54 protein-coding genes and 1 tRNA gene are annotated in these 52,554 nt (G+C 45.9%); 33 read left to right on the forward strand and 22 right to left on the reverse strand.

Annotated elements, in window-relative coordinates; genetic code table 11:
- The first annotated feature begins 524 nt into the window (after window positions 1-524).
- On the forward strand, window positions 525-1,802 hold the full coding sequence (locus KBS54_00445; protein MBQ0054604.1) for a tyrosine--tRNA ligase: 1,278 nt from the start codon (window positions 525-527) through the stop codon (window positions 1,800-1,802).
- Window positions 1,803-1,879: 77 nt separating this feature from the next.
- Here KBS54_00445 and KBS54_00450 read toward each other — a convergent pair whose 3' ends face one another.
- Both KBS54_00450 and KBS54_00455 read right to left on the reverse strand, forming a co-directional pair.
- Window positions 1,880-2,920: a hypothetical protein gene (locus KBS54_00450; GenBank protein MBQ0054605.1), complete on the reverse strand. Its 1,041-nt coding sequence runs from the start codon at window positions 2,918-2,920 to the stop codon at window positions 1,880-1,882.
- Window positions 2,917-3,567, reverse strand: coding sequence for a response regulator transcription factor (locus tag KBS54_00455; GenBank protein MBQ0054606.1), 651 nt, complete (start codon window positions 3,565-3,567; stop codon window positions 2,917-2,919). Before KBS54_00455 ends, KBS54_00450 begins: the two co-directional genes overlap by 4 nt.
- Before the next feature lie 203 nt (window positions 3,568-3,770).
- Between KBS54_00455 and KBS54_00460 the strand changes: the two genes are divergently transcribed.
- Complete coding sequence (locus KBS54_00460; protein ID MBQ0054607.1) at window positions 3,771-4,838, forward strand: branched-chain amino acid aminotransferase; 1,068 nt, start codon at window positions 3,771-3,773, stop codon at window positions 4,836-4,838.
- Window positions 4,839-5,229: 391 nt separating this feature from the next.
- On the opposite strand, the gene KBS54_00465 is transcribed toward KBS54_00460, so the two are convergent.
- The 3 genes from KBS54_00465 to KBS54_00475 all read right to left on the reverse strand — a co-directional run bounded on the left by KBS54_00465 (window position 5,230) and on the right by KBS54_00475 (window position 7,062).
- Complete coding sequence (locus KBS54_00465; protein MBQ0054608.1) at window positions 5,230-5,703, reverse strand: nucleoside triphosphate pyrophosphohydrolase family protein; 474 nt, start codon at window positions 5,701-5,703, stop codon at window positions 5,230-5,232.
- 226 nt (window positions 5,704-5,929) lie between these two features.
- Entirely contained in the window at window positions 5,930-6,586 is a 657-nt protein-coding gene (locus KBS54_00470) for a YigZ family protein (protein ID MBQ0054609.1), read from the reverse strand.
- A complete protein-coding gene (locus tag KBS54_00475) occupies window positions 6,574-7,062 on the reverse strand; it encodes an HIT domain-containing protein (protein MBQ0054610.1) in 489 nt (162 codons plus the stop codon). The genes KBS54_00470 and KBS54_00475 overlap by 13 nt, the downstream gene beginning before the upstream one ends.
- A gap of 107 nt (window positions 7,063-7,169) precedes the next feature.
- Between KBS54_00475 and KBS54_00480 the strand changes: the two genes are divergently transcribed.
- The 3 genes from KBS54_00480 (at window position 7,170) to KBS54_00490 (ending at window position 9,266) form a co-directional block, all read left to right on the forward strand.
- On the forward strand, window positions 7,170-7,865 hold the full coding sequence (locus tag KBS54_00480) for a lipid-binding SYLF domain-containing protein (GenBank protein ID MBQ0054611.1): 696 nt from the start codon (window positions 7,170-7,172) through the stop codon (window positions 7,863-7,865).
- A gap of 191 nt (window positions 7,866-8,056) precedes the next feature.
- Window positions 8,057-8,737 (forward strand): hypothetical protein, encoded by a 681-nt coding sequence (locus tag KBS54_00485; GenBank protein MBQ0054612.1) that lies wholly within the window; start codon window positions 8,057-8,059, stop codon window positions 8,735-8,737.
- Window positions 8,738-8,756: 19 nt separating this feature from the next.
- Window positions 8,757-9,266: a hypothetical protein gene (locus KBS54_00490; protein ID MBQ0054613.1), complete on the forward strand. Its 510-nt coding sequence runs from the start codon at window positions 8,757-8,759 to the stop codon at window positions 9,264-9,266.
- A 35-nt stretch (window positions 9,267-9,301) separates the two neighbouring features.
- Here the strand turns inward: KBS54_00490 and KBS54_00495 are convergent, their stop codons facing one another.
- Entirely contained in the window at window positions 9,302-9,595 is a 294-nt protein-coding gene (locus KBS54_00495; GenBank protein MBQ0054614.1) for a hypothetical protein, read from the reverse strand.
- 3 nt (window positions 9,596-9,598) lie between these two features.
- Complete coding sequence (locus KBS54_00500) at window positions 9,599-10,438, reverse strand: GNAT family N-acetyltransferase (GenBank protein MBQ0054615.1); 840 nt, start codon at window positions 10,436-10,438, stop codon at window positions 9,599-9,601.
- An 84-nt stretch (window positions 10,439-10,522) separates the two neighbouring features.
- Between KBS54_00500 and KBS54_00505 the strand changes: the two genes are divergently transcribed.
- A complete protein-coding gene (locus KBS54_00505; GenBank protein ID MBQ0054616.1) occupies window positions 10,523-10,921 on the forward strand; it encodes a translation initiation factor in 399 nt (132 codons plus the stop codon).
- Complete coding sequence (locus KBS54_00510) at window positions 10,914-11,207, forward strand: DUF4491 family protein (protein MBQ0054617.1); 294 nt, start codon at window positions 10,914-10,916, stop codon at window positions 11,205-11,207. Before KBS54_00505 ends, KBS54_00510 begins: the two co-directional genes overlap by 8 nt.
- A 206-nt stretch (window positions 11,208-11,413) precedes the next feature.
- On the opposite strand, the gene KBS54_00515 is transcribed toward KBS54_00510, so the two are convergent.
- Window positions 11,414-13,771 (reverse strand): patatin-like phospholipase family protein, encoded by a 2,358-nt coding sequence (locus tag KBS54_00515; GenBank protein MBQ0054618.1) that lies wholly within the window; start codon window positions 13,769-13,771, stop codon window positions 11,414-11,416.
- Between the two features lie 87 nt (window positions 13,772-13,858).
- On the opposite strand from KBS54_00515, the gene cls reads away from it, so the two are divergent.
- The 5 genes from cls (at window position 13,859) to KBS54_00540 (ending at window position 20,872) form a co-directional block, all read left to right on the forward strand.
- Entirely contained in the window at window positions 13,859-15,427 is a 1,569-nt protein-coding gene (gene cls / locus KBS54_00520; protein MBQ0054619.1) for a cardiolipin synthase, read from the forward strand.
- 20 nt (window positions 15,428-15,447) lie between these two features.
- Complete coding sequence (locus KBS54_00525) at window positions 15,448-16,575, forward strand: metallophosphoesterase (protein ID MBQ0054620.1); 1,128 nt, start codon at window positions 15,448-15,450, stop codon at window positions 16,573-16,575.
- Window positions 16,576-16,738: 163 nt separating this feature from the next.
- The gene (locus tag KBS54_00530) at window positions 16,739-17,218 is read left to right on the forward strand and encodes an NAD(P)H-dependent oxidoreductase subunit E (protein ID MBQ0054621.1); all 480 of its coding nucleotides are present in this window, start codon (window positions 16,739-16,741) and stop codon (window positions 17,216-17,218) included.
- 13 nt (window positions 17,219-17,231) lie between these two features.
- Window positions 17,232-19,109 (forward strand): NADH-quinone oxidoreductase subunit NuoF, encoded by a 1,878-nt coding sequence (gene nuoF / locus KBS54_00535; protein MBQ0054622.1) that lies wholly within the window; start codon window positions 17,232-17,234, stop codon window positions 19,107-19,109.
- 26 nt (window positions 19,110-19,135) lie between these two features.
- Entirely contained in the window at window positions 19,136-20,872 is a 1,737-nt protein-coding gene (locus KBS54_00540) for a [FeFe] hydrogenase, group A (protein ID MBQ0054623.1), read from the forward strand.
- Between the two features lie 249 nt (window positions 20,873-21,121).
- Here the strand turns inward: KBS54_00540 and KBS54_00545 are convergent, their stop codons facing one another.
- Genes KBS54_00545 through KBS54_00555 form a run of 3 tightly spaced genes read right to left on the reverse strand, consistent with a single transcriptional unit; the run spans window position 21,122 to window position 23,571 of the window.
- Window positions 21,122-21,760, reverse strand: coding sequence for a histidine phosphatase family protein (locus tag KBS54_00545; protein ID MBQ0054624.1), 639 nt, complete (start codon window positions 21,758-21,760; stop codon window positions 21,122-21,124).
- Between the two features lie 12 nt (window positions 21,761-21,772).
- Complete coding sequence (locus KBS54_00550) at window positions 21,773-22,885, reverse strand: Ldh family oxidoreductase (GenBank protein ID MBQ0054625.1); 1,113 nt, start codon at window positions 22,883-22,885, stop codon at window positions 21,773-21,775.
- A gap of 29 nt (window positions 22,886-22,914) precedes the next feature.
- Window positions 22,915-23,571, reverse strand: a complete 657-nt coding sequence (locus tag KBS54_00555) for an HAD family hydrolase (protein MBQ0054626.1) — start codon at window positions 23,569-23,571, stop codon at window positions 22,915-22,917.
- Between the two features lie 210 nt (window positions 23,572-23,781).
- Between KBS54_00555 and KBS54_00560 the strand changes: the two genes are divergently transcribed.
- A complete protein-coding gene (locus KBS54_00560) occupies window positions 23,782-23,976 on the forward strand; it encodes a helix-turn-helix domain-containing protein (GenBank protein MBQ0054627.1) in 195 nt (64 codons plus the stop codon).
- A gap of 11 nt (window positions 23,977-23,987) precedes the next feature.
- Window positions 23,988-25,406, forward strand: coding sequence for a site-specific integrase (locus KBS54_00565; protein ID MBQ0054628.1), 1,419 nt, complete (start codon window positions 23,988-23,990; stop codon window positions 25,404-25,406).
- Window positions 25,407-25,436: 30 nt separating this feature from the next.
- Here KBS54_00565 and KBS54_00570 read toward each other — a convergent pair whose 3' ends face one another.
- The 3 genes from KBS54_00570 to KBS54_00580 form a co-directional block, all read right to left on the reverse strand.
- Entirely contained in the window at window positions 25,437-25,859 is a 423-nt protein-coding gene (locus KBS54_00570; protein ID MBQ0054629.1) for a hypothetical protein, read from the reverse strand.
- Between the two features lie 290 nt (window positions 25,860-26,149).
- A complete protein-coding gene (locus KBS54_00575) occupies window positions 26,150-27,022 on the reverse strand; it encodes a hypothetical protein (GenBank protein MBQ0054630.1) in 873 nt (290 codons plus the stop codon).
- Window positions 27,023-27,024: 2 nt separating this feature from the next.
- A complete protein-coding gene (locus KBS54_00580; GenBank protein ID MBQ0054631.1) occupies window positions 27,025-27,582 on the reverse strand; it encodes a tyrosine-type recombinase/integrase in 558 nt (185 codons plus the stop codon).
- A 551-nt stretch (window positions 27,583-28,133) separates the two neighbouring features.
- On the opposite strand from KBS54_00580, the gene KBS54_00585 reads away from it, so the two are divergent.
- Together KBS54_00585 and KBS54_00590 are read left to right on the forward strand one after the other, a co-directional pair.
- Complete coding sequence (locus tag KBS54_00585) at window positions 28,134-28,343, forward strand: helix-turn-helix domain-containing protein (protein MBQ0054632.1); 210 nt, start codon at window positions 28,134-28,136, stop codon at window positions 28,341-28,343.
- Window positions 28,343-28,531, forward strand: coding sequence for a hypothetical protein (locus tag KBS54_00590; GenBank protein MBQ0054633.1), 189 nt, complete (start codon window positions 28,343-28,345; stop codon window positions 28,529-28,531). Before KBS54_00585 ends, KBS54_00590 begins: the two co-directional genes overlap by 1 nt.
- Before the next feature lie 408 nt (window positions 28,532-28,939).
- Here KBS54_00590 and KBS54_00595 read toward each other — a convergent pair whose 3' ends face one another.
- The 5 genes from KBS54_00595 to KBS54_00615 all read right to left on the reverse strand — a co-directional run bounded on the left by KBS54_00595 (window position 28,940) and on the right by KBS54_00615 (window position 31,978).
- A complete protein-coding gene (locus KBS54_00595) occupies window positions 28,940-29,449 on the reverse strand; it encodes a hypothetical protein (protein MBQ0054634.1) in 510 nt (169 codons plus the stop codon).
- A gap of 568 nt (window positions 29,450-30,017) precedes the next feature.
- Window positions 30,018-30,094 (reverse strand) — tRNA-Arg (locus tag KBS54_00600).
- A 113-nt stretch (window positions 30,095-30,207) separates the two neighbouring features.
- Window positions 30,208-30,699: a gamma-glutamylcyclotransferase gene (locus KBS54_00605; protein MBQ0054635.1), complete on the reverse strand. Its 492-nt coding sequence runs from the start codon at window positions 30,697-30,699 to the stop codon at window positions 30,208-30,210.
- Window positions 30,700-30,800: 101 nt separating this feature from the next.
- A complete protein-coding gene (locus KBS54_00610) occupies window positions 30,801-31,112 on the reverse strand; it encodes a TIGR04076 family protein (GenBank protein ID MBQ0054636.1) in 312 nt (103 codons plus the stop codon).
- Window positions 31,109-31,978: an EamA family transporter gene (locus tag KBS54_00615; GenBank protein MBQ0054637.1), complete on the reverse strand. Its 870-nt coding sequence runs from the start codon at window positions 31,976-31,978 to the stop codon at window positions 31,109-31,111. The genes KBS54_00610 and KBS54_00615 overlap by 4 nt, the downstream gene beginning before the upstream one ends.
- A 253-nt stretch (window positions 31,979-32,231) precedes the next feature.
- Here KBS54_00615 and KBS54_00620 point away from each other — a divergent pair, with 253 nt between their 5' ends.
- The 3 genes from KBS54_00620 to KBS54_00630 all read left to right on the forward strand — a co-directional run bounded on the left by KBS54_00620 (window position 32,232) and on the right by KBS54_00630 (window position 35,012).
- Window positions 32,232-33,503, forward strand: a complete 1,272-nt coding sequence (locus tag KBS54_00620) for an argininosuccinate synthase (GenBank protein ID MBQ0054638.1) — start codon at window positions 32,232-32,234, stop codon at window positions 33,501-33,503.
- 70 nt (window positions 33,504-33,573) lie between these two features.
- A complete protein-coding gene (locus KBS54_00625; protein MBQ0054639.1) occupies window positions 33,574-33,858 on the forward strand; it encodes a UxaA family hydrolase in 285 nt (94 codons plus the stop codon).
- Window positions 33,855-35,012, forward strand: coding sequence for a UxaA family hydrolase (locus KBS54_00630; GenBank protein ID MBQ0054640.1), 1,158 nt, complete (start codon window positions 33,855-33,857; stop codon window positions 35,010-35,012). The genes KBS54_00625 and KBS54_00630 overlap by 4 nt, the downstream gene beginning before the upstream one ends.
- 233 nt (window positions 35,013-35,245) lie before the next feature.
- Here the strand turns inward: KBS54_00630 and KBS54_00635 are convergent, their stop codons facing one another.
- Complete coding sequence (locus KBS54_00635; GenBank protein MBQ0054641.1) at window positions 35,246-36,670, reverse strand: nicotinate phosphoribosyltransferase; 1,425 nt, start codon at window positions 36,668-36,670, stop codon at window positions 35,246-35,248.
- 241 nt (window positions 36,671-36,911) lie between these two features.
- Here KBS54_00635 and KBS54_00640 point away from each other — a divergent pair, with 241 nt between their 5' ends.
- Window positions 36,912-37,490, forward strand: coding sequence for a hypothetical protein (locus KBS54_00640; GenBank protein MBQ0054642.1), 579 nt, complete (start codon window positions 36,912-36,914; stop codon window positions 37,488-37,490).
- Window positions 37,491-37,642: 152 nt separating this feature from the next.
- Here the strand turns inward: KBS54_00640 and KBS54_00645 are convergent, their stop codons facing one another.
- Entirely contained in the window at window positions 37,643-38,080 is a 438-nt protein-coding gene (locus KBS54_00645) for a hypothetical protein (protein MBQ0054643.1), read from the reverse strand.
- Between the two features lie 92 nt (window positions 38,081-38,172).
- Here KBS54_00645 and KBS54_00650 point away from each other — a divergent pair, with 92 nt between their 5' ends.
- The 3 genes from KBS54_00650 to KBS54_00660 are packed head-to-tail and all read left to right on the forward strand — an operon-like array spanning window position 38,173 to window position 40,279.
- Entirely contained in the window at window positions 38,173-39,036 is an 864-nt protein-coding gene (locus tag KBS54_00650) for a lysophospholipid acyltransferase family protein (protein MBQ0054644.1), read from the forward strand.
- Window positions 39,033-39,806: a prepilin peptidase gene (locus tag KBS54_00655; GenBank protein MBQ0054645.1), complete on the forward strand. Its 774-nt coding sequence runs from the start codon at window positions 39,033-39,035 to the stop codon at window positions 39,804-39,806. Before KBS54_00650 ends, KBS54_00655 begins: the two co-directional genes overlap by 4 nt.
- A 56-nt stretch (window positions 39,807-39,862) precedes the next feature.
- Window positions 39,863-40,279, forward strand: coding sequence for a hypothetical protein (locus tag KBS54_00660; GenBank protein MBQ0054646.1), 417 nt, complete (start codon window positions 39,863-39,865; stop codon window positions 40,277-40,279).
- A gap of 112 nt (window positions 40,280-40,391) precedes the next feature.
- Here KBS54_00660 and KBS54_00665 read toward each other — a convergent pair whose 3' ends face one another.
- A complete protein-coding gene (locus KBS54_00665) occupies window positions 40,392-40,595 on the reverse strand; it encodes a hypothetical protein (GenBank protein ID MBQ0054647.1) in 204 nt (67 codons plus the stop codon).
- 270 nt (window positions 40,596-40,865) lie between these two features.
- On the opposite strand from KBS54_00665, the gene KBS54_00670 reads away from it, so the two are divergent.
- The 10 genes from KBS54_00670 to KBS54_00715 all read left to right on the forward strand — a co-directional run bounded on the left by KBS54_00670 (window position 40,866) and on the right by KBS54_00715 (window position 52,396).
- Window positions 40,866-41,480: a sugar transferase gene (locus tag KBS54_00670; GenBank protein MBQ0054648.1), complete on the forward strand. Its 615-nt coding sequence runs from the start codon at window positions 40,866-40,868 to the stop codon at window positions 41,478-41,480.
- 60 nt (window positions 41,481-41,540) lie between these two features.
- Window positions 41,541-43,127 carry a UDP-glucose 4-epimerase GalE gene (galE, locus tag KBS54_00675; GenBank protein MBQ0054649.1) on the forward strand — a complete coding sequence of 529 codons (1,587 nt, stop codon included), beginning with the start codon at window positions 41,541-41,543 and terminating at the stop codon, window positions 43,125-43,127.
- 62 nt (window positions 43,128-43,189) lie between these two features.
- Window positions 43,190-44,206 carry a glycosyltransferase gene (locus KBS54_00680; protein MBQ0054650.1) on the forward strand — a complete coding sequence of 339 codons (1,017 nt, stop codon included), beginning with the start codon at window positions 43,190-43,192 and terminating at the stop codon, window positions 44,204-44,206.
- Entirely contained in the window at window positions 44,196-45,188 is a 993-nt protein-coding gene (locus KBS54_00685) for a glycosyltransferase family 2 protein (protein ID MBQ0054651.1), read from the forward strand. The genes KBS54_00680 and KBS54_00685 overlap by 11 nt, the downstream gene beginning before the upstream one ends.
- Window position 45,189: 1 nt before the next feature.
- Entirely contained in the window at window positions 45,190-46,260 is a 1,071-nt protein-coding gene (locus KBS54_00690; GenBank protein ID MBQ0054652.1) for an EpsG family protein, read from the forward strand.
- 15 nt (window positions 46,261-46,275) lie between these two features.
- The gene (locus tag KBS54_00695; GenBank protein MBQ0054653.1) at window positions 46,276-47,265 is read left to right on the forward strand and encodes a glycosyltransferase family 2 protein; all 990 of its coding nucleotides are present in this window, start codon (window positions 46,276-46,278) and stop codon (window positions 47,263-47,265) included.
- 86 nt (window positions 47,266-47,351) lie between these two features.
- On the forward strand, window positions 47,352-48,539 hold the full coding sequence (locus KBS54_00700; protein ID MBQ0054654.1) for a polysaccharide pyruvyl transferase family protein: 1,188 nt from the start codon (window positions 47,352-47,354) through the stop codon (window positions 48,537-48,539).
- 9 nt (window positions 48,540-48,548) lie between these two features.
- On the forward strand, window positions 48,549-50,117 hold the full coding sequence (locus tag KBS54_00705; protein MBQ0054655.1) for an oligosaccharide flippase family protein: 1,569 nt from the start codon (window positions 48,549-48,551) through the stop codon (window positions 50,115-50,117).
- The gene (locus KBS54_00710; protein ID MBQ0054656.1) at window positions 50,114-51,292 is read left to right on the forward strand and encodes a Coenzyme F420 hydrogenase/dehydrogenase, beta subunit C-terminal domain; all 1,179 of its coding nucleotides are present in this window, start codon (window positions 50,114-50,116) and stop codon (window positions 51,290-51,292) included. Before KBS54_00705 ends, KBS54_00710 begins: the two co-directional genes overlap by 4 nt.
- A gap of 426 nt (window positions 51,293-51,718) precedes the next feature.
- Window positions 51,719-52,396, forward strand: a complete 678-nt coding sequence (locus KBS54_00715) for a DUF3800 domain-containing protein (GenBank protein ID MBQ0054657.1) — start codon at window positions 51,719-51,721, stop codon at window positions 52,394-52,396.
- The last annotated feature ends 158 nt before the right edge of the window (window positions 52,397-52,554 follow it).

Below are 52,554 nucleotides of genomic sequence, written 5' to 3' on the forward strand. Positions count from 1 at the left end.
TCGGGAAGGAGGCAGGGAAAGCAAGAGCCCTGCGGCTTTGGACAGAAAACGAACGGACGGCGCAAGCAACATCTGCGCCCAGCCCAGTAGGAAGTAATCCGGAGTGAAGCGAACGCCGAACGAAGAACGAAGAACGAAGAACGCAGAACTATCAGGTTCAGATTATCACTTGTTTTTCGTTCCCGTTCTTAGTTCATCGTTTGTTTAAGTACAGCTTTAAGCGTTAAGCTGGAAGCGGTAAGCCAAAAGCGGTGAAAAGATTTTATTTTTAATAAGATTTTCTCACATTATTCTGCTTAAGGCTTATTGCTAACGGCTTAAAGCTTATGTTTTGTGTGCCTGCGTCACTATACACAGCGGCGCTTCAGCGCCAAAGCCTATAGCCAATAGCGTATGGCGAAACATTTGGGCAAATTAAAAACGGCGCGGGATTTTTATTTCCCGCGTTGTTTTTAGCATTTTAGTTTTATTTCTGTTATAATCATGCCGGTTTGTATAAGTTTTATCTGAAACGGGGTATGAAGATGTATCAGAACGCGCTGAAAATTCTCCGCGAACGCGGTTTTGTGGAGTGGTCAAGCCACGAGGAGGAGCTGGAACAGCATTTTATGAACAATATGGTTACCGGCTATATCGGTTTTGACCCTACCGCAGACAGTCTGCACGTGGGCAATCTTGTCGCTATTATGGGGCTCGCGTGGCTGCAGAAGCTCGGACACCGTCCGATTGCCATTGCGGGCGGAGGCACAGGCCGCATAGGCGACCCTTCGGGCAAGACGGCGGAGCGCCAGCTGCTTGACAATGAGAGAATTGAGCATAACGTTGCCTGTATCGCAAAGCAGCTTGAGCATTTCCTTGATTTCAGCTGCGGCGAAAACAGCGCAATTCTTGTGAATAACAACGAATGGCTCGGTAAGCTTAATCTTATAGAATTTTTGCGCGATACGGGCAAGTTTTTCCCCGTGAGTTTTCTTGTCAACCGCGATTACGTGCGCAGCCGCGTTATGGACCCTGACAAGTCGATTACCTATACGGAGCTTTCGTATATCCTGCTTCAGGCGTTTGATTTTGACAAGCTGAATGAGGATTACGGCGCAACGCTGCAGATGGGCGGCAATGACCAGCAGGTGAATATTATTGCCGGTATGGATTTGGCGCGCAAACGCCGCGGAGCGCAGCTTTACGGCATGACTTTCCCGCTGCTGCTCAATTCGCAGGGCAAGAAGTTCGGAAAGTCGGAGAGCGGCGCCGTTTATCTTGACGAGAAACGGACGAGTATTTACAAGTTCTATCAGTTCTGGATTAACTGCGATGACTCGGATCTTGAAAAGCTGTACAAGCTTTTCACTTTCCGCCCGACGGAGGAGATAAAGGAAATTCTTGCAAAGCACAACGAAGCGCCGCATCTCCGCACAGGTCAGAAAATTCTTGCGGACGAGCTTACGGCGAGGGTTCACGGCGAAGCGGCGGCAAAGCGCGCAAAGGACGCGTCCGCCGTCCTGTTCGGCGAGATGAATATCCGCGACGCGAATGCGGAGCTGCTTGACACGCTTTCAGCGGAAATTCCGTTCACGGAGCTTGACGCGCTGCCTGAGGGCGGCATGGCGGAGCTGCTTGTGGCAAGCGGCGGCTGTCCGTCAAAGGGCGAGGCAAAGCGCAAGCTGAAGGAAGGCGGCATTTACCTGAACGGCGAGAAGTATGACGGCAGGGAGCTTGGCGCAGGTGATATGCTTGACGGAGGCTATATCCAGCTTCGCGTCGGCAAGAAGGATTTCAGGCTTGTTAAGATAAATATGAAGTAAAAAACAACTTTCAAAAACCGTTTCAAAATAAAAAACTCCGGAACCTGCCGGAGTTTTTTGTTTGGACTGTCTGCCGGTTAAATTTCGGCAGCCGCTGTTTTCAGTTCGCAGACAACGTTTGTTCCCTGCTCCGGCTGCGATTTGATTTCACAGCTTCCGCCTATCAGTTTCATTCTTTCGTACATGTTGGAAAGTCCGCGGTGCCCCGTTGTGCGTACTTTTTTCAAGTCTTCGGGGACAATGAAGCCTTTTCCGTTGTCTTCTATTTCCATGCGGACAAAGTCTTCCCCGTTTATCAGCCGTATATGGACGGATTTGGCGCCGGCGTGCTGCGCCGTGTTTGAGAGAGCCTGCTGCGCTACGCGAAAAAATGCAAGCGTCTGTTCCTCGTTCAGGTCAACTTCTTCAATTTCTGATGTGAATATGCTTATGCCGTAGAGTTTCGCGCGTCTGTCGGCAAGCTCGATGAGCGATTGTCTTAATCCGAGTTCAAGCCACGGCGGAGTGAGGTTGTTGCACACTTCGCGCAGTTCCCTGACTGAGAACATTGAGACGCGTTCCGCTTCGTCAAGGCGTTTTGCGGCTTCTTCCTGATTCTGCGAGAGCGAAATGAGACGCAGCCGCTGTACAAGAGCGGTGATTTCCTGCAAGGGTCCGTCGTGTATTTCCCTTGCGAGGTTTGAGCGCACTTCTTCCTGCGCCTTGACTATGTCGCTCAGGTAACGGCGGTTGAGCTGCGCGTTTTCCGCGGCGTCGTGCGCGAGCATTGTTATTGTTCTGCGCAGACGGAGTATTTCTTCCGCCGTTTCGCTGTCTGTTTCTTCCGGAAATTCTTCGCCCCAGCTGAAGGAGGAGATGTCGTCTTCAAGTTTTTTAAGCGGTTTCAGTATCAGCTTCCACAGCGAGTAGAGTCCGTAGAGGCTGAAAAACGCGAGAAAACCTATCATAAACATGTATGCCATGTTTTTCGCGTAGGGTATGGAATAGTTCAGCGCCATAGAACGTTTGTACTGGCTGAAAGCGTACCATACAAGCAGAAGGGAGCCGATTATCGGCAGCATTGTTGCGGCTGTAAGCCGCAGCAGTATGCTGTTTTTTATTTTTTCAAGTTTTTTCATTCCGCGTTTTCTGTGATGAGTTCGTCAAGCGTTATCAAGCCGTATTTTATTGCCAGAAGCATGGCTTCCGTTTTGTTTTTTGCGCCGAGTTTGTCGTACACTGACGCAAGGTGCGTATGCACCGTGCGTTCGCTGATGTAGAGCCTGTCGGCTATTTCTTTGCCTGACAGTCCCTGCGCGGCAAGTGTCATAACTTCTCTTTCGCGGGCTGATACTGTTTCGGGCGGGAAGTCTTTGTTGACCATTGACGACACTTCGCTGTCAAGATAAACTCCGCCTTTCGCGACCGTGCGTATGGCGTGCGCAAGGCTGTCGGGGGCAATTGTTTTCAGCACGTAGCCGCTTGCTCCGGCACGGAGTGAAGCAATCACGTACTGCTGGGCGTCGTAGGAGGTAAGCATGAGCGTTCTTACGCTGAGTTTCGCTTCCTGTATTTTTCTTGCGAGACTGACGCCGTCAAGCTTCGGCATGCGGATGTCAAGCAGGGCAACCTGCGGGCAAAGAGCCTGTATGCCTTCCCATGCCGCTTCGCCGTCCGCGTATTCGCCGACGACAGAAAAATCTTTGTTTGCGGTGAGAAATGCTTTCATTCCTTCTCTTGTAAGCGGATGGTCGTCCGCAAGGACTATGGTGATTTTGTCTGTCATTTTACGTCACTCCCGTCATGTTTGCTGTCTGCTATTATACAGTGGCGCAGCCGGCTTGAAAATAAGTATTTTTACGCAATTTTTACACAATTTTTGCGCAGGCAGCCGCCCGCAAATTGAAAAACGGAAGCAATCGTACTATAATTGCTCGCAGCAGGCAGTATTTATTTTTTCCATACATTGCGCAGCGGAGGGGATTTTTTATGGCAATCAGATTTGAAAAGGTTCAAAACCCGGGCAAGTGCCCTGAAAACATCGGAGAAATTCCGTTTGGCTCAGTATTTTCCGACCACATGTTTATATGCGATTATTCACCGGAAAAAGGCTGGAATGACGCGCGTATAGTGCCTTTCGGCCCTTTTACGATTTCACCCGCTTCACAGGTGCTGAATTACGCGCCGGAAATTTTTGAAGGCATGAAGGCATACCGCACGGAAAGCGGCAAAATCCAGCTTTTCCGTCCGGAAGAGAATATCAAGCGCATGCAGCGTTCTGCCGAGCGTCTCTGCCTGCCGCAGATGGACGCGGAGCTTTTTATGGAAGCTCTCCGCGAGATCGTAAAAATTGACCAGGCATGGGTTCCTGACGGTTTCGGCACGTCTCTTTACATCCGTCCGATCGAATTTGCAAATGACGTTCACCTCGGCGTTAAAACACCGAAGAACTGCATTTTTACAATTATCACAAGCCCCGTCGGCAGCTATTTCAAGGAAGGCGTCAACCCCGTACGCATGATGATTGAGCCTGACGATGTCCGCGCCGTACGCGGAGGCACTGGTTATACGAAATGCGGCGGCAACTACGCCTGCTCGCTTCGCGCAGGTGAACTGGCGGCGCAGAAGGGTTTTGCCCAGGTGCTCTGGCTTGACGCAATCGAGAAGAAATATATTGAAGAGGGCGGCGGCATGAACGTTATGTTCAAAATTGACGGCAAGGTCATTACGCCGATGCTTACCGGTTCAATTCTTCCAGGCATTACCAGAATGTCAATTCTTGAAATTATGAGAAGCGAGGGAATTCCGTGCGAAGAACGCCTTATCAGCGTTGACGAAATCCGCGAAGCAGCACGCGCCGGCAGGCTTGAGGAATGTTTCTGCTGCGGAACCGCCGCCGTAGTCGGACCTATTGGGGAACTTGACCTCGGCGATGAAAAGTTCCTTATCAACGATTTCAAAACAGGCCCCGTGGCGCAGCACCTCTACGACACGCTCACAGGAATTCAGTGGGGCAAAATCGAAGACAAATTCGGCTGGACAGTTCCTGTCTGTTAAGAGCCGCAATTTACCGCAAATTAAAAGGACTCTGTTTGGCAGAGTCCTTTTTTTTCGCGCAAAGTGAGAACAACTCACCTCATCGTCTTCCTGCATGGAGCGCAGCGGAAGTGCAGCCTGTGCCCCGGAGGGGTAGAACCAGTGACTTTCGCGAGCGAAGCGAGCTATTAAAAACAAAAACCAAAGACACTGGAAAAAGACGCTGGATTCTGCGCTACGGCTGTCGCCGTCCGCAGAAAGACGAAGAGAAGCAATAAGCAGTAAGCAATAAGCCATAAGCTAAAAGCAAAAGCCTTAAAAAAAGGTTCTGAAGCTTAACGCTTACAGCTTATTGCTAACCAGGTGCGAAGCGAGCCTTTGACGGGTTTAATTCTTCATTATCCATTCTGTATTATTCATTGTCTTTATGCGCTTTCCGCAGTTTTTCCGCGAATTCGGCGCCTTTTTTGCAGTCCACGAGGTCGTCAAGCTTCGGCTTAAAGTAATTCGGACCTTTTGCAACCTTGCCGCTGGCATAATAAACAGGCTTGCCGTCTTCGCCGAGTTTGCTCATGTTGCTTTCGTAGATACGGTGCATTGCTTCGTTTATGTCCATTCCGAGCAGATTTGCCATTCCTATTTCAACAACGCACAGGTCACCGAGCGCGTCAATTATTTCAACGTTCTGCGCGTTAAATTCTTCCGTATTTTCAATGCCGTTCTCGTACATTTTTGCAACGGTTTCCGCCGCCTCTTTCAGTTCGCTGAATTCCTCTTCAACAAGCATAAGCCTGTGACGGATAAGCTCCGCCATATCCGCTTTCGGATTTTCAAATTTTTCCTGAAATTCCCTTACAAATGCTACCCAGTCATGATTTTCCGACATGTTGCCGCCCCCCTAATATAAAAATCAATTACTATAAGAACCAATTACGATAAGAAACAATGACTATAAAATACAATTACCAAAAGAGCCAATTACCCGAAGAACCGCTATACGCTATAAGCTTTTAGAACCTTTAAGGCTTTTGACTTACTGCTTATTGCTTCAAGCTTCCAGCTCGTTCTTCATTTTGCACTTTGCATTTTTCATTTAGCTTATAGCTTATAGCCTACAGCTTTCTTTCTCTCACCGTTTTTTCTTTTCCCCATTCAAGCGCAAGGAGGAAGTTTCTTGCTTTCATTTCTTCAAGCTGCGGCGTGATTTCGTCTGTTCTGACAAGCGGTATTTCAAGCCGCACTTCGACTGTTTCGCCGTAGTTCAGCGTTCGGTCTTCTTCGCCGAAGCCGTATTTGTCAAGGGTCGTCAGCAGCGTTTTTGAATAGTCGTAGCCGCAGACAAGCCTGAGCGGCAGGCAGAATTCCATTTCTTTAGCTTCGCAGGCTTCTGCGGCGAGCCTTGCCGCTTCCCCGTAGGCGTCGATAAGCCCTCTTACACCGAGCTTTATGCCTCCGAAGTAGCGGGTTACAACCAGCAGGGTGTTGTCCAGCCCGCAGCGTTTCAAAGCGCCGAGAATAGGGCGGCCTGCAGTTCCCGCGGGCTCTCCCGCATCTGAGCAGTGTTCAAGCACGCTGCCTGTTCCTATTCTGTATGCCCAGCAGTAGTGCGTCGCTTTCGGGAATTTTGCGCTGATTTCTTTCAGTTTTTCCTGCGCTGCGACGGCATCCAGAACCTTGCGCACGGAGCCGATGAAGCGCGAGCGCTTTACAGTTGTTTCAACGTCGGTCTCGACCGACGGAGCCCTGAAAAAAGCGTTTACTGAATCCATCCCTCTTTAAGCCGCTTCCATGCGGATTCAAGCGCCTCTGAAATTACGCGGGTGTCACCGACGACAGGCATAAAGTTTGTGTCGCCGTTCCAACGCGGCACCACATGCAGGTGCAGGTGCTGGTCAATGCCTGCTCCGGCGACTTTTCCTATGTTCATTCCGAGGTTGAAGCCGTCGGGGCGCATAACCTCTGTAAGAGTTTCAACAGCCTTTTGGGCAAGCTGCATAAGCTCTGTCAGCTCGTCTGCCGTCAGCTCCGCAAAATTGTGCAGATGGCGGCAGGGTATAACCATAAGATGCCCCGCGCTGTATGGATAACGGTTCATTATAACGAAGCAGAGCTTCCCGCGGTGGATTATGAGGTTTTCTTCGTCCTTGTCTTCTTTCGGATAGTCGCAGAAGATACAGCCGCCTTCTTTTTTATCCCCGGAGAGTATGTATTCGCTGCGCCACGGCGCGAAAATTTTGTCTACCATAGTTGTACCGGCTTTCTGTTAAACATTACCCCTCTATTATAATTCTTTTTCACCGCAAACCGCAAATGTATGGTATAAATATAGTGCAACGGAAGGAGGTTGTCAGAATGAAAAAGAGTTTGAAGACAATCGCCCTGCTTGCGGTTCTTGCGGTGCTTTTCTGCGCGGCAGGAACGGCGTGGGCGGAAGCCGCACATGAAAGACGCATCAGACTTGCGGCGCAGGTGCTTGACGAAATGGCGGCGCAGAATGACGCCGGCAGTCTCGGCGACGTTATCGCTTCCGGCAGGGGCGTAGCAATTTTCCCGCGTGTCGGCAAAGCAGGTTTTATCGTCGGAGGCATGGGCGGACAGGGAATAGTGCTTCTTAAAGGCAAAAACGGTAAATGGACAGGTCCTGCATTTATGGGAATTGCAGGCGCAAGCTTCGGACTTCAGATAGGCGCAAGCGAAACGGCGCTTGTCCTTGTCATCACAAATGAAGCCGGTGTCCGCGCGTTTACTGGCGGAAACAGCCTCACTCTCGGCGGAGACGTTTCGATCGCCGCAGGTCCTGTAGGCAGGGATGCGAAAGCGGCAACAGACGGCAGAGCGGCGGCGGCAATCTACAGCTACTCAATGTCAAAAGGACTTTTTGCGGGGCTCGCGCTTGACGGAAGCCAGCTTAACCAGAACAGGGACGCAAGCAAGGCATACTGGGGCAAACCACTTTCAGCCCAGGCAGCGCTCGGAAAACCTGCAACCGACAAGCGTATCAAACCGGTAGTCAACGCGCTCAACAGGCTTGTCAAAAAAGCGCAGTAATTTTATGCAAGCGTATCTGCCCGGCCTGCGCCGGGCATTTTTTTATGTCTTGCGGCTGCGGGGAAAATTTTTAAATAAATTTCAAATCCCCACAAAATCCCCACATTTTCTTCAAAATTCCCACACAAACGGGGAATATACTTTAGTTACACCAACAGGGAAACCCGATTAAGAAAACGGAGGCGGTAAGGATGACACGGTGGATAAAAAGACCAATAAAACAGACGGCACTCGCAATGGCAGCCGTATTTTTTCTGACGCTGGCGCTGAGTCTTGCCCTTGCGGGAACGGCTTTTGCGCGCGGCGGACACGGCGGAGGCGGACACTCGGGAGGACGCGGCGGCTTTGGCGGAGGTCATTCATTCAGCAGGGGCGGAGGCTTCAGCGGACATTCTGGAGGACATTCTGTCAGCAGAGGAAGCACTCCCCGCGGCAACCGTATCGGAACAGGCGGATACAGCCGTTCACGCACGGGAAGCATGCACTATCACTATCATGACCACGGACGGCCGCATACGTCAGGCACGCATTATCACTATCATGAGTACAGAGGCCGCATACCTGGCAGACATTATTACTACCATTCATACCGCGGACGGCCCATACACTGGCATTACCACGAACACTGGAGCTGGGGGCCGCGCTGTTATTACTATTACGGCCCCGGATATTACCGGTATGACAGCTGGTTCTGGCCGGCAGGATTTACCGTCGGTTTGATACTCGGAAGCACTGTGTCGTATACTCCGGCACCTGCGGCAAACTATTATTACAACGTATGCGCGGAGGGCTGCAACTGTCTGGACAAATATAGTCCGACGCCGTGCAACTGTACGGAAGCCTGCTACTGCAACGCATATCACAAAAAATAGGCACTTGGGGGACAGCAAAATGAAAATCAGAAAAACATTGAAATATATTGCTCTTCCGATGGCGGTATTAATGCTGTTTTCTTCGGCGGCTTTTGCCTCGCCGCGCTGCGGGCACAGACATTATCACCACAGACACAGCGGAAACAGCGGCTGGGGAATAGCGGCGGCAGGGATTGCAGGAGGACTTATACTCGGAGCGCTGATAAATTCTTCAAGAAACGAGCAAAGACAGGATCCGGGCGAGTACAGGCAAGACCCAGGCGAATACAGGCAGGATCCGGGAATTTCACCCCCAGCGCCGCCGAACGCTGCTGCTCCTAACAGGGATGTTGAGCTTGCGGAAAAGGTTCCCGGCGGAGTTATGATCAACGGGCGTTTCTACGCACCGGCTGTTCAGGAAACAGCCGCTGACTACACGCCACAGCCGTATCGGACGGGAACTGTTTTTGAAACGGACAGGGGTACGGGCTTGAGCGGCAGCTATCCTGAAATCCGCCGCGACCCCGGAAGAAGCGGCAGCAACAACTGACAAAAATAAAAACCTTCCTAGCGGAGGTTTTTATTTTATTTTGTTTTATTTTTGCCGCAGCTGCATTTGTTTTCGTTCATCATTTTCCACACCGGAGCGTATATTTCAAGCAGCGCTTCGGCGTTTTCTTTGCAGCCGCGTCCTGCCGGCGAGTGCGCGGCACATTCGTTGTTCCTGCACAGGGGAAGTTTTTCTTTCAATTTTTCCAGCGTGTCTGCTCCTTCGGAAATTTCGTAGATTACGTCGCTTTTTGTTACGCCGCTCAGAATACACACCGGATATTTCATGGCGGCGCCGCGCCAAAGCTCTTCAAGCCTGCTGTCTGTCATTGCCTACTCCTCCGACGGCTGTCCGCCGTCGCTGCTGCAAAGCATGCGGACAGGTATGTCGTTTATGATTTCAAAGCCCTGGCTTTCGTAAAAGCCTCTGCCTTCTTCCGTAGCCAGCAGCACAAGCTTCTGCTGTTTTGCGCAGTCCGTGTGCTTTATTATGCCTTCAAGCAGTCTTTTGGCGTTGCCCTGTCCGCGCTGTTCGGGGACAACAGAGAAATAATAAAGACCTCTGCCGAGCTGCGTTTTGTGCAGCATTGCCGTGCCGATTATTTCAACGCCGATTGTCAGCGCGTAAAATTCGTTTTCCCCGCGGCTGAAAAGGTACCGCAGAAGTTCGTAATAACCCTGTGTCAGCACGCCTTCCGCAGAAAAACCGCGCCACATTGCTTCGCACCATTCAAAGAACCGGCGTTCGTTTTCAATTTTAACTACGTCGCCGTAGCTGTCTTCTTTTTCGGCTTCTTTTTTTGGGGCGTTCGGCAAAGGTTCCGGCGAAGGCATCTGTTTCAGCTTTTTTTCGCGCGGATTGTACACCTGCATGGCGGTATAGTGCGACTGTACAGTAAGCCCGCCGTTTTCCAGCGCTTTTAAGAAGATTCTGCCCGTGCCTGGGTTATGAGGCACTATGAAAGGCACTTCGTAGGTCGCGAAAAATTCTTTGACGGTTTCCACGTCTTCAGCAGATATTTCGGTTGGGAACAATGCCCAGTTTTCATCCGCGTAAGGAGTGCCCGAAAAGGCGGCTGTTGTGCCTGAATGAAGCTCCAGCAGATCGCCGTAGCCGCCGATCATTTTTATAAAAGAAAGCAGGTTCTGCCTGTAAAGCTCAAGTCCGTCCATGAAAACGCCTCGCCGAAATTATTAAATGACTGTATAATCATACCAAATTGCGGCACAAATGTGAAAGGGGTATTTTGAACTCCCATGAAGAACGGTAAAAAGAAAAAGGAACTCCCTGAAGAAATCTCGCTTAACGGCGGAAGTTTCGGCTTGTCACTCGGCGCTCTTCTCGGTAAAAATACTGAGAAAAAAGAGGTTAAAAATACGGTTTCGCCGGCTGTCTCCAAAAGCGAAAATACCGTACACAAAGCAAAGCTTCAGCGTTACAGCCTCCAGCGGCAGACCGCCGGACGCGGCGGAAAGGTTGTCACCCTTGTGGTTTTTCCGCAGGACGCGGCTTTCGGGCTTGAAGCCCTGGCAAAGGAAATGCGGAAAGCCCTCGGCTGCGGGGCGCACGTTGAAGAAAACAAGGTCGTACTGCAGGGCGACCTGACGGAAAGAGCAGAAAAGTGGCTTGAAAAAAGGAGGCAGCAAAATGAATGAATTGTGTGCGGCAGGGTGTATAACTGACATACTGAATTTTGACGGCATTATTGTCGGTGCGGCAACGCTGTTTATAATCTGGATTTTTCATCCGATAGTTATAAAAAGCGAAGAACGGTTTACGAAAAAAGTCTGGCCTGCGTTTCTTTTGGCGGGCATTGCCTCCGCGATGCTTTCGCTTTACACCGGCAGGCTGCTTTCACCGATACTCGGAGTGCTTTCGGTAACCTGTCTGTGGTGCATAATCGAGCTGGACGAACTGGACAAAAAAAGAGCGCGGCAGTAAGCCGCCTCTTTTATAATTACCAATTACGAATTACCAAGTACCAATTAAGGTGTTGGCTGAAGCCAACATTAAGTTAGAACCTCTTAATGCCTTAAAGGCTTTTGTTTTACGGTTTTACCTTAAATGTCAGAATTTATTCTGACACCACAATTGGTAATTCGTCATTCGTCATTGGTAATTTGTCATTTGTCATTCGTAATTATCTTTTATGGCAGCGGGCCTTTCCACCATTTCGGTATGCCGAGCGTGTAGCCGATTACAAATTCGTTTCTGTCAGGTCTGTAATGTTCAAACAGCGCGCCGTGAGCCCTGCTTTGTCCGTAGGCAACAATAAAAGAGCCGGGCAGGAAATTCGTCGGAATACCGAACTGAATACCTGCTTCCCAGGCAGTATAAGCCGTTTCGTTCCAATTTTCCGAAGTTCTGCCTCCGGCAACGAAAAATTCCGTGTTTATACCGCCCCACCAGGATTTCATCAGCACCTTTGAAGCAGCTATCTTGCCCCAGTATGCCTGTTCGCCGAACAAAGGCTCAGATGCAAGTGTCCAGAGCTCGTTTCTTGTCCCGAGCAGTGCGTAATACGGCGGCATAAAGCCGTCTGTCTGAAGTCCGTAGGCCGCGGTATGCAAACCGCCGGTCAGCGAAATCAGCCAGTTTGATTTAAGGGGAATTTTTGCGGTAAACTCCGTCCGGGAGAAAATATCCTTGCCGTGCGGGAACCATATATCGCTCATGAGAGCAAAACCTTTGGTAGGAACAACAGGGTCATCAAGCGAGTTTATGCCTATGGATGCAGCTATGCCCCGCAGAGTTTCATCTTTGTCTGAAAAGGTTTTCCTGCTGTCGTCCCAAACAAACGTCAGATTGTAGTCATAATCTGTGTGACCGACTGCGTAACCTGCGCCGAGCCTGATTTTGTCTTTGGCAAAGTTTTTGTAAATCATTGCCTTGCCGCTGAAGCGTTTGAATTTTTCCGAGTCACGGTTAACGAAAGAGTAAGTTTTTCCGTCAACGATTACGTATCCGTTATCGTTTTTGGAACCAAAGAAATTGTCCTCGGTAACCAGTGACGCGGACAGACCCAGCTGCCAGTTGTTTCTGGTAAGCGGCGTAAAGTAGCGTCCCATAATTCCCCAGTTTGTGCCTCCGCGCAGTTCCAAGTCCGCGGTATCTCCGTCAAGAAGCAGATTGTGGCTGAGCGCCGCAACGGACAGCCAGCGGTCACTGTTAAGGTTTGAGCTGTAACCCGACAGACTCAGCTCGACCTTTGGAGGCTGCTGCACGTCAAGCGTTACGCGTACTATGTCGCGGCTGATGTTATCTATTTTGGGTTCAACCGATTTTATTTCGCTGCGGGCAGACATTTCCTTTACGGCTGCGGAAATGTCTTTCATGTCAAGCGGTTCCCCTATCCAGCCGCGGTAGCGCTCCTGGAAAGTTTTGGCAATGTTCTGCGGTACTCCGGCAACTACAAGCTCCCCTACAATAAGCTGTTTTGAAGGCTCGGGCCCGCTGTGCATTGCAACGGGAACATACCGGTGATAGCTGTCTACAAGCGTTTTCAGCTCGTCTATTTTTTCCTCTGCGGCAGCAACGCCTCTGTCCATAATTTTGTCGTAGCCGCCTGAATCAAGGGTTCCCAGTCCTTTGCAGTCCACCTGGATAACCAAATCCGCCGCCTTGCAGTTTTCTATAATCTGATCATGCATAAGTATTTCAAGCGACTGCGCCGCAATGGCAAACATGGAATCAAGTTTGCCGCTCTTGCCTTCTATTGACATAGGGGAAAGATTTACGGCAACAACTGGATGCCCGGGGAACATTTTCTTTGCAAGCAAAACTGGAAGATTAGCTTTCAGACCGCCGTCAACGAGCAGCCGCCCGTCTCTTTCCCACGGCTCAAAAATTGCCGGCAGAGACATTGACGCACGCAGGGCGGAAGCAAGATTGCCGGAGCGCAGCGTAACGGATTCTCCCGACTGCAGGTCGGTTGAAACTGCGGCAAACGGTGTCGGAAAACGGTCAAAATCCGTTTCCGAAACGCGCGACGTAAGCTCCTGAAGCAGCTGGTACAAATCCTTCGAACTCAGCAGCGCCTTTTTGCCAAGCACCTCTCCTTTTCCGGTGATATTCAGGTTAAAAAGCCGTTCGTTGTTCTTCGGCTGATAGCTTGTGCTTTCCGAGGCAAGAGATTTATCCTGTCTGCCGGAAATTACCTCCATAAGATTAAGCTTCGGAACCGTTTCTCGCACTTCTTCCGGCGTCCAGCCGGTTGCGAAAAGCCCGCCCATAATTGCGCCCATAGAGGTGCCGACTATTGCGGCGACAGGGATGTGCTCGCGCTTAAGCACCTCGAAAACGCCCACGTGGGCAAGCCCCTTTGTTCCTCCGCCGCAGAGCGCGAGAACGACGCCATCCTTATGGGTAAAGCCCCACGCGTCATTGTGCCGCGTCATTTCTTCCGCAGTCATGGGGTTATCCGGGAAAGCAGCGCATGCTCTGCCTGAAAAGGCTGAAATTAAAAGAACTGCAAGCAGCAGCGTCGTTATTTTCCTGTTTTTCATCAAGAATCAGCCCCTTAAAACAACTTCTTTTGTCCTGACGGATATTTTACCGTATAATAATGTATGTAACAAGAGAGGAAACAGCAGATGTGGAAGAGAACACGATACGTACTTGCGGCGATACTGGCCGCGTATCTGATAGGCGCGGCTCCGTCAATTGTTGATTTTGTCAACGACAACATTATTGTCAGCGCAGCTGACGCAATTTCGCTGCGTCCGGAAGTCACAGGATATATTACTGCAGCGCTGTACAAGGTAAGAAGCTACAGCAGCTATTTTATCGTCATATACGCGCTTATAGTCGCGGCGCTTATTTTTCTTGAAAACAGCAATCCGGACAGAACGCTGCTTTGGATTGCCGTACTTATTTTTGTTCCTTTCCTCGGTCTGTTCATATATCTGCTTATAGGTCCCGATTTTGACAATCTGCGCAGAAGACACAGTTTTCGGCCGCGCGAAATGCTGCCGGTTCCAACCGGGGAAAGACAGGCCCTGCAGCTGCAGACAGCTCAAATGCTGCGTGAAATTTCAGGCGCGGAGGTTACCTGGTATAACCGCATTACCCCGCTGATAAACGGGGAAGAAACTTTTGCTGATATATTTGAAACGATAAACGGGGCAAAAAAATTCGTACATCTCCAGTCGTTTATCATCAAAGACGACGAAACAGGCAGAAAACTGCGCGAAACGCTTATTGCCGCTGTCCGGCGCGGCGTCAAAGTCAGGGTGCTTTACGACGCAATCGGCAGCCGGAAAATAACCGCGGGATACGTCCGCAGCCTGAATGACGCCGGAGTGCGCTGTATGTCCTTTATGCCGGTATCATTTCCTATGTTCCGCAGAAAAATGAACTTCAGAAACCACCGCAAAATATGCGTGGCAGACGGAACTGTTGCCTACACGGGCGGTCTTAATTTCAGCAAAAATTACATACACAAAGGGCGCATGGGCTTCTGGCGCGACACGCACGTCCGAGTTGAAGGCGAAGCCGTAAAAGAGCTGCACAAAATATTCCTTGCCGACTGGGAAGACAGGACTACCGAAAAACCCGAACAGGTAATTAAAGAGGACGGCGTCGTCTATCAGAGCGATTTTACCGGTTGGAAAAAACAGCCTGTTCAGGTGGTTCCAAGCGGGGTTTCTGCCCCCTGGCATTCAATCGAAATGGGCTTTATGAGCATGATATCGCGCGCCAAAGAAAGAGTATGGATAACGACGCCGTACATAGTTCCGGGACCTTTCATTACTTCTGCCCTGCGCATGGCTGCTCTCAGCGGCGTTGACGTACGCATAATCCTTCCGGAAAAAGGAGATCATTTTCTGGTCTACTGGGGGGGCAGGGCGCACATTGAAGAACTGCTTTCGGCGGGAGTAAAAATACTGCTCTACAGGCGCGGTTTCATACATGCCAAAACCCTTCTTTCAGACAGGGACATCTGCTCTGCCGGCACCTGCAATCTTGACGTGCGTTCGCTTGAAATAAACTTTGAAGACCAGCTCTTCATATATGACGAAACAATAAACAAAAAGTTCGAACGGCAGTTTGAAGAGGACTTTAAAGAATGCCGCGAACTCAAGCTTGAAGAATGGAGAAAACGCCCCTTCTGTGAAAAGCTGCTGGAATCCTTCGGCAGACTTTATTCGGCGCAGATATAGGGCGCAGACAGTGTACGCGAATGCTTAAAAAAATCAACAAAGCGGAAAAACCGCCCGTTACGTCAAGCGTCTTATACCGTGCAGCCTTTGGAATAACCTTCTGCTGGCTTATTTTCCGCAGCTATGCTGTTTTCAGAACGCGCGGTTTGTTCCCCGCCGTGCTTTACGCGGCGGTTAACCTGATTTTTGCCGCAGGCTGGCTTGTATTGAAATACTTCGTTCCCCTGAAAAGATATGAAGCAAACAGAAATGACGAACGCGCTTTCGGCTCGTGGCTGCTCTTTGACACTGCCGTATATTCGCTTCTGCTCTGCTTTAAACCTGAAACGTCATTAAAATCGGCAGTCGTAATACTTCTTTCGCTTCTTCTTGCCGGACTGCTGACGTTCTTCTTCAGCATGCGGGAAACGCGGTTGATTATTACCGAAATTGAAACAGGGTCGCCCAAGCTGAAGCGCGATAAAATCAGGATTGTCCACATCACTGACCTTCACGCCGGACTTTGGGCGGGCAGCGGATATCTGAAAGAACTTGTTGCGGCAGTCAACGAACAGCAGCCCGACGTTATAGTCTGCACCGGCGACATAAAAGACGAGCGTCTCGGAATTGACTGCGGGGAAGAACTGACACGCTTGTCCGACCTGTACGCGCCATGCGGCAAATTTGCCGTATTCGGCTGCCATGACTATACAGACAAATCGGAAGCGGCAGATTTTCTTGAAAGATGCGGCTTTACGCTGCTTGACGGCAGAACGGAAGAAACTGCCGGTATTACAATATGCGGCTACGGAGACAGGGATCATCTTATCAAAGGTCAGTGGGGGCTTTCAAAATCCGAGCAGCTGATTCTTGACAACGAATACGTGCATAAAAACAGTTTCTTTCTTGTGCTGCGTCACAGACAGCTTGTGGAAGACGGGCAGCAGACGCACTTTGACCTGCAGCTCTCCGGCGCAAAACACGGCATAGCTTTAACGCGGCTTCTTTTCCGCAAACTTGGAATCGCTTCCGGAAGAAAATTGAAAAAATGCAGGCAGGGCGGACTGCTCTGCAAGGCTGACGGCGCGGGGTACGTTGGTCCTCCGGTAAGAATTTTCTGCAAGCCTGAAATTGTCGTAATAGATTTGATAAAAACATCAGAGGAATAAGGCTTGATATTTTGGGCAAAATGCCCGATAATACTATACGGATTTTTGTGCATGTACCGGTGCACGGCTTATGTGTGCGCGCACGGTGTTGCATGGTACTAAAGCCGGCGGCAGGAGCCGGCAGACAAAAAGCATTAAATTCCCCATAAGGAGGGTACGTTTCATGGCGGTAACCGCAGCAGAAAAAGAGAAGCTTCTTGACGAACTTCTCGCAAAGTACCAGGGCTTTAAAGGCGCTACAATTCCGGTGCTCCAGAAAGCCCAGGAAATTTTCGGATATCTTCCGAAAGACGTGCTGATTAAAATCAGCAAAGCAATCGATGTTCCCATCAGCAAAATTTACGGTGTCGTAACCTTCTACGCACAGTTCCATCTCGAGCCGAGAGGCGAACACATCGTACGTTCATGCCAGGGCACAGCCTGCCACGTACGCGGCGGCAAAGTCGTACTCGAAGCCATGCAGAAAAAACTCGGACTTTCGGACGACAAATGCACGACGGACGACCTGAAATTCACAATCGAAACGGTCGCCTGCATCGGAGCCTGCGCCCTTGCTCCCTGCGTAATGGTTGACGAGGACACGCACGGACGTCTCACGACCGACAAAGCGTGCGCAATGCTCGACACGTACGCGAACGCATAAGGGGGAAACAGCAATGCAGATTAAAACGATAGACCAGCTTCATCAGGTTAAAGCCGACGCAATAGCGGCGCTTAAAGCGAGAAACGACGCCAAAACTCAGATCATTCTCGGAATGGGCACCTGCGGCATAGCGGCAGGCGGCAGAGCAGTACTCTCAGCCGTCGAAGAACAGATTAAAAAGCTCGGACTTGAAGACAAGATTTGCGTCTATTCAACAGGCTGTATAGGCATGTGCCACAATGAACCGCTTCTCGACGTTGTCCGCCCCGGCGAAGACCGCGTCACCTACGGTTCGGTAACAGCCGCAGACGTTGAAAAAATCTTCGCCGAACACGTAGTCGGCGGAAGCGTTTTCAAAGACAAAGCAATCGCGCGCATTCCTCTTGAAGGTGCAAAAGCTGTAGACCTTCCTGCCTACTCCGAAATGCCTTTCTACGCGAAACAGCGCAAAAACGCTCTTAAAAACTGCGGCTACATCAACCCTGACTCACTTGAAGAATACATAGCAGCAGACGGCTACGAAGCGCTCGCGAAAGCAGTGCTTACGCTCACGCCGGAAGACGTAATCGAAGAAGTCAAAAAATCAGGGCTCCGCGGACGCGGAGGCGGCGGTTTCCCGACAGGACTCAAATGGAGTTTCTGCCGCAAATCACAGGGATCAAAAAAATACATCATCTGCAACGCCGACGAAGGAGACCCGGGTGCGTTCATGGATCGTTCCCTTCTCGAAGGAGACCCGCACGCAGTGCTTGAAGGCATGGCGCTCGGTGCCTACGCAATCGGCGCGGATGAAGGCTACATCTACTGCCGCGCGGAATACCCGCTCGCAATCAAACGTCTGAACCAGGCGATCGCACAGGCGGAAGAAGCAGGCGTACTCGGCGACAACATCTTTGGCACAGGCTTCAGCTTCAAGCTCCACGTCAAAGAAGGCGCCGGCGCATTTGTCTGCGGCGAAGAAACAGCTCTTATGCAGTCAATTGAAGGCCAGCGCGGCATGCCGCGTCCGAGACCCCCGTTCCCTGCAGTAAAAGGACTCTGGGAAAAACCGTCAAACATCAACAACGTTGAAACGTGGGGCAACGTCCCGTGCATAATCAGAAACGGCGGCGAAGCCTACGCAGCGTACGGCACCGAAAAATCAAAAGGCACGAAAGTATTTGCCCTCACAGGTAAAATCAACAATCCCGGCCTCGCAGAAGTTCCCATGGGAATCACAATGCGCGAAATCATCTTTGAAATCGCCGGCGGCATCCAGGACGGCAAAAAATTCAAAGCCGTACAGATAGGCGGACCTTCAGGCGGCTGTATGCCTGAAGCACTGCTTGACACACCTGTTGACTACGACTCACTCATCGCAGCAGGCGCAATGATGGGCTCAGGCGGACTTGTTGTAATGGACGAAACGACCTGTATGGTTGACGTCGCGAAATTCTTCCTCACCTTCACGCAGTCGGAATCCTGCGGAAAATGCACGCCGTGCCGCGAAGGAACGAAACGCATGCTTGAAATCCTCACCGACATCACCGAAGGCAGAGGAAAAGAAGGCGACATCGAAAGACTGCAGAAACTTGCCCGCTCAATCAAAGCCGGTGCGCTCTGCGCACTCGGACAGACAGCTCCGAACCCTGTACTTTCGACAATCCGCTACTTCCGCGACGAATACGAAGCACACATCAAAGACAAGAAATGCCCGGCGGGAGCCTGCCAGAAACTTATCAGCTACCGCATAACGGACGCCTGCAAAGGCTGCAGCCTCTGCGCAAGAAACTGCCCTGCAGGTGCAATCAGCGGCGAAATCAAACAGCAGTTTGTCATTGACCAGAGCAAATGCATCAAGTGCGGCGTCTGCATGAGCAACTGCAAATTCAAGGCAATCGTCCGCGAATAAATCCGGAGCAGAGAGGAGAAAACATCATGGTAAAAGTTACAATAGACGGCGTAACAGTTGAAGTGCCCGAAAATTATACCGTAATCGAAGCGGCGGCACTTGCCGGCATCCGCATTCCTCAGCTTTGCTACCATCCGGAACTCAGCAAAGCGGGCGCCTGCCGCGTATGCATGGTTGAAATCGAAGGCGCGAGAAACCTCGGCGCAGCATGCGTCTATCCGGTAGCCGACGGAATGGTTGTTCACACGAACACGCCGCTCGTCCGCGAAACAAGAAAAACGGTAGTTGAACTGCTTCTTGCCAACCACGACAGAAGCTGCCTCACCTGCCAGAAAAACAACGACTGCGAACTTCAGAAAATCGCTGCCGACCTCGGCATCCGCGAAATTCCGTTTGAAGGCGCAAAACGCGACAACCCTGTTGACGACAGCAACCCGTCACTCGTCCGCACACCCAACAAATGCATCCTCTGCGGACGCTGCGTAAGAGCCTGTGCAGAACATCAGGGACTTGACGTCTACGGCTTCATCAACCGCGGCTTCAACACCGTGGTCGGACCTGCATTCAACCTTGGACTCGGCGACGTAACCTGCTCGCTCTGCGGACAGTGCAGCGCAGTCTGCCCAACAGCGGCAATTACTGAAAAAGACGACACGGAAAAAGTCTTTGACGCAATCGGCGACCCTGAAAAATTCACCGTCGTACAGACAGCACCGGCAGTCCGCGTTGCTCTCGGTGAAGCCCTCGGACTTCCCGCGGGTGAAATCGTAACCGGCAAAATGGTTGCGGCTCTCCGCAAACTCGGCTTCGACAAAGTCTACGACACCAACTTCTCAGCCGACCTTACAATAATGGAAGAAGGCACAGAATTCCTGCACCGCATCAAGAACGGCGGCGTGCTTCCGATGATCACCTCCTGCTCACCGGGCTGGATCAATTTCATCGAAATGAAATACCCCGACCTTCTCGGACACCTCTCAACGGCGAAATCACCGCAGGGAATGTTCGGCGCGTTAATGAAAACCTATGAGCCTGAAAGACTCGGCATACCTGTTGAAAAAATCTACAGCGTATCAATCATGCCCTGTACGGCGAAAAAATCGGAATGTGTACGTCCGCAGCTCCAGTCCAACCCCGGAATCCCCGACGTTGACGCGGTACTCACGACGCGCGAACTCGCCCGCATGATCAAAAATGCCGGTATCGACTTCAAGAACCTGCCGGAAGAAGACTACGATGATCCCCTTGGAACATCGACAGGCGCGGCGGCAATCTTCGGAGCTACAGGCGGCGTTATGGAAGCGGCACTCCGCACAGTACACTTTGTACTTACCGGCAAAGAAATTGAAGGCATCGTCTTCACGCCTGTACGCGGCATGGAAGGCATTAAAGAAGCATCGGTTGACGTACCTGTTGACGGCAAAACAGTCACGGTCAAACTCGCCGTTGCCCACACGCTCAAAAATGCCCGCATCCTTATGGACAAAATCCGCGCCGGCGAAGCAGACTACCACTTCATCGAAGTCATGGCATGCCCTGGCGGCTGCATAGGCGGCGGCGGACAGCCCCAGCCGGTCAACGCGCAGATTCGCGCGGCGCGTACGGCTGCTATCTACAAAGTGGACGAAACGAGCAAACTTCGCCAGTCGCACAACAACCCGCAGATCAAAGAAATCTACAAACAGTACTTCGGCGAACCCTGCGGCGAAAAATCGCACAAACTGCTCCACACGCACTACACGGCGCAGAACCGCGAAATATAAGACACAAACGGCATCACAAAACGGCGTGGGAAATCTCTCCCGCGCCGTTTTTAATTAAACCTTTGACAGATTTTGAAAAGATTGACGTCACCAAATCCTGCAATCTTTCGGATTTCTGCAGGAAGACGGACTAAAAAAGTTCTAACGGTTTTGATAATTGTTTTTTTATCGTAATTGGTTCTCTTTGTAATTGTTTCTTTTAGTAATTGTACTTTATCGTAATTGTTTTTTATTGTAATTGTCCCTTGTTTATTTTGTCCAGCCGCCACCGGTGCTTGCAAGCTCCGGCGTCCAGTTGAAGCGCACAAGGCGCATGCCGTACTGATTTTTCTCCAGCTCGCATACTGAGCAGTACTGCATCGGGTAGAAGAAAACCTTGTTGAGGTTAAAATCAAAATAATGGCAGAGCAAAGTCCATATTACACCGCCGTGAAAAACGACAAGCAGATCGCCCTCTGTTTCCTCAAGCAGCTTTTCAAGAGCGTTTACGGCACGTGTCTGCACCTGGCGGAAGGTTTCTCCTCCCGGGCAGCAGCAGTCGGCAAATTCTTTGCCCGGAATTTCAAAGGTTTCTTTCCACTTGCTGCGCACTTCGTCAAAGGTTTTGCATTCCCATTCGCCCATGAAAATTTCCTGCAGTCCTTCCGCTTCGCGTATGCTTTCCTTGCGTGAAGGGAACATAAGTTCGGCAGTCTGGCGTGCACGAAGCATTGTGCTTGTGTAAATATTTGTCGGGTTAATGCCGATTTTTGCGCCGAGCGCTCTTGCCTGCAGAGTTCCGTCGTAGCTCAGCGGCAGGTCTGTTCCCCCGCCGTAATAGGTACCGGCTTCAATTTCAGGACTGGCGTGGCGTACGAAATAAATTCTTCTTGCAGTCTGTTCTTCCATGCAGTTCATCTCCTACCTTTCAAACGGGAACGTGTACGGCAGATTTTTCGCGTCGCGCACGTCGGTTAAATCTTTCTGTACGGCTTCTCCGACAGGAACGCCTTTGTCCCTGCGGTCAAGCCATGCAAGCCACTCTTTTTCGCCCGCAGTATAAATTCTTTCCGCGTCAGGCGCTTTCTGCGATGCCCTGAGCGCACGGCAGATGTCGCCGGCTGTTTTTCTGAACGTTTCTCTGCCCATAAACGCGTCGGGGTCAACAACAAAGAAGAAGTGTCCGAGAGAGTACATACGCGGCTTGCCGTTGTTATCAATTCCCGTGAGTGCTTTCATAAATTTGCCGCCAGCAAGCGCAGCCGAAAGTATTTCTATAACTGCCGCGTAGCCGTAGCCTTTGTAGCCTGCAAGTTCTTCGCCGACGCCGCCCAAAGGCGCAAGCGCGGCTGTTTTGTTCACAAGGTCTTCAAGAATCTGCTCGCTGTCTGTAAGCACGGAACCGTTGCGGGCAATAACCATGCCCGCAGGCGTCGGCTTGCCTTCGCGCGCGTAATATTCTATTTTTCCGCGCTGGACTATTGACGTGGCGCAATCGATGCAGAACGGAAAATCTTCGTCCGTCGGAAGGGCAAAGGTAAGCGGATTTGTCCCCATCATGTTTTCAACGCCGAAAGTCGGCGCTGTCGACGGGCGTGCGTTTGTTCCCGTAATGCCTATCATACCCTCTCTGCTTGCCATTGTTGCCCAGTAGCCGGCAATTCCGTAGTGGGTGGAGTTTTTAATCGCGCCGCCTGCCATGCCGTATTTTTTCGCTTTTTCAAGCAGCATGGTCATAACCTTATGCGCGGCAACCATTCCCATACCGTCGTGGGCATCCGCAACGACGGTTGTCGGCGTTTCCTTAAGAATTTCAAAATTTGTGACGGGAAGCAGTGTACCCTTAACGATACGGTCTATGTAAATAGGCTTGAAACGGTTGCAGCCATGGCTTTCTATGCCGCGTCTGTCGCTTTCAAGAAGCACGTCAGCACAGATTTTCGCGTCCTCCTCCGGCACTCCGTATGCCTTAAACGCGTCAATCATAAAAGAATTCATAAGCTCCCATGAAACGTACGGTCTTGTCTCTTTCATTGCAGCCCCTCCCTGAAATGCTGTGATTTCTACTCCGTAATGCCCAAAAGCGGCAGTATATCTTCCGGTTTGAAAATAACAAGCTCTGCGCCGTGCTCCCTGAGAAAAGCCTCTCCGCGGAAGCCCCAGTCAACCATAATCGGAAACAGTCCCGAATTTAATGCCGTTTGAAAATCAACATCGGAATCCCCTACGTACACAGCTTCGCTTTTATCAACGCCTGCCTGCTCAAGAACTGCTTCAACCATGTCAGGATAAGGCTTGATTCTGCGCCCTTCCTTATCTCCGGCGGAGTAGTCGAACAGCCCGTCAAAATAGTCCCTGCAAAGGCTTTTCACCGCATATTCTGCCTTGTTGGAAACGACTGCCGTCAGCACTCCGTTAGCCTTCAGGGTTTTCAGCATTTCGGGAATGCCGTCGTAAGGCTTTGTATTGTCTGCGCAGTGGTCTTTGTAAAAACGGTGCATCTCGGCAAAAACCTCTTCAACCTTTTCAGGAGAGGTTCCCTGCGGCACAGCGCGTTCTGCAAGCTTGTGCATACCGTTTCCGACAAACCATCTGACTTCTTCCGTTGTCCGCACGGGCATACCGAAATAATCCAGCCCGTGATTTATCGCGGCTGCAAGGTCGTCAAGCGTGTTCAGAATAGTTCCGTCCATATCAAAAACGGCAAGCTTGTAATTCAAAATTTACCCTCGCAAGAATATAAATCTGGCGTCCCCGAACTACTCTGTACAATTTTACAAACCCTTGTAAACACAGAGCTTGCCAAATCGTAATTCACACTTTATAATATATTCACACCGTTCACAACGATAAAATATATCGTGAATAGCAACGCAGGTCAGGTCTGCCTACTGAAATTATACTACAAAACAAGGAGAGGTGGGATAGAAATGTCATCAATCTTTATACGATTGAACGAAGTTAGCGAACTTTTAGGAGTTAGCAAATCTACAATCAAGCGCTGGATAAAACGAGGAGTTTTTATTCAGCCATGTAATTACAAACTGCCAAATGTTTGTAAATCAACACCACTTTTCTTCTTTAAGTCCGATCTGAATCGCTGGATAGCAAGTTTGAAAAAATAGGAGTAGTGGCAATGATATACAGAACAGAAAAAGATATTGAAAACATAAAACAAACCGATAAACCGCAACGCATACGCATTGCGCCAAACTTGTATTTGAATGTCACACAGAAGACATCGAAGTTAGCAAAAAAATGGTATATCAGAACAAAGTTTAATGGTAAAACTGTTTACGAGTTCATTGGATTTTTTGACCCAAAGAGTAAAAATCACAAAGACAGCAAACATATTTCTTTAAACCATGCGCTTGATATTACTGCCGAAAAAATTGTTAGCAAGAGTAGGGCAGCTCGTATGGAAAAAATTTCCGACAAAGAATTTAACCCGTATTTTTCTGTTATGTGCGAAAAATGGTTTGATATTTACCATAACAATCAACGAGAAAGTACCGCTATAAACGCATTAAAGATTATACGAAAATATATTGAAACAGCCTCTTTCTACAATAAAAGGTTGAGAAATATCCAGAGAAAGGAAATCAGAGATTTAGTTGTTGATGTCCCTATTGCTACAGCAAATAAAATGCTCGGTTATATAAGGAAGGTTTTTCTTTTCGCAAAGAATAACGGCTACTATGCTCCACCAGCCTATACAAAAGCAGACGCCGAAGTTCCGACACCGCAAGAGATAAATATACCGACAAAATCTGAAAAACATTTTAACGCTATAATCGACCCGTATGATTTTGCGATTATGATAAAGAAAATCAGAGAGCATTCGGAGTTTGAATATATCACTACAAGAGCAATTTTATTCTTGGCGTATAATTTCTGTCGCGGTGGTGAAATGTTAAAACTTCAATGGAAAGATATAGATTTGGATTTTGATAATCTTATAAAGCTTCCCAAAGAAAAAGTGAAACACAATGAAGAACTGCTGATACCGTTTAGCAAACAAACACGGCAGTTATTGATTGATATCAGGAAATACAGAATAAAAAACGATAATATTCTTGGAAAAAATCTGTCCGAGCATTATGTATTTCACAAACACGGCGATATTCACAGTCCAATGTCTTCATCGGGATTGTCAAAGTTTATGCGAAAACTTGGTTATGGTATTGAAACGCATTGCTTACACGGTTTTAGAAGTTCAGCAAGTACAATGTTACGAGAGCAGTTGGATTTTCAATCCGAACTTATTGAATCGCAGTTAGGACACCATATAGGAACAGGAGTAGAGCGCATATATAACCGTGCCACACTTCTAGAAAAAAGAAAAGAAATGTTACAAACATATTCAGACTACATAGATTATATTGTTGGACTTTTAGACAAACCGAGAGCAGATAGATCAAAGTTTGTAATCGGGAAAGGAGATTCAAGTAACAGGAAAGTTAAAATCATAGATATAGCAACAGGACACGAAGAAATTATTACACTCAAATATGGAGAAAATATCAAAGCATTAAAAGAAAGGCTTAGCAAATAAACTGCTAAGCCTTTTTAACACTTTGTGGTTTTACTTGACAACTATATCACAGCGCCAAGTTTCGTTAAACTCTTTGATTTTAGTCTCAAGTTTTTCTTTTGAGTCAGGATCAAATTCTGAAAGTTTATCTATAAGTTCCTGATTTAATACCATAAACTGTACTCTGTTTTTGGCATATTTAACAAACATATCTATCATAAGGTCGGTAATCTTCTTAAAATCGTTCTCTTTTTGCTTACCGATTTTAGTTACGATAGAAGCGTCTTTTAATTCTGCCAACTTACGGTCAAGCTCTTCTTTTTGTTTCAGCAAATCAACATTCTGGAAATATATCTCTCTTTCGGCTGCTTTTTTTGCGGCTCTTTCGGCTGCTTTTTTCTTAGCTTTTTCTGCTTGTTCTTTCTCTTCTTCTGTCAGCATTGCTTCTTCTGTTTCTGTTTTTGTTTTTGCCATAAGGTATCACTCCTTAATATAAAAATAAACTGCCTAAAAAGATGATATATATAAATGGTACCTTTGTCAACAGTCAGGAATGAAAACTGCCAACAGCTCTGCGTTAGTGTTTATCAAACATTAAAGAAAATAATCTCTAAAACGCTGATTATCACTACATCTAAAATCGGGAATTTAACATTGAAAAATTTACAACTTAATTATAGGTTGGTGAAATTAAAAATTAAAATCGCCTGAAAATATAGTCACTTGAAAATTGGTTGAAGACCTGAAGAAATAACAGGCATAAATCATTTAACATAGATTTTAGATAAATTAACCTTATCTAAAGCACTCATATAATCAAGTATAAAGTAATTTGATTTACTGCCTTTGAATAAATGAATTATATCTCTGCTATTGATATATTCACCTGTTAAATATTCATTCGTAATCAAATAATTTATTGCTGTTGTCATAGGTTCAATTTCTAATTGCTTCAAATGTTCAGGTCTCTTTTTTTCTGCTTTGAGTAATCTATTCAATGATTGGTTAAATAATGGATAACACTCATTGAATAAAGTTTTACCAGTTATGATTTTATGCTGTACAAATGATAGATAGTAATAGAATTGTCTTTGATAATTATTCAAGTTCAGTTTTAGAATGTCGGTATTGAAATTCTTTATCTCGGCATTCTTTAACAGCATATTCTTATAATCATTGGTAAAATGTATTTGTAGGTAATAATCTTTCTGTTTAATAAGGTCTGCGCTGCCTAAACAGAAAGATTTTTTATTACTGGTATAAAATATCTTATCAAGGACAGTAGCAAAGTTATTTAACTGCTCTTTAGCATAGGTTCTTTTATAAATACCAGTATAGTCTTGGTATTCAGTCAAAGATATATTTGTCTCTTGGTCTGATGTCAGTTTCAAGTTCGCAAGCAATAATATTTTAATGAAATTAGGTTGAATATTCTTTTTATTATCAATGTCGGTTTGTAAAAATTCTTGTATGTCCGAAATAAAAATATCATTGTACATATAACGGGCATCTGAACTGCGGACAAGTTCACACACTTTATTATCATTAAAATAAATACTGGCAGGGTAGATTTTAGCAGATATACCAAATAATTTTCTGCTAAAATCACTTACATACAAAGGTAATATTCTACGCATTATTAAAAGTTTATGGCTTCTAGAGCACTATCTATTTTCTGCCTATCTATTCTGAGATATCTTTCAGTTATAGCACTTGAAGAATGATTTAATAGGGTTTTACAGTCCAAAATTGATTTGGTCTGATTATAAAGTGCTGTTGCCCCTGTTTTTCGTAGTGAATGTGTTGCTACATTTTCAATTTTTAGTTTACGGCAAGCGTCTTTTATAAAGTAGTAGGCAGTCATTCTATTTAGGGCTTTACCTTCTTTGTTCTGAAACAGAAAATCTTCTGGTCTAATGTTATCAAGTGTAGAAATATAATCAGCGAAGATACAACGCATTTTACGATTTATAATTGTATCTTTAATCTTTTTAGTCTTCTGTTCCTTGATAATCAGTCGATTTTTAATCTTTCCATTGTCGTATATATCACTAACTTTAAGATTAAGAATATCGCTTATTCTTAAGGTACAATATATACCAGTATAGAAGATAACATAATTTCTAAAGGATTTTTCTTTAATTACTGCTCCAAGTTTTGCGACTTCGGACTGGTCTATTGCTTCAACAAATTTCATTCTGACACACTCATTTCTGTTTGAATTTATATTTATCATATATTGTAAATAAATTATATATGCTAAATATGTAAATGTCAACTACACTCAGTATTTATCGGTATAAATTGGATTTTGCTTGAAAATGCTACATTCCAACACTTTTTGAAGAAAAATCAAGCGTTTAGCAAAATATTCATTGTGATAAATTGTCTTCTCTATTTTAATTTTAGTCATAAATTAAATTTGAGAAGCAACTACTACTAATTTATTTTTTTGAAAGAAATTTCATTCAAAGTTATGTAATTTGAATCTAAGTAAAAATTAAATTAATAGTGTATGTAGAGTTATGTTTCTAAACTTTACCAAACATAACAAACATAAAATCTATAAGAAAGGAACGTACAGCTATGGAAGATAAATCATTAAAGCGAAAACAAATTGATTTGAATATCCAAAAATTAACTCAGCAGATTAACGAAGCCGAGAAGCGTGTAGCAGAACTTACACGAAAGAGAACTAGCGAATACCAAAAAAGAAATAACCTATAATACAGAAAGGAATAATATACAATGAAAGATAACAATAACAATGAAAGCTTAATCGAAGATTTAGTATTCTATAATGCCGATAACTTGGCAGAAATGCTGAGTTGTAGCAGAAGAAAAATACTTGACTATCTACAAAAAGGAATAATAGATAGTGTTCGGTTTGGAAAACAATATCTGGTTAGTCCAACGATGCTGAGACAATCTATGACGCGGTTAAAAAGAGGTAAATAATGATGAGGTACTATACAATAGAAGATATTGCCTATATGTTAGAGAAAACAGAAATTGAAATTGAAAAAATGATACAAGACGGCAGACTGAAGTACGATTATAAAAATATTGACGGAAATAAACTTGTATCAGAATATAATTTGGAACGGTATCTAGAACTAAAAAGAAGATACACAGGTAAATACTAAAATCAAAGAAAGGAAAATATAGAAATGAAATTAAACCAATTACTAACACTTGACCAAGTAGCAAATATTACAGAAGAAGACCCAGGAGATATTTACACAATGACTTTAACAAATCAACTTCCACATTATTGTTGTAATTGTGAAGGTGATTATCTGTATAAACTTGAAGATATAGAACGCTACTTGGACAGAGTACATTATTTCAGAAGAAAAAATATGTGCTAAATAAAAATAATGATAGCAAATGCGCTATCATTATTTTTTTAGCTTGACTCGTCTGTACGGAAGATGTTATAATAGAAATGGCGTACTTTTTTATATATATAAAAGTAGAAAAGTTCGGATAAATCCAGTCCGTTATTAACAATATTCTGTGCTAACTAAAATATTTTTACACACACTTTTTGATTAGTCAAACTCCACCTCTACAATTACTTTTGTATCACTTCCGTCAAATTTTACATTTACAACTTTCCAATAATCGTCGTGCTCTCTTTGTAATTTGGCATGATAAATTTTCCTAGTTTTAGCACCAAATCTATTCTCAGAATCAACATATGAGGTTAATATAACAACATCATCGGATATTATTTTAACTTTGTACATACCTTTTTCTATGCTTGGAAATTCCGCTGTGGTTGGTGATAACAGATAATCTCTAACTCCTCCATATTCTGATTCGGCTGCTACAATAAAATTAATTATGTTGGTTTCAGCAGCTGGTGTAGGGCGTTTTTTTTCTTCTTTTTGTGCTGTTACCGATGTTGTATTTGTATCATTACCACCAATGAAATTGTCAACAAAAGCACACAGAAACCCCAAAATCATAATTACGCCTAATGTTCTTACAAGTAATTTCCAACCACTAGTTTTTTTCTTTTTTGTAATTGTTTCGGGTTTTAGAAAAAAATCTTCCATAGACTATTCCATCTCCATATAAGTTTTTCTTCTGTTTTTGCTATTATCTCCAAAACGCTTTCCATAACCACTATCTTAAATCAGAATAAAATTCTCAAGCAGTAACACTTCTTTCAGGATTAGTGGTGCTACGCTTGAATCCAAGCGTTTCTCATTAAAACTTTGCTCTCAACCTGTGTATATAGTGTACTGCTAAATCTTCCATTTAACAAGGCAGCGCAGACCTGAAAATTTTTAGACTGCTCTCGCTTACGCATCGAGCAGACTAAGGCAATAGCGTTTCAACGCTATTGCCAGGCTGATAACAAAAAGTAGCGACTGCTACAAGTGAAACAAGCTTGTATAGTTCAAGTTAGAAAAATCGTGTAGATACTGATTAGGACTGCGTTTATAGCACTTTTTACAAGAAATTTAGATTTTAACAAAATTTCCTATTCACACCCATTCACACCATTTTGGAATGCTGAGTTCCACTCTGTTTTCTTTGACCAATGTCCGAAAAATGCTGATAAATACTGAAAAAATAAAACAGGCTGTGTTTGGAAAACACAGCCTGAACACTATATTCTGGCGTCCCCGAACGGATTTGAACCGTTGACCTTCCGCTTAGGAGGCGGACGCTCTATCCAACTGAGCTACGGAGACGCAATCCAATAAATAATGCAGAATGAAAAATTGAAAAGTAAAAAATTTCTTTGGTTTCAACTTTAAATTATGCACTTAGTTTTGCACTTTACATTTTACATTATGCAGTAGTTCTAGTATGTTGTAAACGTTTCGCGCTTGATTTTCGGCTTGTACCGGCGAAGCACCTCGTCAATGTATTTTTTCTCAACCGCATGCTCCGCGGCACCGGAAATAACCTTCTGCATGTAACTCTGCGCAGGTTCTCCGGGCGTCGTGTCTTTTTCAACGTAGACTATTGCTTCAACAGGCATGCCGACACCGGTATGTGTCATGAGCACAAGCTTGTCGCAGCGTGATTTTTCAGGTTCTTCCGCATTGTAGCCGAGCGTCTTGTCAATATCGCCCTCGTCAAACGGCGTAACACGCCAAAGCACGCCCTGAACCTGACTGCCGCCATCTGGAACTATTGTCGCAACTCCGCGGGAATTTATCATAAAACGGAATCCGTCAAGGATTGCCATGCCTGAACACAGCGCGTCGGGGCAGCGGAATTTCAGATGATTGGAATTCATGTACTCCCCGTACATAAAAATTATTGATTTCTCAACGTTTGCTCTTCCCATAACAGCACCTCTTTTATCGGTGTTTTCATAACGCAGATATTTTATACTATCGGAAAAATTTCTGCAATAAGAGACACAATATTAAGTCGTCAGCCAGCTGCTCATTCCACCGTTTCTATCAGAAAGCTTACGGGGCGGAAGCCGTCGTTGCAAGACAGCATTGCGGAATGGGGATTTTTCATCCAGCCGTCGTAGAAATTTCCGCCGCCTTCGGCAAGCGTTTTTACGAACGGAAACAGAATTTCCCAAGCGCTGTCGCAGAAATTTTCAGGTCTTTCGGCGTTTTCCGAGATGAACACGTCGCCTTCCTTTATTTCGCAGGCGTGCTCTATCGGATTTTCATATTTTTCCGCCAGATCGTCGTAAAAAACTTTTCGTATTGCGGTTATTCTGACTTTTTTCACGCTTTTCACGCCTTTTTTCCTTCAAGTATGCAGCGCGCCGCGCCGCCTATAATCATTGCGCAGCCGAGAAGCTGCAGAGCTGTCATTCTTTCGCCGAGAAGCAGCGAAGAATAGACAATTGCAAGCAGCGGTTCCAGATAGCCGCTGACTGCGATGACCTGCGCCGGAAGTTTTCCGAGAGTTGAAAAATAAAGATAGCAGGTAAGCCCCGTATTGGTGGTTCCGAGCAGAAGAACAAGCAGCCACTGGGATATAACGGGTTCCGGAAGAGGAGGCCGGAAGCCTGTTTTCAGCAGCGTAAAAACAATGGAGAAGCAGCAACAGAAAAAAAGCTGCAGCACGGCGTTTTCAAAGCCTGAAACGTGTTCTGCCCGTTTATTGCAGATTACCATGGCGGCGTAGCAGAAAGCTGAGCTTCCCGCGCAGAGCAGCCCGAATTTTATGTTGCCGTGTCCTCCGACGCCGCGGTTGAGAAACACGACGCCGACAAGCACAACAGCTAAATATGCCAGCTTTTTCACCGTCAGCTTCTCTTTGAAAACTATCGGCGACAGCGCTATGACAATTACGGGGCCGCAGTAGGTGAGAAGCGTTGCTACCCCTACGTCTATGTGGCGGTAGGATTCGTACATGAGAAACCATTCCGTTGACTGCGCCAGACCTGAGAACAGTATAAATTTCAGGTCATGTCCGTATGACGGAAAGGTAAATTTGTTTCCGGACAGCTTAAAAAAGGCAAACAGCACAAGAGAAGCCAGTATTGTCCTGTAAAAAACAATACCACAGCTCGAAAGGTGTATAAAGCGGGAAAGAGTCCCGTTAGTGCCGAAGATAACCAGTGAAAACAGGTGTTTCAGCAAAGCCGCGTTGTCCATAAACTGCCTCCCGTATGTCACGCGGGATATTATAGCGCATTTTTACCGTACGAAAGCATTTATGATATGATGATTTTTATTCTGTTATGTGTTAAAATACCGTATCTATGTTAAAGAACAGAATGCGGGGTGCTGTCATGGTACAGTTGCGCTGCGCAAGACGACGACGAACGGGGCTTTGCGCTTAGACGTTTCAGACAGATCAGACAGATAAATTAAACTTACGGCAAAAAGAAAAGGAGACATAAATATTATGAAAAAGAAATTCAAAAAAATAGTTCTTGCATATTCAGGCGGTCTTGACACGTCAGTTATCATTCCGTGGCTCAAGGAAAACTACGACAATCCCGAAATAGTCTGCGTATGCGCAAACGTCGGACAGGACGACGAAATTGAAGGTCTTGAAGAGCGCGCGAAGAAAAGCGGGGCAAGCAAACTTTACATTGAAGACCTCACGGAAGAATTCGTCAACGATTTCATCATTCCGACAGTCAAAGCCGGCGCCGACTACGAAGGCTATCTGCTCGGCACAAGCTTTGCCCGTCCGATTATAGGCAAACGCCTTGTCGAAATCGCAAAGAAAGAAAAAGCAGACGCAATCTGCCACGGCTGCACGGGAAAAGGCAACGACCAGGTTCGTTTTGAACTTGCAGTCATGCACTTCGCTCCTGAAATGAAAATCATTGCCCCGTGGCGCGAATGGGACATCGTCAGCCGCGACCAGGAAATTGACTACGCCGAAGCACACAAAATTCCTCTTAAGATAAGCAGGGAGACAAACTACTCAAAAGACAAAAACCTCTGGCATCTTTCACACGAAGGTCTTGACATGGAAGACCCCGGAAACGAACCTCAGCTTGAGAAAAAAGGCTTCCTCGAAATGTCGGTATCGCCGCTCAAAGCGCCGAACAAACCGACCTACGTCACGCTCAGTTTTGAAAAAGGCGTTCCTGTCAAGCTCGACGGCAAAAAGATGACTGCAACGCAGATTATCCGCAAGCTGAACAAACTCGGCGGCGAAAACGGCATAGGAATTCTTGACCTTGTTGAAAACCGCCTCGTCGGCATGAAATCGCGCGGCGTCTATGAAACCCCGGGAGGCACAATACTTTACAGGGCGCACGAAGTGCTTGAAACGATATGCCTTGACAAACTCACGTCGCACAAAAAACGCGAACTCGCAATCACGTTTGCAGACCTCGTCTACAACGGACAGTGGTTCACCCCGCTTCGCGAAGCTCTCTCGGCATTCGTTGATGCAACGCAGGAGCGCGTTACCGGCGACGTTAAACTGAAGCTTTACAAAGGCAACATAATGAACGCAGGCGTTTGGTCGCCGTACTCGCTTTACAGCGAAGAAATCGCAACGTTTGACGAAGGCGGGGATTACCGCCAGGACGACGCAAGCGGCTTCATCCATCTTTTCGGACTGCCGACTAAGGTTCAGGCAATGCTCGACGGGGCAAACGCCAAAAAGAAAGCGCCGTGCAAAAAATGCTGCGGCAAAAGAGGCAAAAGAGATTAAATAATTCAAATGAAATAACATTCAAGGCGGGAGATATTCTCCTGCCTTAACTTTAGGAAGGTGGTTTGAAATGCCTGTGAACGCAATTAAAGTAACTGACAAAGACAACGTGGCAACGGTTCTTCAGCCTGTTTCCGCCGGAGCGGAAGTCTGCTGGAGCCTGTCGGAAAAGTCTGTTGCTGCCGCCTCGGATATTCCGTTCGGTCACAAAATCGCAGTGCGCGGCATTGCCGCCGGCGAGTACGTCTACAAATACGGTGAAATTATCGGTGAAGCGGTGAAAGACATTGCCGCAGGCGAGCATATACACGTTTCAAACATTGACAGCCGCAGGGCAAGAGGGGATAAAAAATGAAATTTAACGGATATCTTCGCAAAAACGGCGCAGCAGGCACACGAAACCACGTGCTCGTGCTTTCCTGCGTATCCTGCGCAAACCACGTCAGCAGAAAAATAGCCGATGCAGTCGAAGGCGCAGTCTGCTTCTGCCACGATACAGGCTGCACGCAGATGGGAACAGACCTTGAACAGACGCAGCGCACTCTTGCCGGAGCGGGCAAAAACCCGAACGCGGGCGCGGTTGTGGTCGTCAGTCTCGGCTGTGAAGGCGTCTCGGCGGAAAAAGTTGTTGAAGAAATAAAACAGACAGGCAAACCTGTTGAGCTTGTACGAATTCAGACCTGCGGCGGCACCTCTGCGGCAATTGCAAAAGGCATAGAAACCGCCAGAGCATTCCGCAAAGAACTGAACAAGCTTGAAAAAACAGAACTTGACGCGTCACAGCTTGTCCTCGGACTTGAATGCGGAGGCTCCGACTTCACGTCAGGAATAGTCTCCAACCCTCTGGTCGGCTACGTTGCTGACAAGCTTGTGAAACTCGGCGGGACAGTCATTCTTTCGGAAACTACGGAAATGATAGGTGCGGAGCATCTGCTTGCGGCGCGCGCATGCTGCCCCGAAGTCGCGGACAAACTGCTTGCGGCTGTTGAAAACGTTGAACAGCAGGCGAAAAACATGAACGAAGACCTGCGCGGCAGCCAGCCGACGCCGGGCAACATTGAAGGCGGACTTTCTACAATAGAAGAAAAATCGCTCGGCTGTCTTGCAAAAGCGGGAAGCACGGCTGTCAACGAAATGCTTGAATACGCGCAGATACCGACAGCAAAAGGTCTTGTAATAATGGATACGCCGGGCTACGACGTGGAATCTGTTACCGGAATGCTTGCCGGAGGCGCCCAGGTTGTCCTCTTCACAACAGGCAGAGGCACCCCTGTCGGTTCCCCGACGGCGCCTGTTATAAAAATCACCGGCAACGCGCAGACGGCGCAGAGAATGGCGGAAAACATAGACTTTGACGCAAGTCCGGTGCTTGAAGGAAAAGAAAGCCTTGAAGAAGCGGGCGAAAAACTCTTTGAACTGCTTATGCGCGTCGTCAACGGCGAACAGAGCTGCGCGGAAAAACTCGGACACTGCGAATCAGCCATAACAAGAAAAGGACCAAGTTTTTAAAAGATAATTACCGTACGCGGAAACGTTTGAGTACAAATGAAAAACTTCTGTAATTATTCTTCTATGCTTCGTCTTCCTGCGGACTTCGCAGGAAGACGGCGATTTTTTGTCTATTCCGTCTTTTATCCGTCACTTATGCTTAGGGTATTCCCTGAACGATTCGTCATTATCTTTTCCTAAGTGCTAAGTGCGAGGTGCGCCCCTAAGGTACTTGGTAATTTGTAATTGTTTTTTTACCGTGCTATTGCTTTCTTGATAAGCTCTTTGCGCAGGTTGGAAAGCCTGTGCGTCAAATCAACGTAATATTCCTGCGGATTGGAACTGCGCAGAACCTCCGGATACAGCGTTTTCATCTGCTCCTCGCAGTATGCCCTGCGTTTGTGAACGCCGGGCATTTTATATATCTGCTTTCCGTTCTCAAAAACCTTAACGCGCAGATTTTTTACGTTGTAATCCGTTATCGTTTTCGTCTTCCATTCCTCAATATGGCTTGTAAGCGTAAAGCAGTCTGTCGGAATTTTGTCCTCGTCAAGCGCCACGACGTCGCCGAGCGCAAAGCCCGTAGCTTTGTCGTAGAAACGGTAGAGCTGCTTAAAGCCCGGCGTAACCGTTTTTGAGCTGTCGTTTGTCACCTTGATTTTCGGAACTGTAACGCCGTTTTCCTCTATCGCAACAAGCTTGTAGACACCGCCGACGCGTTCGTTTGCCGCGGCAATGTTGTCGCCTACGCCGAGCAGATTAAAGCATGCTCCCTGATGGCGCAGCGAAAGAATGGTCTTTTCGTCCAGTCCGTTTGAAAGGCAGATTGCAGTATCCGTAAAGCCTGCTTCGTCCAGCATTTTGCGCGCCTGTTTTGAAAGGTAGGCAAGGTCGCCGCTGTCAATTCTTATACCCTTGAACTTATAGCCGTTGGGAAGCAGGAAATCGCGCGCAACGCGTATTGCGTTCGGAACACCGCTCTTCAGCACGTTGAAAGTGTCAACGAGGAACAGGCAGTTGTCCGGATTGCTCTTTGCGTACGACAGAAAAGCGCTGTACTCGTCGTCCGCGTCGCAGACAAGGCTGTGAGCCATGGTTCCCAGCGCAGGAATGTCGTAAAGTTTTGCCGCAAGCACATTGCTTGTGCCCCCGCAGCCCCCGACGAAAGAATACTTACTTGCCTCAACGGCAGAAGCTATTCCTCTTGCGCGTCTTGCGCCGAACTCCATAACAGGGGCACCGCCGGCCGCCTCGCAGATGCGCCGCGCCGCGGTTGTTACGAGAGTTCCGTGGTTAAAAGCGGCAAGCAGGGCGGTTTCGCAAAGCTGCGCTTCAATGACGTTGGCGCGGACAGTGACAACAGGCTCCTGCGGAAAAACAGGGGTGCCGTCCTCAACCGCATAGACGTCGCCGGTAAACTTCAGTTCGCGCAGATATTCAAGAAAAGCGTCCGAAAAACAGCTGCGGCTCCGCAGATAATCTATATCCTCTCCCGTGAAAGAAAAGCCGTTGACGTAATCAATAATTTCGTCAAGCCCGCCGGAAACGGAATAGCCTCCGTCAAACGGATTTCTGCGGAAGAAAATGTCAAAATAACCTATCTTGTTCGTCTCATTGCGGTCAAAATAAGTCTGTGCCATCGTAAATTCGTAAAAGTCGGTCATCAGCGTCCGGTTCATCATCTGCGCCTCCCTTTCGTGTAAGCAACAGTATACAACATTTTAATAAAAAGAGCAGAAAGTTTGCGCAATTTTGCCGTGTTCCGCCTGAAATGTCTGAAATGAACTGCTGTTGCCGAAAATCAGGCTAAACTGCGATATAAATTTCACACAATTTATTTTTGTATATTGGCGTTTTTTCAATAAAGAGTATATAATAGTTTCACCTTGAAATTTCAACGACGCAAAGGAGAGAAGCATTATGGCAGAGAAGAAAGCAAAAGCCGCAAAGGTCGCTCCAAAAGCAGAAGAAAAGAAGGTTCAGGCTGCGGCGGCGAAAGAAAAAACGGCAGTCAAAAAAGCTGCTCCTAAAAAAACCGAACAGAAACCGAAGGCTGCAAAAACCGAGGTTAAAGCTGTTAAAAAGGCTGCACCGAAAAAAACGGCGCTGGCAAGGGCAGTAAAAGAAGTTAAAGCCCCTGCGGCAAAAGAGGTAAAAAAACCGGAAGCAAAGGCAGAGCCGAAAGAGAAGAACATTTTCAAGGCAATTCAGAAGGCTGACCTTGCGAGCTTCACGGCGCTTGTCGCCTCGCAGAAGAACAAACGCGGTGAATACGGCCGCACGCCGCTTATGACAGTATGTCTTATCCGCAGCAATCCGCGCATGACAGACGGCTCAAACTATGAAACGAAACGCGTTACGTCAGGCAAGGAGATTTACGACAAGATGTATCAGCTTCTGATTGACGCCGGCTGCGATACGAACGCAATGGACGACGCCGGAAACACGGCGCGCGAATACAACTACGGCGGAATTCTCAACCAGATGCTCGCTGACTAAACGCCGTTTTATTCTGTATTAAAAGGAACCTGCCCGTGCAGGTTCCTTTTTTGATTTTAATGTTATAAAGGAATTCACTTTTAGAAGCGTTCACTTATAAAGGCGTTCACTTGAGAAGACTTAAAAGTGCCGCGCAGCGAAAAGTGAATCTTCTACATTATAAGCTTTCCGCCGTTTTTGTTGTTGAGGCTGTCAAGCTCGTTGAGGACGTTTGCGTTTGCAACGGCGATTTTCGGTTTCTTTGCCTCTGCTTCGCGCATCATTTCTTCAACCTTTTTCTTGTATTCTTCCATACTCTTTTTGATTGATTCCGTGTCACCCTTCAGCCATTCCGTAATGCCCTGAGTCACCGTGTCGCATACGTCATCGCCCGGTTCTTCGGCAAGTCCGCCGAGCTCTTTGAGCATTCTGTATTCTTCTTTCACAGAAGCCTTGATGTCTTCGTCCGTGAGTATGCCTTTTTTGTAAAGCACGCGGTTGATTATGTTTGCCCTGGTTTTGTTGTTTTCGTCGTTTGCCGAGAGCGCTTCAACGCGCTGAACGAGCATTCCGATAACTTCTTCCAGACTGATCTGCACAGGTGCTGCCATGAAAATCACTCCTTTGAATATTTTGTCCGCTTTTAATTTTAGCATAATTGCCGTATTCAGGCTATAATGTAATTGACAAACGGAGGGACAATATGAGCAGAATGGTTGACGCGGCACTTTCAGCGTTAAAAGCAATAAAGCCGGGCAGAAGAGCTGCCGCCCTTGTCCGTTTCGCCGCCGGCTGCGCAGAGCTTACGCAGCCGCGCCGCAGCGTTGCGGAGAAAAATCTGGAGCTTGTCTTCCCCGGCATTTCAAAGGAGCGCAAAGCGCAGCTGCTTAAGGAATGTTACGAAAGCCTTGCCTGGACAGGCGCTGAGCTGTTCGGCTGGCAGGACAATCCGGAGCTTATAAACGAATGGACTGTCAAGGTTGAAGGCAGAAATTACATTGACGACGCCCTGAAGCTTGGAAAAGGAGTGCTTTTCCTCACGGCTCACATTGGCAACTGGGAGCATGCCGCTGCATGGATAGGGCGCAATTACGGATCTTACGGCATTGCGCAGCACAACAAGAGCCCGTTTCAGAAGGAGCTTATCAGCAGACTGCGCGCCGTTTCCGGCTTGAAGGTTATCGGCAAGGAAGAGCCGATGACGCGTATTGTTTCTATACTTAAAAAGAACGGCCTTGTCGGCATAGTTTCAGATCAGCACGCAGGCGGAGACGGAATACAGGTTCCTCTGTTCGGCAAAGCAGTGTCCACGGCGCAGGGGCTTGCCGTATTCTCATGGCTGACGAAGGCGCCGATAATTCCCGGCCGCTCGATAAGGCTTGCGCCGTACAGGTTCAAAATGCAGTTTCTTCCGCCGATTGCGTGGGAAAAGCTTGCAACGAGAGAAGAAACGCTGTACGACATTTCGCGCAGAGCGAACGAAGTGATTGAAAAATGGGTGCTGGATACGCCGGGACAGTGGCTTTGGCTTCACAAACGTTTTAAGGAAGCCGCGGATTACGAATGAACGCGGCGTTAGTTCTTTTCAGCGCATATTTCGGGGCGTGTATTGCGTCATTTGTCCTTGCCGCGGCTGAGCGTACGCTTGAAGAAAAAAAATGGTACGGCGACGAACGTTCAAAATGCGTTTCCTGCGGCAAAACGCTGACGGCGTCGGAGCTTTTTCCAATATTTTCCTTTCTGTTTCAGAAAGGGCGCTGTAAAAACTGCGGAGCAGAAATAGCGCGCGAATGCCTTTACACGGAGCTGCTCGGCACCGCGTGCGGGGCGCTTTTTGCAGCCCGCTTCGGCTTTTCGCCTGCCCTGCTGTTCTGCTGCACGGCGTTTCTGTTTCTGCTTTTTTCGGCGCTGACGGACGCAAAAAGCGGATACATTTACGACAACTGGGCATTTGCAATGGCAGGCTCCGGACTTGCGGAAAGACTGCTGTTCGGCGGGTTTCAAGCCCTGACAGACGGAATAACCGGCGCACTTGCAGGTTCTGCCCTGCTGTTTGCAATACATCTTTTCAGCCGCAAAAAAGGAATGGGGCTCGGCGACGCATATCTTATGCTTGGTTTCGGCGCTCTGTTCGGCTTGAAAATTACGCTGCTCGGGCTTTACTGCGCGTTTTTCGCCGGAGGCTGTACGGCTGCCGTGCTGCTGCTTGCGAAAAAGGCGTCGCGCAAAACAGCGCTTCCCCTTGCGCCGTTTTTGGCGGCAGGGGCGCTGCTTGCGGTTGAAATTTATCCTGCTGTGTTCGGTTATCTCGGCATAACTGCCGACTGGCCGTTCTAAAAATTTTACAAATTTTACAGATAAACCACGTACAATAAAAACTCGGAGGTGCAGTTATGCCGGAAGAAACAATCAAACGCACAAAGGTAGAGCCGAAAAAAGTGCCCGGACCTGATCTTTTCTGGTATGAGCTTGACGACACAAACGTTCCCGAAGCGGAAGCCACGGGGCAGAAAATGATTGCCGCCGTTGAAAAAATGCTTTTTATCGACGCGGATATGGTTCCTGTCGGCAGGGAGGTTTTTGCCAGAAGCCTGAAAGAAGAAAATCTGTTCCTTTTCGGGCGCTGCTTCCCCAAAGGGCTGGGCAACTTCGGAGGCCCTCAGATTCAGGCGAAAACAAGCGGAAAATTCTATCCTGTTCCCGACGGGGAATATTTTATCGTCGGAATGCTGAGAGACTATTTTGAAGCGGAAGAAGCCGGCAGACGCACGAGAAGAAGCAGCGGAACTGCCGCGCCTCACAGGGGATAGCTGTCTGCAGCCCAAAACAAGCGGCAAACCTGATTAACCTGCGCGACATAGGATACAAAAAGAACGGGGACACAGTGTCCCCGTTCTTTTATTGTCTGCCTTGCGTCTGAATTTATTTCTTAAAGGCTATATTGCTTTCCGCCTGCGTTTCCTCTGCCTCGTCAAGATTTTCAAGCGCATAGTTAAGAGACTGAAAAACCAGCTCGTTAAGCGAAACGTTGTTCCGCGAAGCGATTCCCGCCATCCGCTCCATAAGCATAAGCGGCAGCCTGAACGATTTTGTAACATACTCCTCCCCCTTGCGTACTTTCCACATAGTCAACACCTCACTGCAAAATTTTCTTTCTGCAGATAAAATACACTATTGCAGCCATCGTATATACCGTATATTTTTACAGTTTTTAAGTAGTGCAAATTACGTATAAATTTAGCGTCGGATAAATCTACATAGTTATATATTGTATATTGCAATATATATTATATTGTAATTTACAATATAAAAGGCTATAATTGGGTTAGTGTTGGAAATTGACAGGGCACGTTTGCGCGTACTGCGCGGCGAAATACACGAACGGCGGGGCAGGCTATGAACGTTACGGCAGAAAATTCAGCAGCGGAAAAACCGTTTTACGACTTTGTAAAACGCTGTTTTGACATAGTTTCTTCCTTTTGCGCGCTCATCGTATTTGCGCTTCCGATGTTCGTCATTTCCTGCCTTATAAAAAAAGACAGCAAAGGACCTGCAATATTCAAACAGGAGAGACTCGGGCTGAACGGCAGACCCTTTACGCTCTACAAATTCCGCAGCATGAGGATTGACGCGGAAAATGACGGCCCCTGCTGGGCGGAAGAAGACGACCCCCGAGTGACAAAACTCGGCAGGAAACTCCGCGACAGAAGGCTTGACGAACTCCCGCAGCTCTGGAACATACTGAAAGGCGATATGTCCGTAGTGGGGCCGCGTCCTGAACGCGAATATTTTTACAGGGAATTTGAAAAAGAAATTCCCGATTTCCGCTCGCGCCTGAAAATCATGCCCGGGCTTACAGGCTGGGCGCAGGTCAACGGAGGCTACTCGCTCTCCCCCGCGCAGAAGCTTGAAAAAGACAAGGCGTACATGCGAAACCGCTGCATACTGCTCGACATCGCAATAATTTTCAGAACTGTTGAAATCATACTCACCGGAAAAGACGCCTATTAACCGCGGAAGCGGATAAAAGCAGATACAGTAAGAATTTCAGCAAAAAGGAGGGCGGAGGAAATGAGCGGCAGAAACGGCAGAAAAATACTCGTAACAGGCGGCGCCGGTTACATCGGCAGCCACACGCTCGTATCGCTTGCAAAAGCCGGCTGTGAAACGCTTGTGCTCGACAACCTCTGCAACTCCTCGGAAAAAGCCCTTGCACGCGTGGAAAAAATCACGGGCAAAGCCGTAAAATTCATATTCGGCGACGTACGTGACAAAAATCTGCTGGACAAAATCTTCAGGGAAAACAAAATACACGCCGCAATACACTTCGCAGGCCTTAAAGCCGTTGGCGAATCTGTCGGCAAACCGCTTGACTACTACGAAAACAACGTCTGCGGCACACTCTCGCTTGTAAAAGCGATGGCAAAAGCCGGCTGCAAAAACATAATATTCAGCTCCTCCGCAACCGTCTACGGCGACGCAAAAGAAATCCCCTCCACGGAAAAAACGCCGAAACAAAACTGCACGAACCCCTACGGCTGGACAAAATGGATGACGGAACAGCTGCTTGCAGACCTGTATGCGTCAGACAAGGCGTGGAATGTTATGCTGCTGCGCTACTTCAACCCCATAGGCGCCCACAAAAGCGGACTTATCGGGGAAAACCCCAACGGAATACCCAACAACCTCATGCCCTACGTAACACAGGTCGCAGCCGGAAAACTCAAACAGCTCAGCATATTCGGCAATGACTACGCTACGGAAGACGGCACCGGAATCCGCGACTACATACACGTAACAGACCTTGCTGACGGACACGTTGCCGCGCTCGAAAAACTCGACGGCGCAGGGCTTCGAATCTACAACCTCGGAACAGGAAAAGGCACCTCGGTGCTTCAACTGCTCTCCGCCTTTGAAAAAGTCAACGGCATAAAAATACCGTACACGATAAAACCGCGCCGCGCAGGCGACGTGGCAGTCAGCCTCTGCTCCCCCGCCCTTGCGGAAAAAGAACTCGGCTGGAAAGCAAAATACGGCATTGAAGACATGTGCCGCGACGCCTGGAACTGGCAGAAACAAAACCCCAACGGCTACGAAACAGACGAAGCGGATACAACGGGCGGCAAGACTTCCCCTTCGTCATTAACGCGAAACGAAAGCCGCGGCGGACAAATCACCGTAGGCTGCATTCTGCCGCGCGAAACAAACGAAAACGCGAAACAAAGCGCTCAATTTCAAAACTTCGCGCAAAAATTTCAGGAAATATACCCCGCAGAACACATAACGCCAAAAATCTGCTTTACAGCCTTTGAACAGACAGAAAAGGCAGAAAAAATATCGGAATGCAGCGTACTCTTTGCATACATAAACAGCCCGGACAAAACAGCCGCGGAAACGCAGCTTTGCCGCGCGATGTCATACGCAAAACCCTTGCTCTGCGCCGCAGACGCGGACAGCTTCAGCCGCGCGGCGGAAATTATCAAAGCGGCAGACTGCGGCTTTGCCTTTCCGGCAGACGACAGCGTCGCCGGAATTGGAAGACTGCGGACACTCTGCAGCCTGATCCCCGAAGAAAGAAACAAAATGGGGCGTCAGGGCTTGAACTATGCGGGAAAAAAGAATATGAGCGTAAAAATGCAGAAAGATATAACAAAATGAAAGTTTTGTTCACAGCCACCGTCGCGCAGCATATCAATGCATTTCATATCCCGTACCTGAAAATGTTTCAGGAAAATGGATATAAAACCTGTGTTGCGACCAATTTTAAAGACTTTGAAAAGAAACTTGCATACTGCAACGTTCAGTATGATGTACCGTTTGAAAGAAACCCGTTCAAACTTAACAATCTGACCGCTTATTCAAAAATAAAAAAGATTATTGCAGACAACAAATTTGAAATTATACATTGTCATACTCCTGTCGGCAGTGTTTTAACACGGCTTGCAGCGCGAAAATACAGGAAAAACGGAAAATGCAGGGTAATATACACGGCGCACGGATTTCATTTCTACAAAGGAGCGCCGCTCATAAACTGGCTGCTGTATTTCCCCGCGGAATGGATATGCAGCTTCTTTACGGACGTGCTGATAACGATAAACAAAGAAGATTACGAATTTGCGAAAAAACATCTGCACGCTGAAAGAACTGAATATGTTCCGGGCGTAGGAATTGATTTAGAGAAATTCTCAAATAAAATCAGCGACGAAGAAAAACAGCGCATACGCGCTGAACTTGACTTAATGCCGGAGGATAAATTGATTTTATCTGTTGGGGAATTAAACAGAAACAAAAATCATGAAATTGTTATCCGTGCTTTGGGAAAACTGCACGATCAAAAGCTGCACTACGCAATAGCCGGTAAGGGTGAGTTAAAAGATTATTTGCAAAGTTTGGCTAAGCAGCGTGGCGTAAAATTGTATTTGCTGGGCTTTAGGACAGACGTGAAAGAACTTTATCAAAGTGCGGATATGTTTGTATTTCCGTCAAAGCGTGAAGGATTATCGGTGGCTCTTATGGAGGCAATTGCAAGCAAAACGCCGGTGCTTTGTTCAAAAATCCGCGGTAATACTGATTTAGTCACAGAAGAAAATCTGTTTGACCTTAATAATATCCGGCAACTAACCGACAAAATTTCAAGCTGCAGCCCGATATCTGCAACGGAAGAAAATTTTGCAAACTTAAAGCCTTTTTCTTTAGAAACTGTAACCGCAAAAATGAGGGCAATATATGAAATTTAGTATCATTGTTCCAATCTATAATGTTGAAAAATATCTCGAACAATGTGTAGATAGCCTAATCTGTCAGACTTACAGGGATATTGAAATTATCCTCGTTGACGACGGCTCTCCCGACCGCTGTCCGCAAATGTGTGACGAGTATGCGCTGAAAGACGCAAAAATCAAAGTGATCCATAAAGCAAACGGCGGGCTCGTATCTGCAAGACAAGCTGGAACAGAAATAGCAACCGGTGACTACATTGTACCGGTTGACGGAGATGACTGGGTTGTTTCAAATTACGTTGAGAAGTTTGCTGAAGCGGCAGAGAAATATAATGCAGATATAATCTGCTGCGGTTATTATAAGGCGTTTGAAGATAACAGAAATCTTGCAGTTTTTATGCCGGACAGAGCAGGTTTTTATTCAAGAGAAGACATTGAACGGGAAATATTTCCAAAATTGATACAAAAAGCTGATACAACATATTTTTCGCCCAATTTGTGGTGTAAAGCATTTAAGCGAGAGTTATATATTACTCAGCAGATGAAAGTAAATCCGAAAATTAAAATAGGCGAAGATGGAGCGTGTACGATTCCGTGTATTTACAATGCTAATTCGCTTTCTATTATTCCGGAATGTTTGTATTATTATCGCCAAAATCCTAAAGCAATGACGAAAAACAAAAAAGCCTTTCCGTGGAATGGACCTGAACTTATTCAAAAGCATTTGGAAAGAACTATTGATATATCAAAGTTTGATTTTAAGGAACAACTTTACAGAAAAACTGTGCACGAACTGTTTTCTGTTGTTGTGTCGCAGTTTTACAGGAAAGAACCATATTTTGGTATAGTGTCCGACATAAAACAGCAGCTTGATAAAGAAGTCTATTCGGGCGCAATACAAAAAGCAAAATTTTCAGGTTCAGCAAAAGCAAAATTAATGCATTTTGCGTTGAAGTGTCGTGTTATGTGGCTGATTTGGCTATACAGCAGGGTGAAATAAAATGACGGTTTATTTATTGCTGCCTGTTATAAGTTTGCTTGTTCCTTTATGTACGCCACATTCTAACAAGCATAACAATTTATATCTGTATTTTATGTGTTTCTTGATGTTTTTACTTGTTGCTTTGCGCGGCAACAATGTTGGTACAGATACCGGTACTTATGTACGTATGTTTAATATGATTTCAAGTTTTGCGTGGTCTGATATATTGAACTGGCATACAACAGAAAAATCCTTTTTTATGATTTGCAAAGCAGTTTCAGATACAGGCGGAAATGCACAAATGATGCTTGCCGTATATGCATTTATCACAATGTTTTGCTTCGCAAAATTTATACAAAAAAACTCAGTTGATTTCGTTATGTCCGTTTTTTTGTTTATTACTACATATCAGTTGTGTTCAGCTATGAATGCCATGAGACAATTCGCAGCCATCTCAGTTGCGTGCTTAGGTTACGGATATCTTGTAGAAAAAAAGTTAATCAAATATATGTGTGTTGTAGGTTTAGCCTGTATATTACATATGTCTGCTGTATGTATGCTGCCTGCAATTTGGTTCATGTATACGGAGCCTAAAAACAGAAATATTATGTGGATTATTATAGGTTTTGCGGCTGCATTTATAGGTTTTCAAACACTTATGGATACATTTTGTAAATTTTTGCCGAAAAAGTATAGTTTGTTATATATTAGCAGCAAATATATGGCGGGTTATACACCTAAAGCTGCATTTATTATTTGGATTGCGCTATTTACAGTTGCATTTCTTGGTTGCTATGCTTTATCAAAATTAAAATTTTGTGATTACCATAAAAGATATGAGTTATATATATTGACATCATTAGTAATTGCAGCACTATGTACAAACATTTTTGTAATGAGATTTTTTATTGCTAACAGATTTTCGATATACTATTTCATATATATTATTATCTTTATCCCTAAACTTGCTGAAATATATTGTTGTAAAAAAATTTTTTACGCGGTATGCATTCCATTGCTTTCTATATATTATTTACTGGTTTTAAGCGTTGTTAATGGGTGCGATGTTGTTCCATATATAATATTCTAATTATGGAGAAAGGGTATGAAATTTAGCGTAATAATACCAATCTATAATGTTGAAAAATATCTCGAACAATGTGTAGATAGCCTAATCTGTCAGACTTACAGGGATATTGAAATTATCCTCGTTGACGATGGCTCTCCCGACCGCTGTCCGCAAATGTGTGACGAGTATGCGCTGAAAGACGCAAAAATCAAAGTAATCCATAAAGCAAACGGCGGGCAAACTTCTGCTCGTTTAGCTGGTATTAAAATAGCAACCGGTGACTACATTGTACCAGTCGATGGTGATGATTGGGTTGCGTCAAATTACATAGAGAAGTTCGCCGAAACAGCAGAGAAATATAACGCAGATATAATCTGCTGCGGGCATTACAAAGCTTTTGAAAATAAGAATATTGCTGCTTTTATGCCGGACAGAGCGGGGTTCTATTCAAGAAAAAATATTGAAAGAGAAATATTTCCCAAGTTAATTCAAAAAAGCAACGGAACAACCTTTACTCCATGCTTATGGTCGAAAGCTTATAAACGTAATGTATATGTTAAGCAGCAATTACAAGTAAATCCTAAAATCAAAATAGGCGAAGACGGAGCATGCACAATTCCATGTATTTACAATGCGAATTCGGTTTTTATTATCCCCGAATGCCTGTATTATTACCGCCAAAACCCTGAGTCTACGACAAAAGACAAAAAGGCTTTTCCGTGGGATGGCCCTGAACTTATTCAAAGACATTTGGAAGAAAATCTTGATATATCAAAGTTTGATTTTAAGAACCAACTTTACAGAAAAACCGTTCATGAATTGTTTTATGTTATAGTGTCACAGTTTTATAGGAAAGAACCATATTTTGGTATAGTGGCAGACATAAAACAACAGATAGTCAATCCAGTTTATAAAGACGCCATAGACAATGCTAAATTTGCCGGCTCTGCAAAGGCTGTTTTGCTCCACTTTGCGCTTAAACAACATTTATTTTGGCTGATTTGGCTGTATAATAAGATAAAATAATTAACCAAATATATTTGAGAAGATAACCATTTTTTTGTATTTTCACGAGAAGTGCGAAGGGACAATGACGTGATTAGGTGATTGTTTTGCAAAAAATAGCGATAGTTACGCTCTTTCTCAATAATAATAATTACGGGGGTACGCTTCAAGCGTATGCCTTGTGTGCTTTTTTGAAAAAAAACAATATTAATGCAGAACAAATTTCCTACAACTTTCGCCAATCAAAAAAAATCACAGTTAGTAATATTCGCTTTAGATTTCTTAAACGTGTGTTGCATAAGTGTTTGAGTTTACTTTGGAGGTTGAAAAATATATTGTTCCCTGATAAGGCGCATAAAATTTGCGCGTTATGCAAAAAGGAATTTCAGCAAAGAGAAGAAAATTATATTAATTTTCGCAAAAATTTTGTTCCGCATAGTCAGAGAATATATAGTGAAACCACGTTGCCTGCTTGTGTTGATGACTATGACGCATTTATTGTAGGTAGTGATCAAGTTTGGAATTTTAATTGGTCAAGTCTGCCATTCTTTTTGAATTTTGTACCGTCTACCAAAATTAAGCTGTCATATGCGGCAAGTATAGGCAAAGATGATTTGACGGACGGGGAAAAAAATATATTCAGGAAATATCTTGCAGATTTTACAGCTATCTCCGTGAGGGAAAAATCAACTCAGGAAATTTTATCAAAGGAATTAGGGCGCAATGTTGCATGGACAGTTGACCCCACACTGCTTTTGGATAAAGAGGACTGGGATGAAATTTGTTCTGATAAAAAATATGATTTCCCGTATCTGTTCTGTTATTTCCTTGGCAGTGACAATGACCAGAGATTGTTGGCGGAGAAGTATGCAAAGCAGCACGGCTTAAAAATAGTTAGCATCCCACATGCAACCGGAACAAGTTTGTGGTCTGTGTGTCTGAATGACGTTGATTTCGGCGATTATCAGGAGTGCGATGCTTCACCGGAAGATTTTCTTGCTCTTATACGCAACGCGGATATGGTGTTTACCGACAGTTTTCATGCCTGTGTGTTTTCGTGCATTTTTCAGCGACAGTTCTTTGCATTTCAGCGGCTTGAATACGGCGGTATGAGTTCGAGGATATACAGTTTGCTTGAAATGTTTGGTTTGTCAGAGCGTTTCTGTGATTCTGAAAAGAAGAGAACTATGGAATATATAGAGTTGCAGAAGAAGGCAGAATATTCGGAAATTCCGCAAAAGTTTAAGGAACGCAGGGAATTGTCCGAAAGATTTTTAGCGGAGAATTTAAGATAAGGTAAGATCATGAATTGTATTTCTACAAAGGCACTTATCAACACAATTGACGTTTCAAAACAACGTAAGTTGGGAGCAATGCTTTCCTACGTTAACATCGCTTTGAATATGCTTGTAGCTGTTGCCTACACGCCTGTTATGCTCAGGCTTTTGGGGCAGAGCGAATATGGGCTTTACAGTCTTTCATCTTCTATAATAAGCTATTTGGGGTTGCTGGGTTTTGGCTTGTCGTCAGGCTATATAAGATTTTATTCTCTTGTAAAGGCTAAAAATGATGAGACAGGCATTGCAAAATTAAACGGAATGTTTTTGCTGATACTTTCGGCAATCGCTTTAATTGCGTTTATTGCCGGGTGTACTATTGCGTTAAATTTGGGTTTTGTGATGAATCACAAATTATCGTTGATTGAAATGAGCAAAATGAGGATAATGGTTTTCCTTTTGTCTGTGAACCTTGCCTTGAGTTTCCCCTCTGAACTTGTGAACGCTTATGCTACTGTGCATGAATGTTTCGTGTTTCAGCGGCTTTTACAGATTGCCCAAACGGCGGCAAAACCGATTGTCACGATTCCTCTCCTGCTTATGGGATACGCGTCAATCGGAATGACTGTTGTCGCGGTTTTTGTTCATATTTCTGCCATGTTAGTTTTGACTTGGTTCTGCCTAAAAAAATTAAAAATGCGGTTTGTTTTTACCTCTCTAAACTGGAGTTTGTTTAGTGAAATTGTTGTATTTTCGTCTTATATCTTTATGAATTTTATTGTAGACAGAGTTAACTGGAGCGTAGATTCATATTTAATAGGGATTTTTCACGGTACGGCAGCCGTGGGTATTTATTCCGTTGCTGCACTTATTGCCCAGCAGTACAATGGTTTTTCAACAGCTGTGTCAAATGTTTTTGTTCCGAAGGTCAATATGATTGTTTCGACAACGAATGACAACAGAGAACTTACGGAGTTGTTTACGAAAGTCGGGCGTGTGCAGTTTTACATAATTGCGCTGATACTGATTTGTTTTGTATTTTTGGGACATCCGTTTATTGTCATGTGGGCAGGAAAAAATTATTCAACAGCATATCTTATGACGCTGTTGTTGATTGTTCCGGTAACAATTCCGCTTGTACAGAATCTCGGTATTGAAATACAACGCGCCAAAAATATGCATAAATTCCGTTCGGTTGTGTATACGCTGATGGCAGGCGCAAATCTGCTTATAAGCATTCCCTTGTGCAAAGTGTACGGAGGAGTCGGCGCAGCGGCTGGAACTGCTTTGGCACTGATATTGGCAAACGGTTTTATTATGAACTGGTATTACCATTTCAGAATTAGAATTGACGTGGTTTATTTTTGGCGTGGTATAGCGGATATCTTGCCCGCCCTGTTCCCGCCTGTTTTTGCAGGGATTGTTCTTGTTAAATTTTTCAATACTTACTGCATATCACATTTTCTGCTCGGCGCGTGTCTTTTAGTTTGTGTGTATATTGCCTCTGTATGGCTTTTTGCGTTTAATGATTTTGAAAAGAATTTGGTACTGCCGTTTATAAGGAAAATAGCGGTGAAAGCAGGGATTATAAGATGATAACAGAGCTGATAGTAAACAAAGCGCACTGTTCAGGCTGCGGCGCATGCTATTCTTCCTGTCCGGCAGAAGCGATAGCTATGCAGCCTGACGAAAAAGGTTTTGCGTACCCGTCTGTTGATGACTCCAAGTGCATTTCTTGTGGATTATGCGTTAAGATTTGCGAAAGCATAGGCAATAAACAAATTACTACGCAGAAAGCATACGCAGCTTTTGCCAAAGATGATGAGATACGCAAAAACAGTTCTTCCGGAGGGGTTTTCCCTCTGCTTGCAGAGAAGGTTTTGAACAAGGGCGGAGCTGTTTTCGGCGCTGCTTTTAACAAAGATTTCGGTGTGGAACATATTTGTGTGGAAAACGAGGAACATTTGAATTTGCTCAGAGGGTCAAAATACGTTCAAAGTGATTTGAGAGATACGTTCAAAGAAGCAAAAAGCAGACTTAAAAAGGGACAGCCTGTATTGTTCTCCGGCGTTCCTTGTCAGACAGCCGGACTGAAAGCATACCTGCGGAAGGAATATGACAACCTCTATCTTGTCGAACTGGTCTGTCACGGAACACCTTCACCGGCTGTATGGGAAAAATATGTTGAGCTTATGAGCAAAAAGGGAGAACCTAAGCGAATCTCCTTCAGGATGAAGGATTCATCCTGGAGGAGATTCGCAACATTATTTTTATACAAAAATAATGTTGCGTATCTGTGCGAGCACAGATATGACCCGTTTATGAAAGGCTTTCTCAGCAATTTGTATTTAAGACCTTCATGCTATTTTTGCCGGTTAAAACATAACAACAGAGCCGGAGATATTACTCTCGGAGATTTTTGGGGTGCGGAAAGGTATGTTCCCGAAATAGACGATGACAAAGGATTGTCGCTTGTGTTTGTTAATACTGAGAGGGGAGAAAGATTGTTAAACAGTATCTTGGATAAAACAACGTACAAAAATTTGGACGAAGATGTTAATGCTTTGGCATCAATGCTTAACCATTCTGTTGAGCTAAATCCTAAAAGTGAAAAATTTTACAGGGATTTCTTTGCCGATCAGATACAGTTGATACCGATTATAGAAAAATACACGAAACCGAACATAAAAGCACGCTGCAAATCTGCAATTCGTACTGCATTAGATAAACTTGGACTGCTCGACATAGCGAGGAAAATAATGAAAAGATAGAATAGGATTTGTTATTACTGTTTTGAATATCGAATAAATAATTTAATAGCGCGTAATTGCGTTCTGAACGCAGATATTTATTGTGTATGACGTACCCCTGCGCGGCGCGGGATGATTTCAATATAATTCACGAACGACACTCGCCGGCGTTAAGCCAAAAAACTCGCATATCTTTTGAATATCCTCTCGTCGTTCCTCGCTCCATCCCGCGCCGCGCAGGGGTATGCCGCAGATATTATAGGGCAAATTTGTTTAGGTTAAAACATAATACAGCGTTTTACTCAAACTCTGAATAATTTCTATTGCGTTTTTCGGTTTCATTGTATATACTTAAGACAGTTTTAGAAATGGGCTGACCGTGAGGTCTTGGGTCCACCTATGGCGGGGGTATTCCCCGCCGCTTATGTATAAATCGGAGCGTGTACGATGCAGGATAATGTTATCAGCGTTTTTATAGACGAGTCGGGAGATTGGGGTTCTTACAGACAACACTCGCCATATTACATCGTTGCACTGGTTTTTCATTCTCAGACAACTGATATAAGTTGCAGTGTTCAGCAGCTAAAACAGTATGTTTGTTCAATCAGCAGCAAAGATACAATCCATACGGGTCCTATTATCAGAGGCGAAACAGTTTATAAAAAAATTCCGCTTGGTATACGCCAAAAGCTTTTTAATGCAATATGTAATTTTACGCGCAAAGTAGATGTGACTTATTCTTGTGTTAAGTTAAAAAAGACTGATTGCGCGGATTCTTTTGATATGTCAGCAACGCTGTCCAACCTAATTGCGAGGACGTTACGTTCCAACTATGATATGCTTTTATCTGCGGACAAGATCATTGTATATTATGACCACGGACAAATTGAACTCAATAAAATTATCTATTCAGTTTTCGCTGCACTGTTCAGCTGTGTCGAATTTCGTAAAATTGAACCGTTGCGATACACACTGTCACAGGTAGCCGATTTGGTGTGTACAATAGAATTGCTCGCCGAGAAAGCGAACTCAAACAGTTTAACAAAATCAGAGCTTATTTTTTTTGGCAATACTCGAAATTTCAAGAAAACCTATCTTGATAAACTGCGCAAAAAAAGACTGTAACACCGTGGCGTGCTATTATAAAAGCGCGATGTTGTGAACGTATATTTTAGTCTCAAACAATGACAGTTGATTGTGCTGAAATTTGCTCGATGCGAAGAAAGAATAACGGACAATCACTATAAAATGGCTTGGGAAGTCCCAAGCCGCGAGTTTTAACC

This window comes from Candidatus Equadaptatus faecalis (assembly GCA_018065065.1).
GTDB classification, from domain to species: domain Bacteria; phylum Synergistota; class Synergistia; order Synergistales; family Synergistaceae; genus Equadaptatus; species Equadaptatus faecalis.

Bases quoted from the DNA above. Each gene is read 5' to 3' on its own strand.
- KBS54_00650 (MBQ0054644.1), top strand. From the start codon at position 38,173: ATGAGCAGAATGGTTGACGCGGCACTTTCAGCGTTAAAAGCAATAAAG.
- KBS54_00565 (MBQ0054628.1), top strand. From the start codon at position 23,988: ATGATATACAGAACAGAAAAAGATATTGAAAACATAAAACAAACCGAT.
- nuoF (MBQ0054622.1), top strand. From the start codon at position 17,232: ATGCAGATTAAAACGATAGACCAGCTTCATCAGGTTAAAGCCGACGCA.
- KBS54_00620 (MBQ0054638.1), top strand. From the start codon at position 32,232: ATGAAAAAGAAATTCAAAAAAATAGTTCTTGCATATTCAGGCGGTCTT.
- KBS54_00480 (MBQ0054611.1), top strand. From the start codon at position 7,170: ATGAAAAAGAGTTTGAAGACAATCGCCCTGCTTGCGGTTCTTGCGGTG.
- KBS54_00485 (MBQ0054612.1), top strand. From the start codon at position 8,057: ATGACACGGTGGATAAAAAGACCAATAAAACAGACGGCACTCGCAATG.
- KBS54_00580 (MBQ0054631.1), bottom strand. From the start codon at position 27,582: ATGAAATTTGTTGAAGCAATAGACCAGTCCGAAGTCGCAAAACTTGGA.
- KBS54_00640 (MBQ0054642.1), top strand. From the start codon at position 36,912: ATGGCAGAGAAGAAAGCAAAAGCCGCAAAGGTCGCTCCAAAAGCAGAA.
- KBS54_00500 (MBQ0054615.1), bottom strand. From the start codon at position 10,438: ATGGACGGACTTGAGCTTTACAGGCAGAACCTGCTTTCTTTTATAAAA.
- KBS54_00655 (MBQ0054645.1), top strand. From the start codon at position 39,033: ATGAACGCGGCGTTAGTTCTTTTCAGCGCATATTTCGGGGCGTGTATT.
- KBS54_00690 (MBQ0054652.1), top strand. From the start codon at position 45,190: ATGACGGTTTATTTATTGCTGCCTGTTATAAGTTTGCTTGTTCCTTTA.
- KBS54_00630 (MBQ0054640.1), top strand. From the start codon at position 33,855: ATGAAATTTAACGGATATCTTCGCAAAAACGGCGCAGCAGGCACACGA.
- KBS54_00705 (MBQ0054655.1), top strand. From the start codon at position 48,549: ATGAATTGTATTTCTACAAAGGCACTTATCAACACAATTGACGTTTCA.
- KBS54_00665 (MBQ0054647.1), bottom strand. From the start codon at position 40,595: ATGTGGAAAGTACGCAAGGGGGAGGAGTATGTTACAAAATCGTTCAGG.
- KBS54_00605 (MBQ0054635.1), bottom strand. From the start codon at position 30,699: ATGGGAAGAGCAAACGTTGAGAAATCAATAATTTTTATGTACGGGGAG.
- KBS54_00575 (MBQ0054630.1), bottom strand. From the start codon at position 27,022: ATGCGTAGAATATTACCTTTGTATGTAAGTGATTTTAGCAGAAAATTA.
- KBS54_00715 (MBQ0054657.1), top strand. From the start codon at position 51,719: ATGCAGGATAATGTTATCAGCGTTTTTATAGACGAGTCGGGAGATTGG.
- KBS54_00635 (MBQ0054641.1), bottom strand. From the start codon at position 36,670: ATGAACCGGACGCTGATGACCGACTTTTACGAATTTACGATGGCACAG.
- KBS54_00490 (MBQ0054613.1), top strand. From the start codon at position 8,757: ATGAAAATCAGAAAAACATTGAAATATATTGCTCTTCCGATGGCGGTA.
- KBS54_00495 (MBQ0054614.1), bottom strand. From the start codon at position 9,595: ATGACAGACAGCAGGCTTGAAGAGCTTTGGCGCGGCGCCGCCATGAAA.
- KBS54_00710 (MBQ0054656.1), top strand. From the start codon at position 50,114: ATGATAACAGAGCTGATAGTAAACAAAGCGCACTGTTCAGGCTGCGGC.
- KBS54_00465 (MBQ0054608.1), bottom strand. From the start codon at position 5,703: ATGTCGGAAAATCATGACTGGGTAGCATTTGTAAGGGAATTTCAGGAA.
- KBS54_00505 (MBQ0054616.1), top strand. From the start codon at position 10,523: ATGAAGAACGGTAAAAAGAAAAAGGAACTCCCTGAAGAAATCTCGCTT.
- KBS54_00585 (MBQ0054632.1), top strand. From the start codon at position 28,134: ATGAAAGATAACAATAACAATGAAAGCTTAATCGAAGATTTAGTATTC.
- KBS54_00460 (MBQ0054607.1), top strand. From the start codon at position 3,771: ATGGCAATCAGATTTGAAAAGGTTCAAAACCCGGGCAAGTGCCCTGAA.
- KBS54_00645 (MBQ0054643.1), bottom strand. From the start codon at position 38,080: ATGGCAGCACCTGTGCAGATCAGTCTGGAAGAAGTTATCGGAATGCTC.
- KBS54_00455 (MBQ0054606.1), bottom strand. From the start codon at position 3,567: ATGACAGACAAAATCACCATAGTCCTTGCGGACGACCATCCGCTTACA.
- KBS54_00545 (MBQ0054624.1), bottom strand. From the start codon at position 21,760: ATGGAAGAACAGACTGCAAGAAGAATTTATTTCGTACGCCACGCCAGT.
- KBS54_00660 (MBQ0054646.1), top strand. From the start codon at position 39,863: ATGCCGGAAGAAACAATCAAACGCACAAAGGTAGAGCCGAAAAAAGTG.
- KBS54_00515 (MBQ0054618.1), bottom strand. From the start codon at position 13,771: ATGAAAAACAGGAAAATAACGACGCTGCTGCTTGCAGTTCTTTTAATT.
- KBS54_00540 (MBQ0054623.1), top strand. From the start codon at position 19,136: ATGGTAAAAGTTACAATAGACGGCGTAACAGTTGAAGTGCCCGAAAAT.
- KBS54_00680 (MBQ0054650.1), top strand. From the start codon at position 43,190: ATGTTTCAGGAAAATGGATATAAAACCTGTGTTGCGACCAATTTTAAA.
- KBS54_00530 (MBQ0054621.1), top strand. From the start codon at position 16,739: ATGGCGGTAACCGCAGCAGAAAAAGAGAAGCTTCTTGACGAACTTCTC.
- KBS54_00470 (MBQ0054609.1), bottom strand. From the start codon at position 6,586: ATGGATTCAGTAAACGCTTTTTTCAGGGCTCCGTCGGTCGAGACCGAC.
- KBS54_00615 (MBQ0054637.1), bottom strand. From the start codon at position 31,978: ATGGACAACGCGGCTTTGCTGAAACACCTGTTTTCACTGGTTATCTTC.
- KBS54_00695 (MBQ0054653.1), top strand. From the start codon at position 46,276: ATGAAATTTAGCGTAATAATACCAATCTATAATGTTGAAAAATATCTC.
- KBS54_00625 (MBQ0054639.1), top strand. From the start codon at position 33,574: ATGCCTGTGAACGCAATTAAAGTAACTGACAAAGACAACGTGGCAACG.
- KBS54_00450 (MBQ0054605.1), bottom strand. From the start codon at position 2,920: ATGAAAAAACTTGAAAAAATAAAAAACAGCATACTGCTGCGGCTTACA.
- KBS54_00595 (MBQ0054634.1), bottom strand. From the start codon at position 29,449: ATGGAAGATTTTTTTCTAAAACCCGAAACAATTACAAAAAAGAAAAAA.
- KBS54_00550 (MBQ0054625.1), bottom strand. From the start codon at position 22,885: ATGAAAGAGACAAGACCGTACGTTTCATGGGAGCTTATGAATTCTTTT.
- KBS54_00570 (MBQ0054629.1), bottom strand. From the start codon at position 25,859: ATGGCAAAAACAAAAACAGAAACAGAAGAAGCAATGCTGACAGAAGAA.
- KBS54_00685 (MBQ0054651.1), top strand. From the start codon at position 44,196: ATGAAATTTAGTATCATTGTTCCAATCTATAATGTTGAAAAATATCTC.
- cls (MBQ0054619.1), top strand. From the start codon at position 13,859: ATGTGGAAGAGAACACGATACGTACTTGCGGCGATACTGGCCGCGTAT.
- KBS54_00475 (MBQ0054610.1), bottom strand. From the start codon at position 7,062: ATGGTAGACAAAATTTTCGCGCCGTGGCGCAGCGAATACATACTCTCC.
- KBS54_00510 (MBQ0054617.1), top strand. From the start codon at position 10,914: ATGAATGAATTGTGTGCGGCAGGGTGTATAACTGACATACTGAATTTT.
- KBS54_00590 (MBQ0054633.1), top strand. From the start codon at position 28,343: ATGATGAGGTACTATACAATAGAAGATATTGCCTATATGTTAGAGAAA.
- KBS54_00670 (MBQ0054648.1), top strand. From the start codon at position 40,866: ATGAACGTTACGGCAGAAAATTCAGCAGCGGAAAAACCGTTTTACGAC.
- KBS54_00525 (MBQ0054620.1), top strand. From the start codon at position 15,448: ATGCTTAAAAAAATCAACAAAGCGGAAAAACCGCCCGTTACGTCAAGC.
- KBS54_00560 (MBQ0054627.1), top strand. From the start codon at position 23,782: ATGTCATCAATCTTTATACGATTGAACGAAGTTAGCGAACTTTTAGGA.
- galE (MBQ0054649.1), top strand. From the start codon at position 41,541: ATGAGCGGCAGAAACGGCAGAAAAATACTCGTAACAGGCGGCGCCGGT.
- KBS54_00445 (MBQ0054604.1), top strand. From the start codon at position 525: ATGTATCAGAACGCGCTGAAAATTCTCCGCGAACGCGGTTTTGTGGAG.